Below are 48,914 nucleotides of genomic sequence, written 5' to 3'. Positions count from 1 at the left end.
GGCGTCCTACTTCTTACTACCTGGACGCCGAGAGCGATGTTATCCTCGCTGCCTAAAGTCGAGTAAGCAGAAATACCCTGTCCGAAAGAAAAATGCCGGCCAGCTTAACTGACCGGCATTAGCGACTGGCGCGGTTTTTTTAAAACGAAAACGTAGGTAATGTTTATACACCATCCGTCATAAAACGAATGGCGGCAGCAATTTCATCATCAGAACAAGTGGTACAGGTGCCTTTAGCTGGCATGTTACGAATGCCTTCAATAGAGTGCTTTAATAACACATCAAAACCTTGCTCTAAACGCGGCTTCCAATCAGCAGATTGATGTTTTGGTGCATCAAGTGCACCCGTGCCATGACAGGCAAAACAGGCAGATTGATAAACTTGCTCGCCACTGCGTGGACCTGTTGCCGCGGCAGCCGCAGCTGGGGTAGCACCAGCAACATAAACCTGACCTACTGGCGCAATGCGTTTTGCAATAGCGTCGGCATCAGAGGTTGCGCTCGCGTGGACGCCGATGGTAATCAGCAGCAAACTTACTGCAACTGTCAATTTATTCATAGTGTTGATCCCATACTGAAAGCCATAAGTAATTGCTGGCATTATAGCCTGCATCTAATCCGAAACGGAAGAGCTTAGGCAGATTGTTAGTGCAGCGCATTGCATTGCCATGTGTAAACTTTTAGCCGCGACACCGCCGCAAAGGCTTATGCTTATTGCTTTATGCCAAAAGGCGCAGCAAAACGGTTTTTTTAAAGCGAAATTTTTTAAAAAAGAGGCTAGGCAAACCCGGTTATTGTGATAGTCTGTTCGACCTGCTTGATGAGGATATTTGGCACCCAGGAAGAATTCGGGCCAGGCAGTAAAGCGTTTTCCACATTACGCAATGCAAAAAAATAAGAATAACGGCACTTTCAGTTTCCCCGTTTAGTTAAATAAAAACAAACACTTAAAACACTACCATTAACATTCTGCCTCAAGCAGGATGACATTTTCCTATGGGTTTTGCACAAAGTTATCCACAGCTTACTCTCTTTTTAACGCAGCAAAGTCAATCGGTTCAGCTGGTGGTAGGGGGATGGCTGTGGCATGCTATTACGCATCAGCTTTGCAGGAATTATTATCATGGTCTACATCCCCAAAAACCCGTTAATTTTGGTTGACGGATCCTCCTATTTATTTCGGGCTTATCATTCACCACCGCACTTAACCAATTCAAAAGGCGAAGCCACTGGCGCTATTTATGGTGTGGTGAACATGCTTAAAAGCTTGTTAAAACAATATCAGCCCAGCGAAATGGCCGTGGTGTTTGATGCGAAAGGCCCAACGTTTCGTAATGAAATGTATCAAGAGTACAAAGCACATCGCCCGCCGATGCCTGATGACCTACGCAGCCAAATTGCCCCGTTACATCTGATCATCGAAGCCATGGGTCTGCCTTTACTTTGTATTAGCGGCGTAGAAGCTGATGATGTTATCGGTACTATTGCCCGTCAAGCTAGCGCTGCGGGGCGTCATACGTTGATTTCAACCGGTGACAAAGATATGGCGCAGCTGGTAGACGAACATGTCACCTTAATTAACACGATGAACAATACGTTGCTCGACCCTATCTCGGTTAAAGAGAAATTTGGCGTCGGTCCGGAGTTGATTATCGATTATCTCGCGCTGATGGGCGACAAAGTTGATAACATTCCTGGTTTGCCTGGTGTCGGTGAAAAAACAGCCGCAGCCTTATTGCAAGGGCTGGGCTCAATTGAACACATTTATCAACAGCTTGATCAAGTTGCCACACTGACCTTTCGTGGTGCCAAAAATATGGCTGCTAAGTTGGCAGAACATAAAGCACAACTGGCGTTGTCTTACCAACTGGCCACGATTAAATGTGATGTCGAATTACCCTATCAACTCACCGATTTACAGATCCGTCCCACAGACAAGCAACAGCTAAGCGAGCTGTACCGACAATGCGAATTTAAACGCTGGTTAGCCGAGATCCTCAGTGACAGTGACACGAACACCTCGGGCACGTCGCAGCAACTCGAAAATGCCACTACTACTCACACAGCGACAGAACACACAGCCGATGAACCCGTCAGGCAAGTGATTGATCGCAGTCAGTATCAAACGGTGCTGACCGAACAACAATTTACTGCATTGCTTCAAGAAATAAACCAAGCAGAATTAACCGCTTTTGATACGGAAACCACCAGCTTAGATTATATGCAGGCGGAATTGGTTGGTTTATCTTTTGCCACGGCAGCAGGAAAAGCATGGTATCTGCCTTTAGCGCATGATTATTTAGGCGCGCCAGCGCAACTCGATCGCCAGTGGGTTTTAGCACAACTGCAGCCTTGGCTGGAAGATGACAACAAAGCCAAGGTTGGCCAAAACTTAAAATACGATCAAAGCGTGTTAGCGCGTTATCAATTAACCTTACGGGGTATCCGCTTTGATACCATGTTGGAATCTTATGTGCTTAACTCGGTAGCGGGCCGTCACGATATGGATTCGCTTGCGCTGAAGTATTTAGGTCATAACACTATTAGCTTTACTGATTTAGCCGGTAAAGGGGCTAAGCAGCTGACGTTTAATCAAATTGAACTTGCCCAAGCCGCAGAATATGCCGCTGAAGATGCCGATGTGACACTGCAACTGCATCAAACACTATGGCCACAATTGCAACAAAGTCGTGAGCTGGTCAAGGTGTTTACTGAGATCGAGCTGCCTTTAGTGAACATTTTGTCGACAATAGAGCGCCACGGCGTGCTGATTGATAGCAACTTGTTGGCCAAGCAAAGTGAACAGTTAACTGCCCGTATTAAAGAGCTAGAACACTTGGCTTACGATGCAGCAGGCAAAGAATTTAATCTGGCCTCGCCAAAACAACTGCAAGAGATCCTGTTCGAGCAGATGAAGTTACCGGTATTGAAAAAGACACCGAGTGGCACCCCGTCGACTGCCGAAGAAGTGCTCGCTGAGCTTGCTTTAGAATATGACTTTCCAAAACTGATCACTGAGCATCGTGGTTTAAGTAAGTTACGCTCTACTTATACCGATAAACTGCCGAAGATGGTGAATCCCGCTACGGGGCGCGTGCACACCTCCTATCATCAGGCGGTAGCCGCCACCGGTCGCTTGAGCTCTACAGAACCGAATTTACAAAATATTCCGATCCGTACCGAAGAAGGCCGACGCATCCGCCAAGCCTTTATTGCCCCTGCTGGTAAATGCATCCTGGCCATCGATTACTCGCAAATCGAATTACGGATTATGGCGCACCTATCGCAAGATAAGGCCTTATTGGATGCCTTTGCTAATGGTCTTGATGTGCATAAAGCCACCGCTGCTGAAGTGTTTGCCATTAGCTTAGATGAAGTGACTAGCGAGCAGCGCCGCCGCGCCAAGGCCGTGAACTTTGGGCTCATTTATGGCATGTCTGCTTTTGGTTTAGCCAAACAACTGGGTATTGCTCGCCATGAAGCACAGCATTATGTTGACCGCTATTTTGAGCGTTTCCCTGGTGTACTGGATTATATGGAGCGCACGCGAAAGCAAGCACATGATCAAGGCTATGTTGAAACATTGTTTGGTCGCCGCTTATATTTGCCTGACATTAATGCCCGCAATATGGGTAGGCAAAAGGGCGCCGAACGTGCGGCCATTAATGCCCCCATGCAAGGCACCGCAGCCGACATTATCAAATTAGCCATGATCAAGGTAGCGGCGTGGTTGGAACAACACGATAACAACGCTGTGCAAATGATTATGCAGGTGCACGATGAATTGGTGTTTGAAGTGGCAGAGCAAGAGGTTGAGCGCGTTGCTGCCGAGTTAAAAACCTTGCTAGCCAGTGCCGCATCATTAGATGTGCCCCTTTTAGCAGAAGCCGGTTATGGTAAAAACTGGGATGAAGCACATTAAATTTCGTTGTTAATAAAGGTAATTTAATTACATAAACCCGAAAGCAAGCGCTTACATTTATAGTTTTGTAGTTTAATTACAGTTTTTGCTTGCAATAGTGCAAAAATTAGCTAAAATTTGCGCTGTAGGGTACAGAGGTAAGATATTCTATCTTTCGCTTCAGTATGTTTTTACTATTGAAGATCAGAAAGTAGGCTTTATTAGCCGCCCCGCTGCTTGCAGCGGGGCGTTTTTTTTGCTGCAAAAGTCAGAATGATGATTACGAAAGGCTTATTCACTTGGCATGTAGCGGTAAGATAACGCGTATCTTTGCTATCAGGCGAGTCAGGCGTTAAAATTTTAGAGTAAATACTTCAAACTGCATCAGTTGGGTGTTATGATCAACACGTCTTAACAGTAAGACATCCTGTTGATTGAATTTATATAGCTTCTCCCCTGCTTGCTATAACCGACCCCCTTGGGTCGGTTTTTTTATGCCGCGTTATCGTCGTTAAACCACTGATCTAGCGTTTGTTCTAATTCGGGTAAACCAAACTTATTTAACGAGCTAAAAGCCTGTACCTTAACATCACCCATAAAGGCCATGGCCGCATCACGTACTTCCAGCACAATTTTATTCCGAGCACCAGGCCCCAGTTTATCGGCCTTAGTCAGTAAAATCAGCACCGGTAATTGGCTTTGCACCGCCCAATGAATGAGCTGCTGATCCAAATCTTTTAACGGATGACGAATATCCATTAATACCACTAAGCCTTTTAGACTTTGCCGTTTTTCTAAATACTCAGACAGTGACTTCTGCCATTTTTCTTTTACAGCTAAAGGCACTTTGGCAAAACCATAACCGGGTAAGTCGATTAATCTTTTATGCTCGGCCAACGTAAAGGTATTAATCAGCTGAGTACGACCTGGCGTTTTACTGGTTCTGGCCAAAGCATTTTGGCGTGTTAAAGTATTTAATGCGCTGGATTTACCGGCATTTGAACGTCCGGCAAAGGCAACTTCGATGCCGTTGTCTGCGGGTAATGCCTTAATATCCGGGGCGCTGGTAAGAAAACGTGTTTGTTGATAATTTAATTTAATAGACGACACAGCCTGCTCCGGCGGTTAATTTGTGGCTATTGTAGCGGATCAAGGGAGCAGTAAGAAGCATTTGCCGTGCTTTTGACCATAGTATGGGATTTTACTTTGGGCAGTTTCGTGTAAAATAGCTAAAAATTCACCTTAATGTTATTCATTGCTGCCAGCAAGCTGGCTTTTGAATGCGGACTGAGACGGATCAAACATGAAAAAAATCATACTTCCTCTGGCGCTGTTATTCGGTTTAGTCGGTACAGCTCATGCTTTTGACGGTGACGCCGAAGCAGGCAAAGCAAAATCTGCCACTTGTGCGGCTTGCCATGGTCCTGACGGTAACAGCGTTGTGACCATTTATCCTAAATTAGCAGGTCAACACGCTGAATATTTATATAAACAGTTAACCGATTATAAGTTAGGTATGACCACTGGCGGGAAAGAAGGTCGTGCTAATGCCATCATGTACGGAATGGTTGCTGCATTATCTGATCAAGATATGCAAGATTTAGCCGCTTACTTCTCTTCTCAGCGCATTACATCTGGCACCACCCCAGAAGAAGTGATCGAAGTAGGTCAAAAGCTGTATCGTGGCGGTGATGCCGATCGCGGTATTCCAGCTTGTATCGCCTGTCATGGTCCACGTGGCGCAGGTACTAGCTTAGCGGGTTTCCCAAGAATTGGCTTCCAGAACGCAGACTATGTTAAAGCCACTTTACAAGAATTTCGTGCTGGCACTCGTGCTAACGACATGAACGGCATGATGCGTGATGTGGCCAAAAAGCTGACTGACGATGATATTAAAATTCTGTCGCAATACTTAGGCGGCTTACACTAATACTTAGTAATTAGAAAAAACCGGCGAAAAAGCCGGTTTTTTTTATGCCGCTCTGTGAGAAATATCTTACAAAGCATGTAAGACATCATCTATAGTTGAATTTTAATTGAACTATTCCAACTTTCTACACTTAACTTAAACCACTGAAAAATAATACGATATAGACTAAAGTCTAATTTTTTTCAGGTTTTTTATACTCAAGCGCTTGTTATCTGATTAGATCGGAGTAAATTAACTCTATCGCCGTTAGCGGTAAAACAACAGGGAATTTAGGTTAAGGAAGCCGCATGCACATTATGTGCGCTGTGTTTAAAGATGCTCAGATGGTGTTACGCGTGAACCACGCGCAAGGAAGATTACGAAAGCATTAGGAAGATCATAAATAAGAAAACTTTTGCACGGACAGCAAACAATAATATAGGGATAATTTGCAACACGGTGTTGACTGCGCATCAGGATGAATTGCATCATTCCAAAGGTGTGTCCACCTCTAGGCACGAATAAACAGGGCGATAAGTTAATCTTATCGCCCTTTGTTTTGGATGTAATATGCAACAATCAATCTGCCCATTATGCGGCCATGCTGATACCCATCGCTATAACGCCCAACTGCACCCCCCATACTGGCAATGTCAGCGTTGCGCCTTGGTGTTTTTAGACCGGCAGCACCTACTCACTGCCGAACAAGAAAAACAACACTATTTGCTACACAACAATGATCTGAACGATGCGGGTTATCGGCTATTTCTGAATAAATTGGCCGCGCCCTTACTGCAAACCTTGGGCAATACCACGAAAAGTGGCTTAGACTTTGGATGCGGTCCCGGCCCGTTGCTAGCCAATATGTTACAGGAAGCCGGTCATCAGATGCAGGTTTGGGATCCCTTCTTTGCCAATGACCCCGCCCCGTTAGAGCAGCAATACGATTTTATCAGCTGCACCGAAGCGATTGAGCACTTTGTCGATCCGCTTAACGAGTGGCAATTATGGCTACAACTGTTAAAGCCGGCAGGGGTGCTCGCGATTATGACCAAATGTTATCCAACCGCAGAGGCGTTCAGCAATTGGTATTATCGACGAGATCCGACACATATTAGTTTCTTTAGTCAGGCCACATTTCGTTGGTTAGCAGCACAATATCAGCTTAAGGTGGCATTTCCAGCGAATGATGTGGTGATCTTCAGCAAAGCTGGGTAAAATGATCGGTCTTTTTACAGGTAGCAAAATACTATGACGCGTCAAAAAAAATCCCGCAATGCTGGCAACAATGGCCAACGCCATTTACCTGCCAGTGAGATCCGCAAAACCCGAGAAACCAAAGAAGAGACCAAGAAGAAAGGCTCTGGCCTGAAATCGGGTACTCGTAACAGCATGCAACAAAGTAAAGATGCACAAGCTGAAGCGAACAAAGCCAAAAAAGATCCGCGAATTGGTAGCAAAAAACCTATCGCGTTAATCGCTGAGCCTACTTTGGTTGAGCAGATGCCCAACGTGGTCAGTGCCATACCCAAAGCACAGTTAAAAGCGGTTAAAGCTGAAACACTGACACCAGAGCAAGAGTTGGCCAGTATCGAAGCCGATGAGCGCCTACAAGCCCTATTAGAGCGCGTTGAGCAAGACGAAGTATTAACCGGCAAAGATGCAAAATACTTTAATAGCAAAACGGCACGCTTAAGTGAGCTGTTACAGTTATTAGGCTTAGATGACGCCGATGACGAAGCAACGCGCAACGATAGCGCAGACGAAGAAGAAGATCCATTAGCGCGTTTTGAGCGTACCGACTGGCGTAAAACTTTGCTAGGCGATGAGGATTAAGCGTGACGTTATTATGGGCAAGTATGTTGGTGTTAGGTGTGGTCATTATTGCCGTACTGGCTTTTTATGCCGGTAAGTTATTGTGGCAGGTCAAGTTACAAACCCAGCGCCAACAACTCGAGCAACAGCAACTCGAGCAGAAGCAGCAAGAGAAAAAACGCTACCTGCATGAAAGTATCGTGTTGATTAGCCGAGCAATGCTGGAGCAACAATGCGAGTTTTCCGAGGGCGCATTACGCCTTTGGGTGCTACTCGATCATTGGCCCGAAGAAGATAAGCCGGATCCCGTTGTGCACTATCCGGCTTTGCATAAGATGTATTTGGTGGTTCGTGATATGCCGACACATCAAGCCCGAAAAGAGCAAGATAAAAAGCTTACGAAACAACAAGATAAAATTCGCCAACAAGCAGAAATCGACCTTAAAAGCGAGATTGAAGCTGACGTTAGCAAATTATTAGCAAGATTTCAGCAGGCCTAAGCCTGCTGCAATTTACTGATTACTGCTTATATACTTGCCCTGCTTTCATCACAAAACTGACGTTTTGCATCAGCTTGATATCCTGCAGCGGATCGCCTGCAACAGCAATGATATCGGCAATCTTACCAGCTTTAATCGAGCCAAGCTCTTGCTCAACGCCAAGTAATTTCGCGCCTTCAATCGTTGCACTATGAATCGCCGTTAACGCCGGCATACCGGCTTCGGTCATATAAACAAACTCTAGCCAATTATCGCCATGCGCGCCGACACCCGCATCAGTACCAAAAGCAATATTCACCCCAGCTTTATAGGCCCGAGCAAAAGTTTGCTGAATGAGTGGCCCGATGGTGGCGGCTTTAGGCCGAACAATTTCAGGGAAGAAACCGTCAATTTGCGCTTTATTTTGCACCCATTTACCGGCACTGATCGTCGGCACATAATAGGTACCGTGTTTTTTCATCAGGGCAATGGTGTCTTTATCCATGTAAGTACCATGCTCAATCGAATCCACCCCAGCAATAATCGCTCGCTCCATCCCTTCTTTACCATGAGCATGCACAGCGACTTTCATGCCGTAATCTTTCGCGGTTTGCACCACAGCAGCTAACTCTTCAACGGTAAATTGTGGATTCATACCACTTTTTGCGACACTTAATACCCCGCCGGTTGCGGTGATTTTAATCAGATCTGAGCCTTCTTTATAACGCTGACGAACCGCTTGCTGGGCTTGAACCGGGCCATTTAGCACCCCATCAGTAGGGCCTGGGTTGCCCAATAACGCATTGGCTAAACCGTTGGTAGGATCAGCGTGTCCACCGGTGGTGGCTAATGATTTACCTGCAGCAAAAATACGCGGCCCTTTAACGTAACCTTGAGCAATCGCTTTGCGCAGCGCGATACTCACCTGATGGCTATCGCCCAACTCACGTACTGTTGTAAACCCGGCCATTAAGGTTTTTTCAGCAAACGCCGCGCCGCGAAGGGCAAAATCGGCTTCATTTAAACGGCTCCAGTCACTGTACGAGGTCGCACTTAATTGCGTTGAAAAATGCGTATGCATATCCATCAAACCCGGCATAACCGTGTGATTGCGTAAATCCACCACAGTCGCCTCCGCACCAGGCTGTTGGTAACCGGCAACGATGGCGCTAATTTTATCGTCAACGACAATGATGGTTTGTGTTGTTAAAGGCTGTTTATCTTCAGCAGTAATCAATTTACCGGCGTGAATATAGGTTGTTGCAGCCTGTAAGGCCGATGGCATAGCACAAAGTGTCGCCAGTGCCAGTAGAGAGAGTCTTATCATGGTTATTATCCTCTTAACATTATTAGCTTGTTGCCCTGTCATTGAAACTATGGGCTGCTGGGCCAAACCAAGCAATGCGCTTGCGGTATCTAGCCAGAATATGCGATTAACCGCTCGACTCGTCGCTATTCGCCAGTTCAGCTAACACAAAATCAACACCGCCACTGTTAATCAGCCAACGGGTTTGCTTACCCTCAGTGACCATCTTGGCTTCTTGCAATAATTGATAATATAAGTTGCGATGTAATCTGGCGGATAACCCCCGCCACAACTGCAAGTAAGGTAATTGCTGCCCGGCATAATGTTGGATCTGTAAAGGATAAGCCGCACTGAGTGGCACAGCATCTTCAATGTTAGTGGTTAGCCATAACTCCGGGCCTGAGACAGCCTGTTGCCAATGACTTTGCGTTACTAAAAAAGGCACGTCGGCCACCTGGATGCGGACTTTTTCAGCCGGTGTTTGTAGAAAATAGTCGTTATCCTGCTTGAGTAAAACCGACGCGAATAAACGTACTAAGGCCGGTCTTTGAATAGGGCTATCTTGATATAACCACTGGCCATCGGCAGTAATTAACAACGGCAAATCACCACAAAAGGGGGGATCCCAGCTTTCAACTGGCGCTAAGTTAGGTTGGCTGAGTTGCTGTTGTAACTGAGATAAATCCATACCAAAAGGATCCATTGGCGTGCTAATTAAACTGCAGTATAGCTGGGCAACACTGAGAAAGTAAGGTAATGACAAAGGCAGGAAAAGAAGTGGGGTGACTGATGGGGCTCGAACCCACGACAACCGGAATCACAATCCGGGGCTCTACCAACTGAGCTACAATCACCGCCGAGGTGGCTATTTTAACCAAAAACCTCGCATGGCTCCAAGCTCTTTTTTGTAATTTGTCATCTAAGGGTATAAGGCTTTATGGTATGATCGTCAGCGTTTGCTGAGGTTTCCGGATTTACCGTCAGCAACACGCATAGTTTAGAAACCTCATCACACACCCTGCTAAAAAATTCAAAGGAGTGTTACATGGAACAAATCAACGAGTTATTCCAACAAAACCATGAGGTTTTACTCGGGTATTTATTACAGCTTGTCGCTGCTATCGTCATCTTTTATGTAGGCCGCATCATTGCTCGCGGTATCAAACGATTAATTGAAAAAGGCTTGTTATCACGCAGTATTGATAAGGCCGTTGTTTCTTTCTTAAGCAGCATTGTGTATGCCATTTTAATTATTGCCACAACCTTGATGGCACTGTCGCAAGTTGGCGTGCAAACGACTTCGTTTATCGCTATTTTAGGTGCTGCCGGTTTAGCGATTGGTTTAGCATTACAAGGCTCTCTGGCTAACTTTGCCTCTGGTGTGTTGATTATTCTTTTCCGCCCATTTAAATCAGGTGACTTTATTGATGCCGGTGGTATTTCCGGTACTGTAGATAAAATTGAAATCTTCCAAACCACCATGAAAACGCCCGATAACAAACGCGTTATCGTGCCCAATGCCAAAATCACCGGTAGCCATATCACTAACTTTTCTGCTGAGGCCACGCGCCGTGTCGACTTAGTGATCGGTATCAGCTATGACGCTGATTTATTAAAAGCGAAAAACCTACTGCAAGACATCATCAAAAATGATGAGCGAGTTTTGGCTGAGCCTGCGCCCAATATCCGTGTCTCTGAATTAGCCGACTCTTCAGTCAACATTATTGTGCGCCCTTGGGTGAATAGTGCTGATTACTGGGGAGTGTATTGGGATACGCTTGAAAAAGTAAAATTGACCTTTGATGAACACGGTATTGGTATTCCCTTCCCGCAAATGGACGTTCATCTTAAACAAGAAACAAAGGAGTAAGCATGAAATTATTCACTGTAGCCGCAACGTTAAGTGTCTTATTTGCGGGTGCCGCGCAAGCTCAAGCGCCAGAGAAAGAGCAAAAGATGTGGAAAACCTCAGCAGAGCTTGGCGCCATTACCACTACAGGTAATACAGCAGGTACGTCTATTACCGGTAAAATCGATGCCAGACAAGAGCTAGAAGAATGGAGCAATCAGTATATTTTCAGCGCTTTCTTTAAAGAAGATGAAAAAATCGATGCTGATGGTAACAGAGAGAAAGAGCGGTCAGCGCAGCGCTATCTGGTATCCGCGAAAGGGGCTTACAAAATCGGTGATGAACACGATAATTTGTTTGTGTTAGGTTCGTATACCGATGATAAATTTGGTGCTTACACTAAATACACCACCATCGCCGCCGGTTACGGTACCCGTCTAATGGATCTGGAAAACCAGACGCTGGATGTGGAAATCGGTCCGGGTTATTACAACGCCCGCCGCTCTACTGACGAAACAGAAAATGGCTTGCTGGCCCGTGGTGCTGCGGAATTTAAATGGACCATCAGTGAATCTGCCGCTTTCTCGCAAACACTCAGCGTCGAAATCAGTAACGATAATACGCGGACTATTGCCGAAACCGCACTCAGTGCCAGAGTGAATGGTGCTATGCAGATGAAAGCCGCCTTTTTGGTACAAAATGACTCTGATGTCACTGCCGATAAAAAGAGTACCGACACGCAAACCTCATTAACCTTGGTTTACGCGTTCTAAGTACACCTATTACACAGCGGCTTCGTGCCGCTGTGTGCTTTATTTACCTTAATTCGCAACAAAAAGCGTCTGTTTGCCTCTCTCCCCGTTTCGAATACCCGCAAGTTCAACTATGCTTAGTACTTTTCTTCGTCATAACACAGACGCTGTTTATCGCTGAAAATATGGAATTAACATGAATCCAACGGCATCCAAACTGAGCAAACTGCCTTACTACCCTATCTTGGGTGCCGCGATCTATCTGCTATTGGGCTTGCTTTGGATCGAGTTTAGCGATGTGTTTTTAGCGTCCATCGTTAGCGATCCGGTTTTACTCACCCGTTATCAAACCTATAAAGGGTTTGTCTATGTGCTGCTAACCGCCATCCTCGCCTGGGTCTTGTTAAAACAGCGGCTGCAGTTTGAAATGGCGCTGGTTGAATCACAACGCCTGAGTCATATGGCGTTTGACTATGCTGCAACCGGTATTGCCTATGTCGACGTCAATGGGCAATTCATTAAGGTCAATCAAGAGCTGTGTCGTATGCTGGAATACAGCGCTGACGAATTAAGAAGCATGACGTTTCAACACATCACGCACCCTGATGACTTATTACTTGACCAAGGTTTGCGAGAAAAGATTTTAGCCAATGACATCAAGCAATTTTCCATTGAAAAACGCTACATCACTAAAAATAACCACACTTTATGGGTACGTTTATCTGTCGCTTTATTACCGCCACAACAGCATCTATCGGCTTATTTTATCTCGGTCATGCAGGATATTTCTGCGATAAAACACGCACAACATCAACTGCAAGAAAGCGAACAACGCTTTCGCACCTTACTCGACAGCATGCCCAATATCTCGGTACAGGGATATGACGAACATGGCGTAACGCTTTACTGGAATAAAGGCAGCGAGTTAGTGTATGGCTATAGCAAGCAAGAAGCGCTTGGCCGTAACTTACTGGATTTAATTATTCCCCAGCCAATGCATAACGATGTAAAAGCCGCTATTCAAACAATGACACATTCTGGCCAACCATTACCGCCTGAAGAATTACAGTTACAACGCAAAGATGGCAGTCTGGTCAGCGTATACTCGTCACACGCGGTGATCTTCGACCCGGATAATAAACCGCGCATTTACTGCATTGATATCGATTTGACTGAACGCAAACAACAAGAAGCGCAATTAGCCTTTTTAGCAGAATACGATCCCCTTACGCACTTACCCAATCGCCAATTTTTTACGGGTCGTTTAGAACAAGCGATTAAGGTTGCCCGGCGCGAAAAGCTGCAATTAGCCGTATTGATAATCGACTTAGACAATTTTAAAACCATCAACGATTCGTATGGCCACAGTGTCGGCAATTTACTGTTAAAAAACGTCAGTGAAAAGCTTAAAATTTTCTGTCGAGACACCGATAGCTTGGCGCGTCTGGGGGGCGACGAGTTTGCGATTCTGATCGAGCACTTACCCCACACAGAAGATGCCGCACGCTTTGCTTTAGAACTGCTGCAAGCCTTACAACAACCGGCAACTTTAACTGAACGAATTGACGTGACTATTACCGCGTCTATTGGCATTAGTTTGTACCCTGAGCATCACAACAACGCTGAATCATTATTGCAAGGTGCTGACGCGGCACTGTACAAAGCCAAAGCGGAAGGTCGCAGCACATACAGCTTTTTCAGTAGCCAACTGACTTCGACAGCACGGCAACGCTTGCAGCTGGAAACTAAGTTGCGCCTGGCGATTAGTCAGCAACAATTACAATGTTACTTTCAGCCGCAAATAGCTATTCAAAGCGGTCAAATCATCGGCGCAGAATTACTGATCCGCTGGCAAGATGCCGAGCAAGGCTTTATTTCACCAGAGCTTTTTATTCCCGTGGCGGAAAACTGCGGGTTAATTCATATCATTGGCCATTTTGTGTTAGAGCAAGCCTGCCTCTTAGGCAAACAATGGTTAGAGGAAGGCTTACCTCAAGTGAGGTTAGCGGTGAATGTCTCGGCGCATCAATTTAGTAAAGGTGACTTCGAGCAACAAGTGATCTCCACCCTGCTCGCTACCGGCTTCCCCGCCCATTTACTTGAGTTAGAAGTCACAGAAACCGCGTTAATGCACAACAAAGATGCCGCTATTCGCACGATGCAACAATTACGTGCTGCCGGTATTCGCCTTGCCATTGACGACTTTGGCACAGGCTATTCGTCCTTAGCCTATTTACAACGCTTGCCGCTGGATATTCTTAAAGTCGATCGCAGCTTTATTGATAACATCACCGACAATGACGATGACCGACAAATCAGTAAAGCGATCATTGAGTTAGCGCATACGCTACATTTTGATGTATTGGCTGAAGGCGTTGAAACAGCCGAGCAGTTGGCCTTGCTAAAAGAGATGGCCTGTGATTACTATCAAGGTTATTATTTTAGTCAAGCCGTACCCGCTGAGCAATTTCGCCAGCTGCTACTGAATCAGTCGCCGCACGCTTAAACACATGCTAGCAACTCGGCGACACGTTTAACTTGCAAAGGACGCCTGGTTGAAAATCCTGCACACCTCCGATTGGCATTTAGGCCAAAACTTTTTTACTAAAACCCGTAAAGATGAGCATCACGCTTTTATTCAGTGGCTACTGGCCCTAATCAGTCGCGAACAGATTGACGCGGTGATTATCGCCGGTGATGTATTTGATACCGCCACTCCGGCCAGCTATGCGCGAGAACTTTACAACGAGTTTGTTGTACAACTGCAACAACGTCAATGTACGCTGGTGGTGTTAGGCGGGAATCATGACTCCGTTGCGGTACTTAATGAATCGCGACAATTACTCGCCTGTTTAAATACCTATGTGGTGGCCAGTACCGAATTGCCTGTTGAACAACAAGTGATTCTACTAAACGATAAACAAGGTCAACCGGGCGCTTTGCTGTGTGCGGTGCCGTTTATTCGAGCTAAAGATGTGCTGCAAAGCCAAGCCGGCGACACCGGCCAGCAAAAGCGCCAAGCACTAGCCAATGCCATTGCCGAGCATTACCAACACCTTTTTCAACTCGCCGAACAACAACGGCAAGAGCAGCAACTAGACATTCCCATTGTTGCCACGGGCCATTTAACGGCGCTTGGCGTCAGTAAAAGCGAGAGCGTACGCGAGATTTATATCGGCACCTTAGAGGGTTTTGCCGCAGAGGGTTTCCCACCGGCCGATTACATTGCGCTGGGGCATATTCATAGGCCACAGCGCGTGGCGAAAACCGAACATATTCGCTATAGCGGCTCGCCATTACCCTTGAGCTTTGACGAGCTGGGCACAACCAAACAAGTGGTGCTGGTGGAGTTTAACGGCCGCGAGCGCCAACACATTCGCTGTATTGATGTGCCGCTGTTTCAACCCATGCAGGTGATCAAGGGGGATCTTGACACTCTGGCCGTGCAAATGGCCGCCATTGCACAACAACAGCACAGTAAGCCCGTTTGGCTCTGTTTGGAAATTGCCACCCAAGATTATTTGTCTGATTTACAGCAGCGCGTACAACAACTGTGCGAAGGCTTGCCTGTCGAGGTATTGTTGGTACGCCGACAACGCGCTGCGCCTAGCCAAGCGTTAATACAGCAGCAAAAAGAAACCTTGGCCGAGCTGACACCTGAGCAAGTATTCGCTAAACGCTTAGCGATTGAATCTATTGAAGATACTGAGCGACAACAGCAACTGCAGCAACGCTTTTTAGCGGTATTGTCCGCCGTGCAGCAGGAGCAGAGCCGATGAAAATTCTGACTTTACGGCTGAAAAACCTCAACTCATTAAAAGGTGAATGGAAGCTCGATTTTACCCAATCGCCTTTTGCCGAAAATGGGCTATTTGCGATCACCGGGCCAACCGGCGCCGGAAAAACAACCTTATTAGATGCGATTTGTTTGGCCCTTTACCATCAAACACCCCGTTTAGGCCCGATTAGCCAAACTTCCAATGAAATTATGACGCGCGGCAGTGCCGAATCGATTGCTGAAGTGGAGTTTGAAGTAAAAGGCATTGCTTATCGCGCCTTTTGGAGTATGCGCCGCGCTCGTGGCCAAGCCGACGGCAATTTACAGCCTGCGGATGTTGAGCTAGCCGAGGTGCAAAGCGGCAAAGTGTTAGCCAATCAGGTGCGACCTAAAAACGAAGAAATTGAACGCATCACCGGTTTAGATTTTGCGCGTTTCACCAAATCCATGCTGTTATCACAAGGCGATTTTGCCGCTTTTCTGAATGCCAATGAAAGTGAGCGCGCCGAGTTGTTAGAAGAGCTTACCGGCACAGAAATCTACGGTTTAATCTCGAAGCGTGTGCATGAAGACTACACCCAAGCCAAACAAGATTTACGGGAATTACAGGCCAAATTAGCGGGATTTCAGCTGTTAAGCGCTGATGAGCTAACAGCCATTGAGCAAGAGCAGCAACAGGTCAGCACCCAACAAGCCCTACTGAGCGAGCAACTAAATGCTTGGCAGCAACATCAACAATGGTGGGAGCAGCAGCAGCAGGCGACACAGCAGCAGCAGCTCGAAGCCAACCGCGCCCAACAGGCGCAGCAAGCGCTGCACGATGCAGCAGCGGATCTGGCTAAGCTTAGTCAAAGTGAACCGGCTGAGCGCTTACGCACCCCTTTTAGCTTATTACAAAAAAGTCGTGATGATTTACAGGCATTAAGCAGTGAACTGGTTAAAACAGAGCAGCAGCAACAGCTTAACATCGCAGATTTAGCTCAGCAGCGCAGCCAGCTTGAACACGCCGAGCAGGCTTTAGAGCACACTAAACAGCAAAATCAGCAGCAAGAAACCTTGCTCAATGAGCAGGTAGTGCCGTTAGATCATCAAATCGACGGCCTAGCGCAACAACAAAGCGCCCAGCAACAGCGTTTAGATAGCCTGCAGCAAAAATTACAACAAGCGCAAGCGGATGACAGTCAGCTTCAGCAAAAGCTGCAACAGCTGCAACAACAACTCACCACTACCGCACGTTACCTGACAGAGCATCAGACCGATGCCGAGATCAATCGCTATCTCGGCAGTTGGCAACAGGCGCTTGGCCAGCTTGAAAAAAGCCAAGTGCAGCTGACTCAATTAGCCACTGAGCAGCAGCAAATCGAGCAAGAAAGCACGGCACTGCAAAGCAGCTTACAAGCACAACAACACACTTTGCAGCAACATGATAAGGCCCTACAAGCCCAGCAACAGCAGCACTTACAACGGCAAAACGAATGGCAACACCTGTTACAACAAGCTGATGAAGCCACCTTGCAGCAACAACTGCAACAGCTTACGTTGCGTTGGCCGCAGTTGCATCAAGCAGAAAATTGCCAGCAACAGTATTGGCAGGCCACTCAAGAGCAGCAGCAGTTACAAGCCACGCAGCAACAATTACACACTCGACAGCAGCAGCTGACTAGCGCGCGTGCCAAGCTCTTAGATGAATATCAACGACATAAAGTGCACGTCGACGATTTGCAGCAACTGATTAGTCAAGAAGAACAGTTAGCGTACTATCGCCAACAGCTTGTTGCCGGCGAAGCTTGCCCACTGTGCGGTGCCAGCGAACACCCTGCCGCGGCGATCCCATTAGATCTGCCCGATACGCAAGCGCGGTTGCAACAGGCGCAGCAACAAGCAGAGCACACTTTAGCGGCGGGCCAACAAAGCCGCGAAGCCTTAGATAAATGCACGGCAGAGCTGGCCGCGCAAGCGCCTCGCCTCAGTAAATTAGCCGAACTCATTAGCGCAGCGCAGCAGCAATGGCAGCAGCACTGTGTGGCACTGGACGTCACATTAGAAATAAACGATTCGCAAGCACTGCCTCAGTTAAGCCAAAGCTTACAGCAACAAATAGCGCGTACCAATGCGCAATTAACGGCTTTACGCCAGGCTGAAAAAGCGGTCACTCAGGCACAGCAAAGCCTGATCGAACAGCAGCAAGCGCAAGCCCAAAAAGCACACCAGCTCAATTTACTGCAACAACAACACCTTAATCTGCAACAGCGTCAAAGCCAATTAGCACAACAACAAACGGCGCAACAGCAAGACCAACAGCAGCAGCAACAGCAGCTACAAAGTCAGCTTAGCGCTCAAGGCTATCAGGGCACGCTGCAGCAGCTACCTGCTTGGTTAGAGCAAAAACAGCAAGATGCAAAGCGGTATCAACAGACACTACAACAACAGCAGCAAGGACAACAAGACTTAGCCAGCAGCACGGCGGCACAACAGGCTCTACAGCAACAAATCAGTACACTGAGCACTGAACTACAACAAACTGAACTCGTCGCCAAGCGCCAAACCACGCAGTTACAAGCACTAAAAGCGCAACGCCACAGCTTATTTGGCGAGCAAATCGTCAGCCAAGCACGGCACACGCTGCAGCAACAACTGCAGCAAGCTCAGCAGTTATGGCAACAACAGCAACAGCAATATCGCCAAGTGGAACAGCGCCATACTGAACTCAGCAGTGTGCTAAACAACTTACAGCAGCGCCAGCAACAGCTGCAACAACAGCTGAACGAACAAAGTACCGCTTGGCAAAATAGCCTGCAGCTTAGCCCTTTTGCTGATGAAGCCGCTTTTCTTGCCGCCTTATTACCCGAAGCAGAGCGCAGCCGCTTACAAAGTAAAAAGCAGCAACTTGAAGAAACGTGGCAAAGCGCTAATACCTTATTGCAAAAAGCTAACGAGCAATTACAAGCACTGCTCGAACATGAGCAAGCCTCGGCGTGGCAAAAGGTCAGCGCGACCGAGGTGGCTGCAACGCGACAACAACTTAGCCAACAGCAAAGCGAACTGTTGTCGCGATCAGGCCAGCTAAAAGAGCAGTTGAATCAGCAGCAACAATTACGAGAACGGCAGCAAAGTTTATTAGTTGACATTAACACGCAGCAACAACGCTATGATGAAATCACCCAGCTGCATACGCTGATTGGTTCTGCCAGTGGTGATAAATTCCGCCGTTTTGCACAAGGCCTGACGCTGGATAATCTGGTGTATTTGGCGAATAATCAGCTGCGACAACTGCATGGTCGTTATTTACTGAAACGAAAAGAACAAGCCGGCTTGTCGTTAACCGTGCAAGATACCTGGCAAGGCGATAGCGAACGCGATACGAAAACGCTGTCGGGCGGTGAAAGCTTTTTAGTCAGCCTAGCGTTGGCTTTAGCGCTGTCGGATCTGGTCAGCCATAAAACCAGCATCGACTCGTTATTTTTAGACGAAGGCTTTGGTACCTTAGATGCACAAACGCTGGATATCGCCTTAGATGCGCTGGATAACCTCAATGCTACCGGTAAAATGATTGGCGTGATAAGCCATATAGAAGCGATGAAAGAGCGTATTCCAACCCAACTGCGGGTGAAGAAAAACACCGGCTTTGGTTTTAGCCAATTGGACGAGTGCTATCGAGTAACAAACTAACACCCGTTATGTCATGGCCGCGCCGTATGCTAAAGCGCGGCCTGGTGCTGTTGTCGTTTTAACGTTGAAACTTGCTAAGTTATTTCAGCGACACCTCTGCAGATGGCGTAGCGCTTTCAGCACGCGGTGCACGGCGAAACTTACTTAACAACAAATACACCGCTGGGGTGGTGTACAAGGTCAATAATTGACTGACTAATAAGCCGCCCACGATGGTGATACCCAATGGCTGCCGCAACTCAGACCCCTCACCTACCCCTAATAATAACGGCACCGCGCCTAATAAAGCGGCGAAATTGGTCATTAAGATTGGCCGTAACCGCTGCTGCGCCGCTAACGCAATCGCCTCGATCGGTGCCAAACCTTGATTGCGCTCGGCGGCCAATGCAAAGTCGACCAGCAAAATGGCGTTTTTCATCACAATACCGATCAGCAAAAACAGCCCTAACAGGGCAATTAAACTAAAATCGCTATTAGTTAAATACAACGCTAGCAGGGCACCTAAGCCAGCACAAGGCAAGGTAGACAAAATCGTGATCGGTTGTAGCAAACTCTCATACAGAATGCCTAACAACAGATACACCGCCACAACCACCGCAATCACCAACCAGGTTTGATCGCTACTTTTAAAAATAGCATTGCGTTGGTTTTCACCACTGACCACCACGATAGCCCCGGGCAACATCACTTCTGCCATAGCTTGCTCAATCGCTATAGAAGCTTGCTCCATAGTGGTGCCTTCTTCTAGACCATAACCAATATTTACCGAGGCGAATTGTCCTTCATGCTGCACCCGGTCATTCACTAAACCATACTGATAGCTGGCGATAGCCGCTAAAGGTACACGGCGACCATCGTTGGTAATTACCTGTAACTGCTGCAACACTTCGGGCTGAGCGGTATAACCGGGTAACAGCTCCATCACGATGCGGTACTGGTTTTGCTGATCATACAAGGTCGCAACTTGTCGTTGCGAAAAGGAGTTATTCAGCACCGTGGCCACCGTGCGCATATCCACGCCGAGCCGCTGCGCCGCTTCGCGATCAATGGTTAACTCAATTTGTTGTGCATCTTCACCGCCGGGGGTATCAACATCAACTAACCCAGGGACTTCTTGCAGTTTTTCGCCGACAACCTTGCCCCATTTTCGCAGCAAATCTAAATCATCTGATAACAACTGCACTTCATAGTCACTGCGACTAAAGGGTGAGGATAAACGAATATCTTGATCGACATTCATAAACAGAATGCCGCCAGGCACTTTTGGCGCATTGGCTCGAAGCCGATCCACCACAGCGCGAGCCGACACTTGGCGCTCTGCAAGCGGCTTTAACCGCACGCGCATTTGCGAATTACTAACACCGCGATCCCCCCCGGCCGAACCGATTAAGTCGGCCACGGCAGGATCTTGCAAGACATACTGGCGAAAGGCTTCGATTTTTGGCTGCATCATTTGATACGACGCGCCATCATCGCCGCGAACAAACCCATTCAACTGGCCAGTATCTTGCTCTGGTAATAAACCCGATGGCACCTTGTCATATAACCAAGCGCTGGCGGCAAATAACAACACTAATAACAGCAATAACCAGCGATAATGCCGTAAGCAAACATCAATACTGTGCCGATATCCTTGCTGCAAACGCCAAAAGAAACCTGATGTGGCCTGTTGCTTAGTGGGTTTACGCAACAATAATGCTGACATACTGGGCGTTAAGGTCAGCGAAATAAGCAATGAAATCACCATCGCCGCCACTAACGTAATAGAGAACTCACGGAATAACCGCTCAACTAAGCCCCCCATAAACAAAATAGACAGAAAAATCACAATCAGTGCCAAATTCATCGCTAACAAGGTAAAGCCCACTTCAGCTACGCCTTGCCTTGCGGCTTGTAACGGCGCTAAACCGCGTTCAAGATGGCGACGAATATTCTCGACGACCACAATGGCATCATCGACCACTAAACCGGCAGCGACGATCAGCGCCATCACCGATAAGTTATTCAATGAAAACCCAAACAAATACATCGCGGTAAAAGCGCCAATTAATGACACCGGGATCGCCACACTGGGGATTAACGCGCTGCGAAAATTGCCTAAAAAAGCCCAAACAACCAACACCACTAAAATGACAGCGAGTGTTAAACTCCATTGCGCTTCGGCAAGCGTGGCACGGATCACCGGGCTGCGATCCATCACCACCGCTAAATCGGCACCGGCTGGCGTTAAGGCTTGCAGTAAAGGCAGTTCGTTGTAAATAGCATCAACGGTTTCGACTATATTGGCACCGTTGCGCCGACTGACCATTAAAATCACCGCATCTTTATCGTTATGAAAGCCCGAACTGTAGCGGTTTTCCGTCGAGTCACTAACAATAGCTACGTCAGATAAACGGATCGGCGCGCCATCGGTATATTTAACAATTAAATCTTGATAATCCGCCGCACGGCGCAAGGTTTCACTGGTGGCCAATTGCCAGCGATGGCTATCTGTTTCTAATACGCCTAAGGGTACTGAGGCATTAACCGTATTAATGGCGCTGCGCACTTCATCTAACGCCACCCCATAATGCGCCAGCATACCGGGGTTCAGTTGCACCCGCACCGCCGGTAGCGACGAGCCCGTGACCTCGACTTCACCCACCCCAGTAATTTGCGCCAACTTTTGCGCCAACACCGTTGAAGCATTGTCATACAGCGTGCTGCCCGCCAAATGACGAGAGCTCAAAGCTAACGCCATAATCGGCGCTTGCGATGGGTTAAACTTGCGATAAACCGGATTGCCAGGCATCCCGGCGGGTAACTGGCCACGCGAGGCGTTAATGGCCGCCTGTACTTCACGAGCCGCGGCATCCACATTACGATCTAACTCAAATTCTAAACGAATTTGCGTAGCGCCCTGACTACTTGACGAACTAATGCGGCGAATACCTGAAATGCTGCCTAATGCGCGCTCTAACGGCGTCGCAACCGTAGCCGCCATGCTGTCGGGGCTGGCACCAGGTAAGTTGGCCGTGACCACGATCATCGGAAAGTCGATAGCCGGTAGCGGAGACACTGGCAACAAACGCCAGCTCAACAAGCCCATTAACAAGATCGCCGTCGCGATTAAAGCACTGGCCACCGGCCGCTGAATAAAAGGCTGCGCCAGATTCATAGCGGTGCCACCTCAGCGCTTGGTTTAATTTGGCGTTGACCAAACATACGGTCAAACCATAAATACACTACCGGCGTGGTAAAGAGGGTTAATACCTGACTAACCAATAACCCCCCCACCATCACTAAACCTAAAGGCTGGCGCAGCTCTGCGCCTGAACCACTGGCAAGCATCAGCGGGATGGCGCCAAACAAAGCTGCCAAGGTGGTCATTAAGATCGGCCTAAAACGCAGTAAAGCAGCCTGATAAATGGCTTCGGCTGGGGTCATGCCGCGATTACGCTGCGCGTCTAACGCAAAATCGACCATCATAATGCCGTTCTTTTTCACCAAGCCTATCAACAACACGATACCGATAACGGCAATCAAATCGAGCGGCTGCCCTGTTAACAGTAACGCCAATAAGGCGCCCACGGTGGCAGAAGGTAAGGTTGATAAGATGGTCACGGGATGGATTAAGCTTTCATACAAGATCCCCAGCACGATATACATGGTAATAATGGCGGCAAGAATTAACCACAGGGTGTTATCCAAAGAAGAACGGAAGGCCTCTGCTGCACCTTGGAAACTCAGCTCAACTTCAGCGGGCAGTTGCAGTTGTTGCTGCACTTGCTCGATCGCGGCTACCGCCTGCCCGAGTGAATACCCTTGGGCTAAGTTAAAGGATAAGGTCACGGCCGGGAACTGCCCTTGCTGGTTAATCAGCAAACGGGTAGGTCGCTGACTCACCTTCGCCACTGCCGCTAGGGGTACTGAGTCACCTCGGCTATTGGTTAAATACAATTTATCGAGCGCGTCCACCCCTTGCACCTGTGCAGGGTCAACTTCTAACACCACCCGATATTGATTACTTTGCGTAAACAAGGTGGCGATTTGCCGCTGACTGTAAGCACTTTGCAACACTGAGCTAATTTGTGACACCGTTAACCCCAATTGCGCAGCGGCATTGCGGTCAATATCAATATAGGCTTGTAAGCCTTGCTGCTGCAGATCGTGCGCCACCTCAGAGAGCTCAGGTTGTTGCTGTAAAGCCTCAACCAGCTCGGGAAGCCACTGGCTAAGAGTCTCGTAATCAGGTGTACTGAGCGTAAACTGATATTGCGTGCGGCTAACCCGATCTTCAATACTCAGTTCCTGCACCGGCTGAAACCAGCCTTTAATCCCGGGTACATCTAACACTTGCTGCTCCAGCTCACGGATAATTTCCACGGCAGATTGCGAGCGCTCATTATGCGACGTTAAATTCAGCAAAATACGGCCACTATTAATACTGCTATTACTACCATCGACACCAATAAACGACGATAAGCTGGCGACATCTGGGTGTTGCAGCATATTTTCGGCTAAAGCTTGCTGGCGCAGTGCCATCGCTTGAAAGGAAATATCCTGTGGCGCTTCGGTGATCACCTGAATGACACCGCTATCTTGCACCGGGAAGAACCCTTTGGGCACCGCCATATACAAGCCCACGGTTAACGCCACGGTGGCGGCTAAACTTGCCAGCGCCAGCCGTTGATGGCGCAACACCCATTGCAAACCCCGACCATAACGCTGGATCACCCGCTGCATTAAATCATTCGGGTTATCATGCGCTGGCATTTTGGTTAGCAAACGCGCACAGAGCATCGGCGTTAAAGTAAGCGACACCACTAGCGAAATCATAATGGCAACCGCTAAGGTCACGGCAAATTCAAAGAATAAGCGCCCCACTACATCGGCCATAAACAATAAAGGGATCAGCACCGCTATCAGAGAGAAGGTCAATGAAATCAGGGTAAAACCAATTTCTTTCGCGCCTTTTAGAGCCGCTTCCAGCGGCGAAGCGCCTTCTTCACGGTGGCGCGCAATATTCTCCAGCATCACGATGGCATCATCGACCACAAAGCCGGTGGCAATGGTCAGCGCCATTAACGTCAGGTTGTTCACTGAAAAATCTAACCACAACATCACCGCGAAAGTACCAATTAACGACAGCGGCACAGCTAAGCTAGGAATGATGGTTGCCGGTATGGTGCGCAGAAACACAAAGGTCACTAAAATCACCAAAAACACGGCAAAAACCAGTTCTTTTTGCACATCGCGTACCGACGCCCGAATACTTTGCGTTCGATCGGTTAACACCATCACATCAACTGCGGCAGGTAAGGTCGCGGTTAATTGCGGCAATAGCTGTCGCACACGATCGGCAACTTCAATGACGTTGGCACCCGGTTGACGCTGAATATTCAGTAACACCGCCGGTTGCTCATTGGCCCATGCGGCTAAAAAGCGATCTTCAGCGCCTTGCTCAATACTGGCTACATCACGCAAACGCACCGGCGAATTATCGCGCCAGGCAATGATCAGATTCTCGTATTCAGCCGTGTCTTTAATTTGATCATTCGCATCTAATAAGGTTGAGCGAAACGGGCCGTCAAAGCTGCCTTTTGGTTGATTGGTATTGGCAGCAGCAATGGCTTGGCGCAAATTTTCTAGGCTCAAGTTCATATTGGCTAATGCCGCCGGATTGGCTTTAACCCGGATGGCAGGGCGCTGTCCGCCGGCGAGGCTAACCATACCGACCCCCGGTAATTGCGCTAACTTTTGTGCCATACGCGTATCAACTAAATCATAAACTTGCGGTAAACGTAAGGTTGCCGAGGTAATGGCTAAGGTTAAGATCGGTGCATCAGCTGGATTCACTTTGCGGTAAATCGGCGGTGTCGGCATATCCGATGGCAATAACGAGGAAGCAGTATTAATCGCCGCCTGTACTTCTTGCTCGGCAACGCCCATATCCACCACTAAAGCAAACTGCAGGGTAATCACCGACGCGCCAGCCGAGCTGCTAGACGACATTTGTTTTAAACCAGGAATTTGCCCCAAGCGCCGCTCAAGCGGCGCGGTAATGGTCCGCGTCATAATGTCTGGGCTAGCGCCCGGGTTAAAACTAAATACTTGGATGATCGGATAATCAACCTGAGGCAATGCCGCTACCGGCAGCTGCCGCCAACTGAGCACGCCAGCAATTAAAATTGCTAACATTAACAGCGAGGTAGCAACCGGTCTAAGAATAAACGGGCTGGAAAGGTTCATTATTGCGCCCTCTGCGGACGTCTTCTTGGTTGCTCAGTTACGGGTTTTGCTTCTTTAACCGAGCCATCATTTTCTATCACTTCAACCGCACGACCTGGCCGTAAACGATCCAAGCCTTCCAGCACCACCGGCGTACCCGGCTGTAAACCTGCGGTGATCGCCACTTTGCCATTATCGACAGCCCCGAGGGTAACTTGACGAATTTGTGCGCGATTTTGTTCAATGGTGTAAATATAGGTTCCGGCCGAGCCGTATTGCACCGCATCTTGCGGAATAGTGATAGCCCCTTGTTGCACCGAAACATTTAAACGCACATTAACAAACTGATTTGGAAACAGCTCCTCTTGTTCATTTTTAAACTCGGCTTTTAAGCGTAGCGTGCCCGTTGTCGCATCAATTTGGTTATCTAAAGTGGTTAACACGCCTTGACTGAGCAGCTGCTGCTCTGCGCGATCCCAAGCTTCTACGGTTAACACCTGCCCACTGCGAAAGGCATTACGGACTTGTTGCAGCTGGCTTTCAGGAATGGCGAATACCACCGTAATTGGCGAGCTTTGGGTAATGGTAACCAGCCCTTCGGCACTATTCGCTTGCACCAGGTTACCGACATCAACCCGGCGTAAGCCTAAACGCCCGGTAATGGGAGCATGAATTTTGGTATAGGATAACTGTAACTTCGCCGCATCTAACTGCGCTTGAATACTCTTGCGGCTGCCTTCTAACTGCGCGACCAATGCCTGTTGCGTATTATATTGCTGCGCAGAAATAGAGCTTTGTTCGCGTAATTTGCTATACAGCTCTAAATCCATCTTCGCATTTTTTAATTGCGCGGTGTTTTGCTCTAACTGCCCTTGAGCTTGGGCAAATTGAATTTGATAATCGGCCGTATCAATTTCCGCTAATAGCTGACCCGCGGTCACTTTATCGCCTTCATTAAAATGCAGTTGAGTTAATGGCCCACTTACGCGGCTTTGAACAATAACCGTATTGAGCGGCGTCACCGTACCAATGGCTTTTACTTGCACACGTAAGTCAGCCAGCGCAGCTTCAACAACGCGCACCGGCACTGGCATTGCCCAAGGGCTAGTGGGTCGTTGCCCGGCCTCTGCAGCCGGCGCCTCTGCAGTTTTTGGCCAAAACCAATAAGCGCTTGCTGCTGCCACCAACACCGAGGCAACGATTAACATTGTTTTTTTCTGCCAAGCCATTTTGTATTTCCTTCACCCTGGATCTTAAATTGCTGACACTATAATGTGCCGACCGCCCGCACTCAACGCGACAACCGTCAAGATTTGGTAAAGACGCGCCTGCATTCGCCCAACTGCATTTTTCTGACGGCAGATAGCAGTAAATGCCCTCACACACCGCAGCGCACACCCCCATAAAACCGCTACAACAAGCTAACGTTCGTAAAAAAACAGTTTGGGCTAAACCTTGAAAGTCAGGCTTGCCGTACCTAACTCCTAAACCACTGCTGCTTATACATAGAAATAGGAATTATGATCATGTCCAACACGCTTGAATTACTTAACTGGCGATATGCCACCAAAAAAATGCGACCCGATGCGATAGTGCCCGCTGAAAAGCTCGATATTATTCTGGAGTCAATTCGTTTATCCGCCAGCTCAAGTGGCCTGCAGCCCTATCAGGTATTAGTGGTAACGGATGACGCCTTAAAGGCACAAATTCGTAAAGTGGCGTGGGATCAGTCACAAGTTACTGATTGCTCGCATTTATTAGTGTTTGCCACTTGGGATAACTACACCCCTGAGCGCATTAATATGATGTTTGATCTGGTTAACGAGCAACGCGGCTTTAAAAACGAAGGTTGGGAAGCCTATCGGCAAAAACTCTTGGCTTATTATCCACAACGTCCGGCCGAGCAAAACTTTGAGCATGCCGCACGTCAAGCTTACATTGGTTTAGGCTCCGCCCTGATCGCGGCAGCGGAACAAGAGGTGGATTCTACGCCAATGGAAGGTTTCGAACCTGAGCACGTTGATCGCATTCTGGGATTAGCTGAACTGGGTTTAAAATCGGTGATATTACTGCCATTAGGCTACCGTGAAGCCGGTGCTGACTGGTTAGTCGACTTGAAAAAAGTACGCCGCGACAGTGCTGATTTCCTGATTAATCGCTAAATAGCCGCCGCTTCCACATCGTGGCAGCGGTGTTTTACCTCCCCCGCTGCCTTTACTTCAGCCTTGCTGATGCGCCATTAACCTTATTGTGTTTTTTTCAAACAAATCTTTCGCTGAAATAATTATTTAGTGTTATGTTAATTAGCATGTGAATGAACTGCAATTAAGGGCTAGATGCCAACAATCGCTTATGGATAAAGCAGCACAGATACTTCTATTCCAGCATCACAACTTCACATCGCATACTGTGCGGTATGGGCTTTTATTACCCAGGGTGCAGCCATGCGGGTAAGTCAATTCTCGGTTCGCATTATCGGCATTACCCTGTTGGCGGTATTTTTAACCGCCGTCTCTGTGAACACCCTGAGTTTAAACGAACATCGCAATTTATATGTGCAAAAATCGATGCAAAACCTCGATGCACTGTCCGAAAACTTATCAGAGTCACTCTTACCATTTTTAGTGAGCGAAGATGATATTCCTAATATCGCCACCACCTTATTACAGCTGGATCGGCATGATTCCACGGTATTCGCGCGAGTCTTTGATAAAAATGACCAGCAAGTGTTTTTCTATGTGAACCCCGCCAAGCAAACCGAATGGTCGGACACGACCTTACAAGACGCACAATTTAATACAGGCTTTGGTACCGAACTGGTAAATAAACTGCTGGTATCCAACAAAATGATTGGCGATGAAAGCTACGCAGTGGGCCGCTTGCTGATTGTGCAAGATCCGGAGTCATCGTTAAAGCAATCGGCAAATACCTACCTAAAAAAAGTCATTCCATTATTAGTTTTTATCGCTTCGCTCGTAGGCTTTTTAGCTTTTTCGATGCAAAAACGTGTGTTGCAAAAACTGAATTTAGTGACCTCATTTGTCCGGAAAATCAAACATTCAGGCAATAAACTGGAACGTTTAACCATTGAAAATAAAGACGAGATTGGCTTATTAGCCGAGCAAATTAATGAATACCTAGATACGATAAAAAATTATGAATTTAAAATTCAAAAACAATTAAATGATTTAGAAGAAAACAAACAAAACTTAGAAAAAATAGCCAATTACGATTCATTAACAGGCTTACCGAATCGACAGATGCTGCATGCCATACTGCGTTCTGCACTGGCACGGGAACAGCGCCGCAACGCCGATCTGGCTATTTTGTATTTTGACTTAGATAATTTTAAACATGTCAACGACACCCTGGGCCATGATGTGGGGGATCAGTTGCTATTTCAGGTAGGAGAGCGCGTATCGCACCTGATCCGCGAAGGCGATATGCTGGCTCGTTTAGGCGGTGACGAGTTTATCGTGCTGCTGATTAACAACGAACAAGATTATTATCCCCCCAGTGAAGTGGCCATGATCACGGCACAACGTATTGCGGATAACCTGAAGAAAATTTTTTATATCAGTAAATGGGAAGTGAGCACCGCCGCGAGCATTGGTATTGCTTATGCTAAGCAAGCGAATTTTGATACCGAATTACTGTTACGCAATGCCGACATCGCGATGTACCAAGCCAAACTGCAACGCACAGGGGGTTTTGCCTTATTTGAAAATGCCATGCACACTAGGGTTCAACGGCGACATGAGATCGCTAGTAGCATTTTACGAGCCATTCAAACCAAAGAATTGTACTTAGCCTATCAACCTAAACTAAACCAACAGGCTGAGATCACCGGCTTTGAAGCGTTACTACGCTGGGAACATCCCACACTGGGGGCGTTATCGCCAGTCGAGTTTATTGAAATTGCAGAAAAAACCGGAAAAATCACCGCGCTGACCAGCTTTGTGTTGGATAACGTTATTTCTGATCTGTTCATATTAAAAGCCCATTTTCATAGCCAAGTTTCTGTCGCGGTGAACCTGTCGGCCATGGATCTTAAAAGTGACACCTTTAAACAGCAAACGTTAGCTTTATTAGTCAGGCATGCGAATCATGCCCCTAACTTAGAATTTGAAATTACCGAATCGGCTTACTTAGACAATTTTGACGCCGTGAACGAGTTCGTGATTAATTTGCACCTCGCGGGCTGCAAAGTGTCGCTAGATGATTTTGGTACGGGTTATTCGTCTCTGAGTTATCTAACAAAACTGGATATTGACCTACTAAAAATAGACCGATCTTTTATTCATAATATGGAAAATGGCAAGGCCGATAAGAATATTGTCGAAACCATTATTAGTTTAGCGAACAACTTAACGATGTCGGTTTGCGCAGAAGGCGTTGAACAGCTCGCTCAGTTTGATTACCTCAAGAAAATTGGCTGTGATTATTTTCAAGGGTACTACTTTTGCCGGCCTGTACCCCTTAAAACCTTACTAGAAACATACCCCAAAACCGGCACGTCGTAACATCCCCACCGTTAATGGCGAGCACTGACGAGGGGGTTCACTTTCAGTAAAAATGTCAGCGGTTATTTTTCAAAGTCGATTTTCAGCAGGACGACTAAACCGTCTGGCAATTGGCTATTATCATCAACTACCAGATAACCAATCGCATTACTATTGTTCAGCAGATAATCGGTTAAGGCTTTTGTGTTCTCAACCTCCAGCGGCGGCCGGCTTCGGCCCGTAAAGCGCATTTGTGACCAATAAGATTGCAAGCGTGATTCGGTGAGTCCCATCACTAAGGCGTTAAAGATGGTGCGTGAAAACTCACCTTTTACTAAATTAACTGGCTGCAAAGGTGTGCGCCCTTGCTCACCTTGTAAGTAAATTTGTTTAACAACCTCTTTGCTGATCTCGACTTGCTGCGTATTAGCTGAAATCAGCCACAGTTCATCAGCATCTGCGTTGCCTCCCAGCAGCAGCAAAGACAAACTCAGGGTGAGGACGAGCCTTAAAGCAGCCGTCATTAGAAAACCCACTCAACAGAGGTGAGTAGCAGCACCGCACTGCCTTTTGTCACGAGTGGCGAATCAAATTGAAAATCATTACCTCTAATTTTTTTGACTTCTACCTTAAACGCGACATTATTATTGGAATCAAAACGGGCGCCGATTGAGAGAGACCGATTGTTAATCGCAAAACTATCAATCAAGGCATCGACACCGATAGACAGTTCATCTAGCTGTGGATTAACCCCCTTAGGTACGGTATTGATAATGCTGTATTCTTCTGACGTTCGCTCAGCAAAGCTCAGATAAACACTAACAGGGTCAAAGACATAACCCGCAATTAAATAATAAGAAAGGTAATCGGCAATAGTATTGGTGCTTTGAGCTATATAGGTAATTTCGCTGCGAGCAAAAACGTTAAGATCGTCATAACTTAAACCTAGCTGATAATATTCTCCCGTACCATCACTCATAAACTGGTTAGCGAGAGTATTAAAGCCGACCGCCGTTAAAATGTTGCGTACATCATTCAAGCGTGGCACATCATAACTAAACTCACCTTTGTGATAAGAGGCCGACAAACGATATTTGTCATAGGATAATTTGGCAATCACACCATAAATCTGACTTAAATCAATATCTACCTGATTGCCTCGAACCGAAGCGGTGTCATTCATCGAGCCATAATAGGTTTCTACATCTAAGGCGACACGCTCAAAGGCAGGGGTAAAACGAATTGAGGCACCACGATATTTCTTAAATAAAAATTCAGGGTAGGCTTCTATGGGCAATTGCACCCAATGATAGGCATAGCCAACATCTTGCACATCACTGTACGAAAAAAAGGGCGTATTTAGCTGACCGAACTTCACTTGCCAATGGTCATTTAAACGGTAATTTAAATAGAGCCACTCAATGTCTGAATCACGCTGATCAGAGGCGGTTAATACGGCTTGGCCCACTAAAGATAGCTTTGAATCAAACTGCCACTCTCCTTGCAAGCCAAGTAAGCTATTCGGCTTTAACGACAATTCATCGTCATACCCACCGTAAATCATGCCATCTTCAGCCAAATAACCCGCGACAACCCGACCAAAACCCGACCATTCAAAACCTGACTCTTGCGCTTGCGCCAAACTAGGGCAGAGCAAGAGAGCGGCGATCAGCAAAGACTTTGTATAGTGACTGAACATATTTTATCCATAAAATTGAACTTTTCTAACTTTCCTCGGAAGTGCCAACACTGTCAAGCCTAAAGTCTTGCCACACTATAATAAAAACGATAATTAGGTTTTAAATCAAAAAAGTCTCACTATTGTTATTAACCAGCACTCATGGTTTATTTAACCTTAATAGTTGTTTGATAAAAAGCCACCATAAAATACCAAAACGTAGCTTTTCAAACTGGCGCAAGCTATCTTTAAACCTCTTGCCTTTTTAGTAAGCTACATTGATGTAACTGACGGTGATTTATCTTGAAGAAAAAAAAGGGAGCTCTCTTTGTTACCCAAATTTAGCGAATCGCTGTTAAATAAATGGTCTTTACTGGTCTTAATGTGTGGTTTGACGCTGAGTGTTATCTTTAGCTACCAAGTACAACATGCCAACGAAATACGCACGCAAGCCGCCGTAAAATCCTCATTACAACAAAAAGCAACAGCCATATTAACGCGTATTCAGCTCTATCAATATGGGTTGCGCAGTGCACGAGGAGCGCTATTAACTGCTGGAGAACACGAAATAAGCCGTGACGCCTTTTATCGTTACAGCCAAACCCGTGATATTGATAATGAGTTTCCGGGTGCTCGTGGTTTTGGTTTTATTCGCAGAGTACCGCGCCAACAAGAAGCCGCCTTTTTAGCGGCAGCCCAAGCGGATGGTTGGCCTAGTTTTAGCATTAGAGAACTCAGTCCTCACCTAGGTGAGCGTTATGTTATCCAATATATTGAACCGGTAGAGCGAAATCTCGCGGCTATCGGCTTAGACATCGCCTCAGAACATAATCGCTATCAGGCGGCGTTGTCTTCCATGCAAAGCGGGGAAGTGCGCTTAACTGGGCCCATCACCTTAGTACAAGCAACCGGTCAACCCCTACAATCCTTTTTAATTATGATGCCGATTTACCGTAGTACGGTTACGCCAACAACGGTAGCCGAGCGCGAACAAGACGCTTTTGGTTGGAGCTATGCACCGCTGTTGATGTCAGAAGTGTTGGCTGATAAGAAGATGGATAATCAAAAAACCATCTTACATTTAACCGATATCACGGATCCTGCTAAGCCCGAATTATTTTTTAATAACACCTTAAATAGCAGTAGCGGCCTTTACCACAGTACTGAAACACACCAAATTTATGGGCGCACCTGGCAGTTTGATTACTCAGTCACGCCACACTTTATTGCAGAACTGCGGCTGCCCTCACCTTTACAACTCGGCATTATTGGCTCAATGCTGTCCTTTTTGTTGGCCTTACTCACGGGGTTAATTAATATCAATTTAAGCCATAAGCGTTTGTTGCAAGCCGAACAAGCTAAACTCGCAGCCATTGTACACAGCTCAGCAGATGGCATTATTGGTCATACTATTGACGGCAATGTAACAAGCTGGAACCAAGGCGCAGCAGCTATTTTTGGCTTTAAAGCGCATGAAGCTATAGGCAAGGCGCTAAGCAAACTGATTGTCAGACCAGCGGATATCGCCGCCGACTTGGCTTTTTTTAAACGCGCCGCGCAGGGCGAATACATTCCTAATGTTGAGGTTGTACGTCAACATAAAAATGGCGAGTCTATCGATGTCTCCATTACCTTTTCACCCGTTCGTTCGCCAGAGGGTCGCGTGATTGGCGTGTCTAAGGTCGTGCGCGACATTTCGAAACAAAAAGCCGCCGAAGCGAAGATCCAACAACTTAACGCAAATTTAGAAACACAGGTTGAGCAGCGGACCGCGGATCTGGCCAAAATTAATTTACTCTTTAAAAATGTGCTGTCAGCCGCCTCTGAATTTGCCATTATTGCTACCGATACCTCGGGAGAAATTCAATTATTCAACCACGGCGCGGAGCGCTTATTAGGGTATCAAGCGTCTGAAGTGATCGGCCAAACCACACCTTTACTGTTTCATGATCAAACCGAAATTGCCTCACACGCTGCCCTACTGTCTAAAACCCACAATACCCACATTAGTGGCTTTCAAACGTTAATTTACACCTCTAATCTTACGGGTGTAGATAAAGGCGAATGGCATTATATTCGTAAGGATGGCCAACGCTTTCCGATCACCATGGTTGTTACCACCATGCGTAACGAGCAAGCACAAGTTGTCGGCTATCTCTGCATTTCAACGGATATTACGCAACAAAAACAACAACAAGCCGCTTTGCTATCTACTCAAAAGCAATTATTGTCGAAAACGGAACAACTGACGCTGGCCTATGAAGTTGCCAAACTCGGCATTTGGGAGTGGTCTATCAGTGATGATGTGCTGCAATGGAATGACAAGATGTATCAACTATATGAGCAACCCATCACTTTACGCGAACAAGGCTTAGAGTATGGGCATTGGGAGTCTCGGGTGCATCCAGAAGATCGCGCTTTCACTCTCTCCAAACTGCACGATGCAGTTGCCGGTAATGGTGAATACAACCTGACCTTTCGACTCATTTTACCCAGTGGCAAAACACGCTACATTCAAGCAGGCGCCTATGTGCAGCGCGATGAAAAAGGGCAGGCCATTAGAGTCATTGGCGTAAACAGTGATATCACTGCTACGCATGAGTTAGAACAATACTTACGAGAGTCTAAAACCGCTGCAGAAGATGCCAATGCAGCCAAATCATTATTTTTAGCCAATATGAGCCATGAAATTCGTACCCCGATGAACGCCATATTGGGCATGCTGCAACTGATGAAAACCACCGAGCTTTCCATGCAGCAAGATGACTATACCAATAAAGCGCAGATTGCTGCCGAGTCTCTACTGCATTTAATCAATGACATCCTCGATTACTCAAAAATTGAAGCGGGTAAATTAGAATTAGAACAGCATCCTTTTAATCTGGATGAATTGATGCGCGAGTTAGCCGTGGTTCTGGCGCACAATCTGGCGAGCAAAGCGGTAGAGCTGCTATTTGATATCGATGCCGACTTACCCCCATGCTTGATTGGCGACAAACTTCGCTTGCAACAAATCCTGATTAACCTGGCGAGTAATGCCATTAAATTTACCAACCAAGGTGAAGTTATCGTTCGGCTGCAACAAGTTGCTGCCCAAGCGGGAACCTGCCGGATCCGCTTTAGTGTGATTGACACGGGTATCGGCATAAGTCCGGATCAGCAACAGCGCATCTTTGATGGTTTTACTCAGGCTGAAGCGTCTACCACACGTCAATATGGTGGTAGTGGCTTGGGCTTAGTGATCAGTAAAAACATGGTGCAGATGATGGGCGGTGAATTACAGCTAAAAAGCGCTTTGGGCCAAGGTAGCCGCTTCTGGTTTGAGATTGACTTACCGCTAGATACCGACAGTGCCTTAGCTGAAACAACCATGCTTGGCAAAGATACCAACATTTTAATTATTGATGACAACCCTTCAGCTCTAACGCTCTTAAGCCAGGCGGTCAGTCAGCATGGTGCCAAGGTGCTGACCGCGGCATCGTTAACAGCCGCAAAGGCTGAGCTGACACGCTGCTATGCTCAGCAGCAAAGCATACAGGCGCTACTGCTGGATTACCCTCTACCCGACTTAAGCGAACTCAGCGCATTAAAACAACTAAACACATCATCTGACCATGCCTTACCGCCGATTATTATGCTAGTAACGGCAAAGGGCCGTGAAGCCCTTAGCACCCTGCCGCAAGGTCGGCAGATACCCTACGCCGCCATGCTGACGAAACCCGTTACCCCCATGCAATTAGTTGAACTGATCGCGAGCGTGCTTGCTGGTAAACAACCCGCGCTGAACGCTCGAGTGAAGCCATTAAAACGCGCAAAGCAGCTTAAAGGGCTGCGGCTCTTGCTGGTCGAAGATAATGAAATTAACCAGCTGGTGGCCAAAGAATTACTGCAAAACGAAGGCGCCATGGTGGATATTGCAACAGGTGGGCTAGCTGGCATAAATGCCGTGCTACAAAACAGCACACCAGAACAAGGTTATGATGCGGTCTTAATGGATGTGCAAATGCCTAACGTAGATGGTCTTGAAGCCACTCGTCGCATTCGCGCCGACGGCCGTTTTTCTGATTTACCTATAATCGCGATGACCGCCAATGTGTATGCCGCTGATCAAGCCGCTTGCTTGCAAGCCGGTATGAATGCGCACCTGACCAAGCCCTTTGATATTGATGCCGTCATTAACACACTACTTCAGTATACGGGCCGAAGCCCAGTAGCGGCAGACAGCAACAACCTAAATAAACGGCCAGTTAACCGCCGCAAACGTATCGTGATGGAAAACGCCATAAGCAGCACGGAGGCCGATCTGCCAAGCCAGCCTCGCATCATAAAAACGCGTGCCAACTTGCTACAACGTTTTGCCGATAATGAACAGTTTTTTCAGCGAGTCTTACAGAGCTTCGAATCAAACCTAGCACAGCAATTAATCGACTTGCAGCGGGTCATTACACAGCAAGACTGGGCGCAGATGCTAGCCATTGTGCATACACTAAAAGGCACTTCTGGTACTGTGGGGTTAACCGATCTGCACCAGCTGCTTTGTCAGCTGGAACACAACCTAAAGCAGGCCAACGTGCATGCCGAAGACATTGCAACCTTTACTATGCTCACTGGCGAACTTGAGCAGCAAATCCGGACTGCCGCGGCTAACGAGTTAAGTATTATTCATCAGCTATTAGCCGAATAAGATAGTCTTTGCGCATCAAAAGCGTCTAATAACAAACTTTGCTGTGGATGCATCAATTCACGATGGGTGGTGATAAAGTAAAAGTTCTCATACACCTCTGGCAGCATCAGGTATTTCTCTAAACTGCCATTGTGTAATTCATCTTTTACTACCACCTCGGGGATCACCGACAAGGCCCCACTATCGCGTGTTAACAGCCGCAGCATCGCCATATCATCAGCCTCTGCTACGACATCGGGTTGCAACTGGTATTGTGCGGCCAATGCGTCAAAGGCGGTGCGGATGGGGCTATGCACTGGTGGTAACACCCAGCGCTGTTGTTGATAGGCCGCCAAGTTTTCGGGTAAGGCTTTACCCGGCGGGCCAATCACTGCCACCGGTTGTCGTGCCAACAAACGACATTGCCACATTTGGTTATCGGTTCCTAGCACGGCAATATTGCTTAATACCAGGTCTAATTGATGTGCGGCCAGTGCATTCAGTAAGGCCGTTTGATTCATCGAAAACAAGCTGTAGCGCACATTAGAAGACAACAGCAAGGGCGCGATAAAGCTTTCAATAAAGTTTCGCGACATCGTGGCTAAAGTGCCAATGCGCAGAGGGTTATGTTGCGGCTGCATACCCTTCAGCAGCAATTGCTCCAACTCCTCGCCACGGCTAAAAATATCTTCGGCATATTTTAAGGTTTGATAGCCGCTGTCGGTTAACACTAAGCGCCGCCCCTGCCGCGAGAACAGTTGCACCTGCATGCTTTGTTCAAATTGCTTGATTTGTGCCGACAAGGCCGACTGTGAAATATGCAAGCGCTGCGCGGTTTCGGTCAAGTTACCACCACGGGCTACCTGCCAAAAATAATAGAGATGATGGTAATTCAGTCGGCTCATAGTTCTTTTTTAGTGAACGATTTCTAATTTAATATGTATTTTACTTATATTAGTGTATTTCGCAAAATAGCACCACGTTTAATCAGCCTAGGTGTGGCATGCAAACATTACTCCATTTAACCTCTTTAAAGCTGGTACTGCTCTCACTGGTTATCTTACTGGGTGTCGTCATTTGGCGTTACAGCGCCACCGCCTTATATGGTGAAGCTGAAAAAGCACGTTTTATGCGCGCGCTCACCGCAACCCTATCCGCCGTTGTGGTTACGCTACTGAGTAATCATCTGGTGCTATTCTGGCTCGGTTGGGTCGCCATCAGTTTAAGCGTGCAACAATTACTGCTGTTTTATCCCGAGCGGCCACGAGCACAACTGGCTGCGCATAAAAAAGCCCTTAGCGCACGCTTGGGTGAGTTGCTGTTAGCTCTCGCCATGCTGTTGCTGTATTTAGAATTTGATACCGCTAGCATCAACGAACTGCTCCTGCAGCTCAGTCAAACGACTGCAGCCTCAGCCATGCTGCACTGTGCCGCACTCTTGCTGGTAGGCGTGGCCTTACTAAAGTGCGCACAACTGCCGTTACACGGCTGGCTGATCCAAGTGGTAGAAGCACCGACGCCAGTGTCCGCGCTACTGCATGCCGGTATCATTAATCTTGGCGGTATCTTGCTGTTATTGTTTGCACCATTACTCAGCCTGAGCCCACTCGCCAAGGCAGTATTACTGTTCGCCGCGCTGTTCAGTACCTTTTTAGCCGCGCTGATAATGTCCACCCGCGTCAGCATCAAGGTACGTTTAGCGTGGTCAACCGTGGCGCAAATGGGTTTAATGCTGGTGGAGATCGCACTGGGTTTATATACCCTAGCGCTACTGCATCTGCTGGCACATTCCTGCTACAAAGCCTATGCCTTTTTACACAGTGGCAATGCTGTGAATCACTACCTTGCCGCGCAATTGGCCGATCAGATAGAGCCCAGTGCTAAACACTGGTTTGCCGCCATAATACTGGCAGCCTTGCTCACCGGGCTAACCCATTTCATTGTGCCACTCGCCAGCTTAGCCAGTAGCGTGCTGTTAATCCTAGCCATTACCGTGTTGTTGCTGCCCTCGCTTAGCCGTGCCGATAGCCATCGCCTACAACGTTGCTTGTTAGCCAGCAGCTATGCCCTAGGTTTACTGACACTGTATCTGCTAGGTAAAACCTGGCTCTCTGCAGTCATGCCGACACCGCAAGGGAGCACATTTTTCGCTGATGTGCTAAGCAGCTTGGTATTTATCATCTTGTTTGGGGTGGCCGTTCTATTGCGTTATCACGCCAGTCAACCGGCGCTAAATCAGCTGTTTATTTGGCTGAATGCCGGTGGTTATTTGGATGAATGGGCAACTCGGTTAACCCTTAAAATTTGGCCTTACAAAGCAGCAACGCCACAATCGAAAACCGCCTTATCGCAACTAAAGGAGCCATTATGAGCGCGCTGCAGATCAACGTGGATATCACACTGCAACAGACTGAAGGTTTACTGGCGGCTGCCGCCCGTCAGATTGCGCCACAGTGGCCATTAGATCAAATGATCGCGGTTAATCCTTGGTGGCCGAAACGCGCCACGGCCTTTACTGCCGTCTGTGCCGAACAACAGCTATTGGCGGGCACATCATGCCTGATGCCGGCTGATTGGTATCTGGCACAGTGGCAACAGCAGATTATGCCGAACCATTTACAACAGGCATTGTTAGAAGCAGGCTTATCACTAAGCCATGAACAAGCGCTTGCTGGCCTGGCGCAGCCCACTGAATTAAGCCAGTGGCAAAGCTTGCCCACACTGTTAGCGGCCCAAAACAAAGCCACCTCAAGCTTGCCTTGGCCGCAATTAATTCAACAACAGTTAAGTCAATTTCTGGCACTCTATTACCAATATCCCGAGCGCTTTAATGCCGATGCCAGCAGCCCTGATCATGCCTATCACAGTTGGCTTAGTGTGGTGCGCCAAGACAAAGGCTTGCAGGTGCTTACCGGGCAAGATTTAACGGCTTTATTTGTGGCCTTGCCGGATTCACCCAAAGCATTATTGCAGCAATTAAGCCCCTGGTTTGCAACGTGGCTACCGACTGCACAAGCTCAACAAGCCTATTTCGAAAATTTATTACAAAGCCTGTCTGGCTGGGCCGGCTGGCAAGCTTGGCTCGATTGGCAACAAGCTTTGCAAGGCCAGCAAGGCCAACATGCTGTTTGCCAACTGCTTTATATGTTATTGGGGTGGGATTGGGTGTTGTGGCAACACAGCAAACAGCATAATCCGCAGCATCAGTCGCTGCTGCAGGCACTGCAGCAACAAGCGCAACACTATGCCAAAACGTTAGCACAGACCGAACGCCTATTGCATCTTCGCCAAGTATGGCAACGCGCACTGGAGCTGAGTGTGCAACAACCTCTGCTGCGCCAACTGCAACAGCAACAGCAACAGCAACAACAGCAAACCGTGACAACTGCGCCAGCACGGCCCTTGCTGCAAGCGGCTTTTTGTATCGATGTAAGGTCTGAGCCGATGCGCCGCGCGCTGGAGCAACAACATAAGCAAATCCAAACTCTCGGTTTTGCTGGCTTTTTCGGCCTACCTATCGCTTTTAAAGCCACAGACAGTGCCCTTAGTCGGCCACAATTACCGGGGTTATTAGCACCCGCTTTACAGGTCACACAAATTCGTGCCAACACACCTACCCTATCACGCCAACCTGACTTGGGCTGGAAACAAAGCTTTGATCTCGCCTCCTCAAGCTTAGGTATGGTAGAAGCGGCTGGCGCGACTAAGCTACTGAGTTTAATCAAACGGGCATTTCTGCGCACCGCAGCACCGCATGCTATTAATAAACATCTTACCGACAGCCAGTGGCAATTAAGTCAGGCCGACCAACCACTGAACATCAGCGAGCAAGCACAATTAGCCGCGGCCATTTTAACCGCCATGGGCTTACAGCATAATCTGGCGCCCACAGTATTGCTGTTTGGACATGGCAGCGACAGTTGCAATAACCCACATGCTGCTGCCTTAGATTGCGGCGCCTGTGGCGGCCAAACCGGTGAAGTCAACGTCAAAGTGTTAGCGCAAATGCTGAACGATGCGGAAGTACGTACCGCTTTAGCGTCTGAGCAGAATATTGACATCCCTGCTGACACCCAATTTTATGCCGCGATGCACCACACTACCTCAGACGAGCTGGAAGTATACCGCGCGCCTGAGCAAGCACATTGGCTGCCATGGCTAGCCAAGGCAACTCAGCAAGCCCGGCAACAGCGCGCGCCGCAATTTGGCTTGAAAGGTCAAAGCGATCAGGCGCTAGCGCGCTTTTTCAAACTGCGCACCCGTGACTGGGCACAAGTTCGCCCTGAATGGGGCTTAGCCAATAATGCCGCTTTTATTGTGGCACCACGCAGCCTCACCAAAAACCTCGATTTACAAGGTCGCTGCTTTTTGCATGATTACGATGCGGCACAGGACAGCAATTTTAGTTTATTGCATAGCATTATGACGGCACCGATGGTGGTGACTAACTGGATTAACTTACAATATTACGCTTCGGTGGTCGCCCCGGAAAAATACGGCAGCGGTAACAAGTTATTGCATAATGTTGTGGCAGGCCATGTCGGTGTTTTTGAAGGTAATGGCGGTGACTTACGCACTGGCTTAGCCTGGCAATCAGTGCATGATGGTAAAAAATTGATGCACCAACCGGTACGCTTAAGTGTGGTGATCGCTGCGCCAAAAGACGCCATCGCCAATATTATCCAGAGCGCTCCCGATGTGGCAGCCTTGGTCAATCAGCAATGGTTGTGGCTTTATCAACTGGACAAAGACGGCAGCGTGCACCAGTGGCAGCAGCAAGGCTGGCAAGAGACCCCACTATGAGTGAAACCGTTGCCATAGCCACACTGCATGGTAAAGGGGCAATTATTCGCCCCATACTGGCCGAACTGGGCTGGCAGGTGCAAGAGCTAAACAGTTTTGATACAGATAGCTTAGGCACCTTTGCCAACGAGCGGGCACGCTTTATGTCACCGGTTGAATGCACCCTACGCAAAGCCGCTATTGCTGCCGATCTCAGTGGTTGCGCTATCGGTCTTGGCAGCGAAGGCAGTTTTTCCGCTGGCCCCTTTGGCCTAGGTACCTTTAACCAAGAACTGATTAGCGCGGTAAACATTGAGGCAGGCTGGATTGTTACCGGGCGATTTTACGGCCCAAGTGCCGTGCAGCAGTGGACAATATCGGATCACACCGCACTACAACAGGCGCTAAAACAGCTGCCTGCCGATCAACGTTTGTTGATCCAACAACAGCAACAGATCAGTAAAGGCTTAACATTGGCAGAAGCAGAACAACAAGCCAGACTGCTGTTAGCCAACGGCGCGCTACAACTTAGTTATGATTTGCGTGCGCATTGTTGCCCAGAGCGCCAGCAACATATTGCCCATGCAGCCCGCGACTTGCTGCAGCGCTTAAAGCAACATTGCCCTGAGTGTGCCACCCCAGGTTTTTGGCCAGATCACGCCTTACCGGGTTTGCCATGCGAAGACTGTGGTGCCCCTAGCAGCGTAACGCGGCTGCGGCGAGCCAGCTGCCAACGCTGTCAGCATACCGAAAGCTACCCGGTCGCAAAATCGTTTGCTGCCGCTCAATATTGTCAGATATGTAACCCATGAACACACTACGATTAAACGCCCAACAAGGCCAAGATATTGTCACCGCTGCTGATTTACTACAACAAGGTAAGTTAGTGGCCGTGCCAACAGAAACCGTCTATGGTTTAGCCGCCGATGCCAGTAACCCCAGCGCGGTAAGTGGCATTTTTACTGCCAAGGGCCGCCCAGCCAATCACCCGTTAATTGTGCATCTGCATGCGATAACTGCGATGACAAACTGGGCGAAGGATATTCCAGCCGCCGCCTGGCAGCTGGCTGAGGCCTTTTGGCCAGGGCCGTTAACCTTGTTATTGCCCAAAGCCGATCACGTTAGCCCAGTGATCACCGGTGGCCTAAATAGTATTGGCCTGCGTATGCCGGCACATCCTGCCTTGTTACAGGTATTGCAACTAAACCAACTGGCCGTTGCAGCGCCTTCGGCTAACCGTTATAAAAAACTCAGCCCGACCAGTGCCGAGCAAGTACTTGCCGGTTTACATGGCCGTATTGATGCGGTATTGGATGGCGGTGAATGTGAGCATGGTGTGGAGTCAACCATTGTCGATTTAACCGGCGAGCACATCCGCATTGTGCGCGCTGGTCCCATCACTGCCTCGCAACTGCAAGCTGTACTTAAAACAACTGTACTGCAACCACAGCAACATCAGGCGCAAGTGCCCGGCAATGTTGATGCGCATTATCAACCGAATACGCCGCTGCGCTGCCTAGATATCGCAAAACTGCATGCGTTGTTGTTAGAACAACCAAGCAATATTGCGGTGCTGCATCTCAATGCTTTACCGACAGCGCAAGAAGGGATTATCTGCAAACAGATGCCAACCGACGCTGCCGGCTACGCCAGCCAGCTCTATCGCCAGTTATACCAAGCCGATAAGCTAGGCGTAACCGCGATCTGGTGTGAACTGCCGCCGCAAGGCGAAGCCTGGCTCGCCGTGCATGATCGCTTACGCCGGGCGCAGTTTATTGAGCGCTCATAGCGTCAACACCCTACTGACCTAAACAAAAACCCCGCAACAGCGGGGTTTTATTTAAAGCATTGATTAAATGTAATTTATTGGCAATACATTACACAATTATATCTTTAGTACAGTCTAGAACGGAATATCGTCATCAAAGTCGATTGGCGGTTCCATTGGTGCGGCCTGCTGATTGGGTCTGGGTGCTTGATAATTACCACCGCCCTGCTGAGGAGCTTGTGCAGGTTTTTGATAACCGCCACCGCCTTGCGCTGGTTGCTGATAGTTACTGCCACCTTGCTGTGGCGCTTGTTGGTAATTATTATTACCGCCACCTTGTTGACCACGAGGCTGGTAACCGCCTTGCTGACCGCCACCCATACCGCCACCTTGTTGCTGACCTTCACCACGGCCATCCAACATTTGCAGCTCGTTTGCCACGATCTCCGTAGTGTAACGCTCTACGCCGTCTTTGTCGGTCCATTTACGGGTTTTAAGCTTACCCTCAATGTACACTTTTGAGCCTTTACGCAGATATTCACCGGCAATTTCAGCTAAACGCTGATAAATCACGATACGGTGCCATTCGGTTTGTTCTTTGCGCTCATTGGTCGCTTTGTCGGTCCAGCTTTCTGACGTTGCGATAGTCATATTCGCAACAGCACCGCCTTGCGGCATGTAACGCACTTCAGGATCAGCACCTAAGTTACCGATTAAAATGACTTTATTAATTCCACGCGCCATGCGTATCTCTCCTGCAAAAATGTTACTGGTTGCCTGTGGCAACCAAAGACTGAGCTTGCGCTAAATCGAACTGCTGCGAGCTAACTTTCAGATAGCAACGTTGATCTGCTAACAATATCGTGACCTCTTGAACTCCCACCAACGCGGCCAGCTTGCTGGCCAACTGATTGGCTTGCTGCTCAGTCGTTACCGAAACCGGTAACGATAAGCGCTGAGAACGCGCAGGCACCTGCATGGTGCTGGCAATTGCCAGCCATACTAAACCAATCAAGGCTAAACCTGCAAACACTGCACTAAAACCAAATTGCTGTGCCAAGGTGCCGCCTAATAAGCCACCGAAAAAGGCACCCAAAAATTGACTACTGGAATAAATGCCCATGGCGCTACCGCGTTGTCCTGCTGGCGCAACGCGAGAAACCATGGCGGGCAAACTGGCTTCTAAATAGTTAAAACCAATAAAGAAGACCAACAATGCCAAAACAAAACCCCAGAGGGTAGCCGCTTGCCAGCTAATTAACATTGCTATAACCAATAATAGAACATTAATTAAAAAATAGCGTTTTTCTTGCTGCCGACGCATCGCAATAATCATCATCGGCACCATAAACACAAACGATAACAACAGCACCGGTAAATAGACCTGCCAATGCTGCTCTGCCGCTAACTGCTGCTTAAGTAATAACGGCGGCAAAGCGACAAACATAGCGGTTAACATCAGGTGCAATAGCATTACACCAACATCTAAACGCAACAACTGACCATGCGCCAACATACTGGCTAAGCTTTGTGGTAACGCTATGGTTTCAGCACCAGCCGAACGGCTCACACTGTGTGGTACTAAAAAAGCCACAATCAGCATCGCCGCACACGCTAACACGGCGGTAAACCAAAATACGCCGCTAAGCCCTGCCCAACGCGCCAAAATTGGCCCCAGCACCATCGCCAGCGCAAAGGATAAACCAATACTGCCACCAATAATCGCCATGACTTTAGGGCGCTGTTCTTCTCGGGTTAAATCCGCGGCTAACGCCAACACGGCACCCGCAATAGCACCGGCGCCTTGCAGTACACGCCCAAGTGTTACCATATACACTGACTCAGCCATCGCGGCGACTACCGAGCCAAGCACAAATAATGACAGCCCCAACAACATCACTTTATGCCGGCCAATTCTATCCGATAACCAACCAAAAGGAATTTGTAAAATCGCCTGCGTGAGACCATAAGCGCCAATCGCTAAACCAATCCACAAGGGTGAAAAGCCAACCAGCTCTTGACCATACAGGGCGAATACCGGTAATAGCATAAAGAGCCCGAGCATGCGGGTAGAAAAAACTAAAGCCAGTGCGATGGCCGCGCGTTTTTCAAGAGAATTTAGTTGATGCATTCTGCCAGAGCGTTGCTAGATATTAGATTTCACGAAGGCCGCAGTTTAGCATAAAAAAGCTGAGCGGGCGTTATAACTAACGACCGGTTGTCTTAACCAAGCGTTGTTACCCTGCATCAACTTAACTGGCCATATCACGCGCCACACGGCATGCCAGTAAGCCAACTGAAAAATCACAGTTTACAGATAAATTTTGGCGTTTTAAGCCAAACCCCACTTTAATACGTAAGTAAGCGCTTTATGGGTGTTTTACCTTGCTAAAATAGCTTGAGCAGGGGCAATTCTAGCTCGATACTGGCTATTAACCCTGCCATTAGTGTATATTTGTACAGCAAACAGCACGCCAACCACCACTGGAAGCCTGAATGGACAAAATTGATATCCGGGGTGCCCGCACCCACAACTTAAAAAACATTTCGCTGCAAATTCCCCGAGATAAACTAGTGGTGATTACCGGCCTATCAGGTTCGGGCAAGTCGTCACTGGCATTTGATACCTTGTATGCAGAAGGCCAGCGCCGCTATGTTGAGTCGCTGTCGGCCTATGCCCGGCAATTTTTAAGCTTGATGGAAAAGCCCGATGTCGATCATATCGAAGGCTTATCGCCGGCTATTTCGATAGAGCAAAAATCGACCTCGCATAACCCGCGTTCTACCGTGGGCACCATTACCGAAATTTACGATTACCTGCGCTTACTGTTTGCCCGTGTCGGCGAGCCGCGTTGCCCCGAGCATGATTTACCGCTGGCCGCGCAAACCATCAGTGAAATGGTGGATAAAGTGGCTGAGTTTCCTGAAGGCACTAAGTTAATGGTTTTGGCGCCGGTGGTACAAGAGCGCAAAGGCGAACATGTCAAAACCTTGGAAGGCTTAGCCGCCCAAGGCTATATTCGCGCCCGTATTGATGGCGAAATCTGTGACTTATCGGATCCTCCAAAACTCGATTTACAGAAAAAGCACACCATTGAAGTGGTGATCGACCGCATTAAAGTACGTGACGACATTAAAGTGCGTTTAGCCGAATCCTTTGAAACTGCCTTGCAGTTATCCGGTGGCGTGGCCAAAGTGGCGATGATGGACGATAGCACTGCACCTGAGTTAGTATTTTCGGCCAACTACGCTTGCCCTACTTGTGGCTATTCGATGGCCGAGCTAGAGCCGCGCTTATTCTCGTTTAACAACCCGGCTGGGGCTTGCCCAAGCTGCGATGGCTTAGGCGTAAAACAGTTTTTCGATCCGAAAAAAGTCATCGTCAGTGACGAGCTAAGCCTCGCAGGCGGGGCCATTCGCGGTTGGGATAAACGTAACTTCTATTATTTCCAAATGCTCAAAGCCCTAGCCGATCATTATGGTTTTCAGCTCGATGTGCCCTTCAGTACCCTGAGTAAAAAGCATCAAGAAGCCATTTTGCAAGGCAGCGGCGCGACCATTGTTGACTTTAAATACCTGAATGATCGCGGTGATATTGTGCAGCGCAGTCATCCGTTTGAAGGCATTTTGCCGAATATGGAACGGCGTTACCGCGAAACTGAGTCTAATTCAGTTCGCGAAGAACTGAGTAAATACCTCGCCACCCAACCTTGCCCGAGTTGCCACGGCACCCGCTTACGCACCGAAGCGCGGCATGTGTTTATTGGCCAAACCAATTTACCGCAAGTGGTGGAGCTGTCGATTGGTGATTGCTTAAGCTTTTTCCAACAGCTGAGCTTGCTGGGGCAAAAAGCCAAAATCGCTGAAAAAGTGTTAAAAGAAATTCAAGACCGCTTAAGCTTTTTGGTCAACGTCGGCTTAAATTACCTTAATTTGTCACGCAGTGCCGAAACCCTCTCGGGCGGTGAAGCACAGCGTATTCGCTTGGCCAGCCAAATTGGTGCGGGTTTAGTGGGGGTGATGTATGTGTTAGATGAGCCGTCGATTGGTTTGCATCAACGAGATAACGATCGCTTATTAGGTACGCTGACCCATCTGCGCGATTTAGGCAATACGGTAATTGTGGTCGAACACGATGAAGATGCCGTGCGCATGGCCGACCATATTATTGATATTGGCCCGGGCGCAGGCGTGCATGGCGGTTACATCGTGGCGCAAGGTAGCTTGGAGCAAGTAATGGCCGAGCCGGAGTCTCTCACTGGGCAATATATGGCTGGCACGCGCAAAATTGCCGTACCAGAGAAGCGCACAGCATTAACCGATAAATGGTTAGAAGTGACCGGCGCTAGCGGCAATAACCTGAAAAACGTTGATTTAGCAATCCCCTTTGGTGTGATGACCTGCATTACCGGCGTATCGGGTTCAGGTAAGTCTACCCTGATTAACGACACGCTGTTTCGCGTTGCCCATCGTGTGCTGAATAAAGGCGAAGGCGCCGATCCGGCACCGCACAAAGACATTAAAGGCTTAGATCACTTTGATAAAGTGATCGATATCGATCAAAGCCCGATTGGTCGCACCCCGCGCTCGAATGCCGCCACTTATACCGGTATTTTTACGGCGGTACGTGAGTTATTCGCCGGCACCCAAGAAGCCCGCTCACGCGGTTATCAGGTGGGGCGTTTTAGTTTTAACGTTAAGGGCGGCCGCTGTGAAGCCTGCCAAGGCGATGGCTTAATAAAAGTGGAAATGCACTTTTTACCTGACGTGTACGTGCCGTGCGATGTGTGTAAAAGCAAACGCTATAACCGCGAAACGCTAGAGATTAAATACAAAGGCAAGAACATTCACGAAGTATTGGATATGACGGTCGAAGACGCCCTGGCGTTTTTTGAAGCAATACCGGCAGTAAACCGTAAACTGCAAACCCTGAAAGATGTAGGGCTTACTTACATTAAACTCGGCCAATCTGCGACCACCTTATCGGGCGGTGAAGCACAGCGGGTAAAACTGGCACGCGAACTGAGCAAACGTGACACTGGCAAAACCCTGTATATTTTGGATGAACCGACTACCGGCTTACATTTTTATGATATTCAGCAACTGCTAAACGTATTGCATCGCCTGCGCGATCACGGCAATACCATAGTGGTGATTGAACACAACTTAGATGTGATTAAAACCGCCGACTGGATTGTCGATCTCGGCCCAGAGGGCGGTAACGGCGGCGGCGAAATCTTAGTCGCCGGCACACCCGAGCAAGTCGCTGCTTGCGAAAAATCTTACACTGGCCAATATTTAAAGCCGTTGTTGAACAAGTAATAATAAGGCGCTGGCTTATTACAGCCAGCGCCTTACTTGCGTAAGATAAGCCTGATAGTCAGCGCCAAACTTCTGCTGTAAATGGCGCTCTTCCGGCATTATTTGAAACCGGTTCATATACAGCACAAACACTGGCAGTAACAGCAACGCCAACGCGCTTTGTAAATAACAGCCCCATGCCATTAGCAGCAGTAAAAACCCCAGATACATAGGGTTACGGCTATAACGATAGATACCCCGAATGACCAAACTAGAGCTTTGCTGCGGTACGCGCGGATCTACCGTAGTGTTTGCCCGTCGAAATGCCAGTACGCCAGCCAGCGCTACCGCCATACCGACAATCGCGAGAATGCCGGCTAAAAAAAACCGCCAACTCAGCGCCAACGCCACAGACGGTAAATACTGTGTTAGCAGCCACATAGCTAAAGCAAATAACACTACCAACAGCAGCGGCGGGATTTTAAGTTCGAGTGTCTGCAAAGAATCATCCTTTTTAAGCTAACGACAGCAAGTGCTGTTGAACGACTTGCG

32 protein-coding genes and 1 tRNA gene (1 of these 33 cut by a window edge) are annotated in these 48,914 nt (G+C 48.0%); 18 read left to right on the top strand and 15 right to left on the bottom strand.

The genetic code is table 11. The features are described from left to right. Positions 1-163: 163 nt before the first annotated feature. Positions 164-559, bottom strand: coding sequence for a c-type cytochrome (locus tag LMJ53_RS11825; RefSeq protein WP_229586258.1), 396 nt, complete (start codon positions 557-559; stop codon positions 164-166). Positions 560-1,123: 564 nt separating this feature from the next. On the opposite strand from LMJ53_RS11825, the gene polA reads away from it, so the two are divergent. Beyond that, positions 1,124-3,922 carry a DNA polymerase I gene (gene polA, locus LMJ53_RS11820; protein ID WP_229586256.1) on the top strand — a complete coding sequence of 933 codons (2,799 nt, stop codon included), beginning with the start codon at positions 1,124-1,126 and terminating at the stop codon, positions 3,920-3,922. Positions 3,923-4,393: 471 nt separating this feature from the next. Here the strand turns inward: polA and yihA are convergent, their stop codons facing one another. After that, entirely contained in the window at positions 4,394-5,011 is a 618-nt protein-coding gene (gene yihA, locus LMJ53_RS11815; protein WP_420778857.1) for a ribosome biogenesis GTP-binding protein YihA/YsxC, read from the bottom strand. A gap of 193 nt (positions 5,012-5,204) precedes the next feature. Here yihA and LMJ53_RS11810 point away from each other — a divergent pair, with 193 nt between their 5' ends. The 4 genes from LMJ53_RS11810 to LMJ53_RS11795 all read left to right on the top strand — a co-directional run bounded on the left by LMJ53_RS11810 (position 5,205) and on the right by LMJ53_RS11795 (position 8,125). Further along, positions 5,205-5,831 carry a c-type cytochrome gene (locus LMJ53_RS11810; RefSeq protein WP_229586254.1) on the top strand — a complete coding sequence of 209 codons (627 nt, stop codon included), beginning with the start codon at positions 5,205-5,207 and terminating at the stop codon, positions 5,829-5,831. A gap of 549 nt (positions 5,832-6,380) precedes the next feature. Next, positions 6,381-7,028 (top strand): class I SAM-dependent methyltransferase, encoded by a 648-nt coding sequence (locus LMJ53_RS11805; RefSeq protein WP_229586252.1) that lies wholly within the window; start codon positions 6,381-6,383, stop codon positions 7,026-7,028. A 33-nt stretch (positions 7,029-7,061) separates the two neighbouring features. Beyond that, positions 7,062-7,646, top strand: coding sequence for a Der GTPase-activating protein YihI (yihI, locus tag LMJ53_RS11800; protein WP_229586251.1), 585 nt, complete (start codon positions 7,062-7,064; stop codon positions 7,644-7,646). Between the two features lie 2 nt (positions 7,647-7,648). Next, complete coding sequence (locus tag LMJ53_RS11795; RefSeq protein ID WP_229586250.1) at positions 7,649-8,125, top strand: DUF2489 domain-containing protein; 477 nt, start codon at positions 7,649-7,651, stop codon at positions 8,123-8,125. 19 nt (positions 8,126-8,144) lie between these two features. Here LMJ53_RS11795 and LMJ53_RS11790 read toward each other — a convergent pair whose 3' ends face one another. From LMJ53_RS11790 to LMJ53_RS11780, 3 genes are all read right to left on the bottom strand, one after another. Then, positions 8,145-9,431: a metal-dependent hydrolase family protein gene (locus tag LMJ53_RS11790; RefSeq protein WP_229586249.1), complete on the bottom strand. Its 1,287-nt coding sequence runs from the start codon at positions 9,429-9,431 to the stop codon at positions 8,145-8,147. A gap of 106 nt (positions 9,432-9,537) precedes the next feature. Continuing rightward, positions 9,538-10,098 carry a DUF1285 domain-containing protein gene (locus tag LMJ53_RS11785; protein WP_229586248.1) on the bottom strand — a complete coding sequence of 187 codons (561 nt, stop codon included), beginning with the start codon at positions 10,096-10,098 and terminating at the stop codon, positions 9,538-9,540. A 90-nt stretch (positions 10,099-10,188) separates the two neighbouring features. Continuing rightward, positions 10,189-10,264, bottom strand: a tRNA-His gene (locus LMJ53_RS11780). A gap of 191 nt (positions 10,265-10,455) precedes the next feature. Between LMJ53_RS11780 and LMJ53_RS11775 the strand changes: the two genes are divergently transcribed. The 5 genes from LMJ53_RS11775 (at position 10,456) to LMJ53_RS11755 (ending at position 19,458) form a co-directional block, all read left to right on the top strand. Then, positions 10,456-11,280: a mechanosensitive ion channel domain-containing protein gene (locus LMJ53_RS11775; protein WP_229586247.1), complete on the top strand. Its 825-nt coding sequence runs from the start codon at positions 10,456-10,458 to the stop codon at positions 11,278-11,280. 2 nt (positions 11,281-11,282) lie between these two features. Next, on the top strand, positions 11,283-12,032 hold the full coding sequence (locus LMJ53_RS11770; RefSeq protein ID WP_229586246.1) for a DUF481 domain-containing protein: 750 nt from the start codon (positions 11,283-11,285) through the stop codon (positions 12,030-12,032). A 175-nt stretch (positions 12,033-12,207) separates the two neighbouring features. Next, complete coding sequence (locus LMJ53_RS11765) at positions 12,208-14,517, top strand: bifunctional diguanylate cyclase/phosphodiesterase (RefSeq protein WP_229586245.1); 2,310 nt, start codon at positions 12,208-12,210, stop codon at positions 14,515-14,517. A gap of 49 nt (positions 14,518-14,566) precedes the next feature. Beyond that, the gene (sbcD, locus tag LMJ53_RS11760; RefSeq protein WP_229586244.1) at positions 14,567-15,790 is read left to right on the top strand and encodes an exonuclease subunit SbcD; all 1,224 of its coding nucleotides are present in this window, start codon (positions 14,567-14,569) and stop codon (positions 15,788-15,790) included. After that, positions 15,787-19,458 carry an SbcC/MukB-like Walker B domain-containing protein gene (locus LMJ53_RS11755; RefSeq protein WP_229586243.1) on the top strand — a complete coding sequence of 1,224 codons (3,672 nt, stop codon included), beginning with the start codon at positions 15,787-15,789 and terminating at the stop codon, positions 19,456-19,458. The genes sbcD and LMJ53_RS11755 overlap by 4 nt, the downstream gene beginning before the upstream one ends. 79 nt (positions 19,459-19,537) lie before the next feature. On the opposite strand, the gene LMJ53_RS11750 is transcribed toward LMJ53_RS11755, so the two are convergent. The 3 genes from LMJ53_RS11750 to LMJ53_RS11740 are packed head-to-tail and all read right to left on the bottom strand — an operon-like array spanning position 19,538 to position 26,897. Further along, positions 19,538-22,615 carry an efflux RND transporter permease subunit gene (locus tag LMJ53_RS11750; protein ID WP_229586242.1) on the bottom strand — a complete coding sequence of 1,026 codons (3,078 nt, stop codon included), beginning with the start codon at positions 22,613-22,615 and terminating at the stop codon, positions 19,538-19,540. Next, positions 22,612-25,689, bottom strand: a complete 3,078-nt coding sequence (locus LMJ53_RS11745; protein ID WP_229586241.1) for a multidrug efflux RND transporter permease subunit — start codon at positions 25,687-25,689, stop codon at positions 22,612-22,614. The genes LMJ53_RS11750 and LMJ53_RS11745 overlap by 4 nt, the downstream gene beginning before the upstream one ends. Further along, positions 25,689-26,897 (bottom strand): efflux RND transporter periplasmic adaptor subunit, encoded by a 1,209-nt coding sequence (locus LMJ53_RS11740; protein WP_229586240.1) that lies wholly within the window; start codon positions 26,895-26,897, stop codon positions 25,689-25,691. Before LMJ53_RS11740 ends, LMJ53_RS11745 begins: the two co-directional genes overlap by 1 nt. 297 nt (positions 26,898-27,194) lie before the next feature. On the opposite strand from LMJ53_RS11740, the gene LMJ53_RS11735 reads away from it, so the two are divergent. Both LMJ53_RS11735 and LMJ53_RS11730 read left to right on the top strand, forming a co-directional pair. Beyond that, a complete protein-coding gene (locus LMJ53_RS11735) occupies positions 27,195-27,830 on the top strand; it encodes an NAD(P)H-dependent oxidoreductase (protein WP_229586238.1) in 636 nt (211 codons plus the stop codon). A 282-nt stretch (positions 27,831-28,112) separates the two neighbouring features. Continuing rightward, complete coding sequence (locus tag LMJ53_RS11730; RefSeq protein ID WP_229586236.1) at positions 28,113-30,191, top strand: EAL domain-containing protein; 2,079 nt, start codon at positions 28,113-28,115, stop codon at positions 30,189-30,191. A gap of 62 nt (positions 30,192-30,253) precedes the next feature. On the opposite strand, the gene LMJ53_RS11725 is transcribed toward LMJ53_RS11730, so the two are convergent. Together LMJ53_RS11725 and LMJ53_RS11720 are read right to left on the bottom strand one after the other, a co-directional pair. Further along, positions 30,254-30,694 (bottom strand): hypothetical protein, encoded by a 441-nt coding sequence (locus tag LMJ53_RS11725; RefSeq protein WP_229586234.1) that lies wholly within the window; start codon positions 30,692-30,694, stop codon positions 30,254-30,256. After that, a complete protein-coding gene (locus LMJ53_RS11720) occupies positions 30,694-31,869 on the bottom strand; it encodes a porin (RefSeq protein ID WP_229586232.1) in 1,176 nt (391 codons plus the stop codon). Before LMJ53_RS11720 ends, LMJ53_RS11725 begins: the two co-directional genes overlap by 1 nt. 307 nt (positions 31,870-32,176) lie before the next feature. Here LMJ53_RS11720 and LMJ53_RS11715 point away from each other — a divergent pair, with 307 nt between their 5' ends. Continuing rightward, entirely contained in the window at positions 32,177-36,532 is a 4,356-nt protein-coding gene (locus LMJ53_RS11715; RefSeq protein WP_229586230.1) for a PAS domain-containing hybrid sensor histidine kinase/response regulator, read from the top strand. Here the strand turns inward: LMJ53_RS11715 and LMJ53_RS11710 are convergent. Continuing rightward, positions 36,514-37,416, bottom strand: coding sequence for a LysR family transcriptional regulator (locus LMJ53_RS11710; protein WP_229586228.1), 903 nt, complete (start codon positions 37,414-37,416; stop codon positions 36,514-36,516). The genes LMJ53_RS11715 and LMJ53_RS11710 overlap by 19 nt on opposite strands. A 56-nt stretch (positions 37,417-37,472) precedes the next feature. Here LMJ53_RS11710 and LMJ53_RS11705 point away from each other — a divergent pair, with 56 nt between their 5' ends. The 4 genes from LMJ53_RS11705 to LMJ53_RS11690 are packed head-to-tail and all read left to right on the top strand — an operon-like array spanning position 37,473 to position 43,082. Further along, a complete protein-coding gene (locus LMJ53_RS11705) occupies positions 37,473-38,882 on the top strand; it encodes an NADH-quinone oxidoreductase subunit L (RefSeq protein WP_324295607.1) in 1,410 nt (469 codons plus the stop codon). Next, a complete protein-coding gene (locus LMJ53_RS11700; RefSeq protein WP_229586224.1) occupies positions 38,879-41,314 on the top strand; it encodes a DUF2309 domain-containing protein in 2,436 nt (811 codons plus the stop codon). Before LMJ53_RS11705 ends, LMJ53_RS11700 begins: the two co-directional genes overlap by 4 nt. After that, positions 41,311-42,105 carry a DUF6671 family protein gene (locus LMJ53_RS11695; RefSeq protein ID WP_229586223.1) on the top strand — a complete coding sequence of 265 codons (795 nt, stop codon included), beginning with the start codon at positions 41,311-41,313 and terminating at the stop codon, positions 42,103-42,105. Before LMJ53_RS11700 ends, LMJ53_RS11695 begins: the two co-directional genes overlap by 4 nt. After that, positions 42,102-43,082: an L-threonylcarbamoyladenylate synthase gene (locus tag LMJ53_RS11690; RefSeq protein WP_229586222.1), complete on the top strand. Its 981-nt coding sequence runs from the start codon at positions 42,102-42,104 to the stop codon at positions 43,080-43,082. Before LMJ53_RS11695 ends, LMJ53_RS11690 begins: the two co-directional genes overlap by 4 nt. 114 nt (positions 43,083-43,196) lie before the next feature. Here the strand turns inward: LMJ53_RS11690 and ssb are convergent, their stop codons facing one another. Together ssb and LMJ53_RS11680 are read right to left on the bottom strand one after the other, a co-directional pair. Then, positions 43,197-43,805, bottom strand: coding sequence for a single-stranded DNA-binding protein (gene ssb, locus LMJ53_RS11685; protein ID WP_229586221.1), 609 nt, complete (start codon positions 43,803-43,805; stop codon positions 43,197-43,199). A 22-nt stretch (positions 43,806-43,827) separates the two neighbouring features. Then, on the bottom strand, positions 43,828-45,192 hold the full coding sequence (locus tag LMJ53_RS11680) for an MFS transporter (protein WP_229586219.1): 1,365 nt from the start codon (positions 45,190-45,192) through the stop codon (positions 43,828-43,830). A gap of 365 nt (positions 45,193-45,557) precedes the next feature. Between LMJ53_RS11680 and uvrA the strand changes: the two genes are divergently transcribed. Continuing rightward, positions 45,558-48,383 carry an excinuclease ABC subunit UvrA gene (uvrA, locus tag LMJ53_RS11675; RefSeq protein WP_229586218.1) on the top strand — a complete coding sequence of 942 codons (2,826 nt, stop codon included), beginning with the start codon at positions 45,558-45,560 and terminating at the stop codon, positions 48,381-48,383. Positions 48,384-48,401: 18 nt separating this feature from the next. On the opposite strand, the gene LMJ53_RS11670 is transcribed toward uvrA, so the two are convergent. Continuing rightward, a complete protein-coding gene (locus LMJ53_RS11670) occupies positions 48,402-48,863 on the bottom strand; it encodes a methyltransferase family protein (RefSeq protein WP_229586217.1) in 462 nt (153 codons plus the stop codon). Positions 48,864-48,876: 13 nt separating this feature from the next. Beyond that, a protein-coding gene (locus LMJ53_RS11665) for an ATP-binding protein (protein ID WP_229586216.1) crosses the window boundary here: on the bottom strand, positions 48,877-48,914 show its 3' portion. 1,291 nt of this gene lie beyond the right edge of the window; the window shows 38 of its 1,329 coding nt (coding positions 1,292-1,329); its start codon lies off the right edge, out of view — the gene reads right to left on this strand; its stop codon occupies positions 48,877-48,879.

Source organism: Rheinheimera sp. UJ51 (assembly GCF_020819615.1).
Taxonomy (GTDB): domain Bacteria; phylum Pseudomonadota; class Gammaproteobacteria; order Enterobacterales; family Alteromonadaceae; genus Alishewanella; species Alishewanella maricola.
The sequence above is the reverse complement of the archived record's forward strand: the minus strand, read 5'-3'. Positions and strand labels throughout refer to the sequence as shown.

What these genes read in the sequence shown, in the direction of transcription:
- LMJ53_RS11735 (WP_229586238.1), top strand. Translation starts at nt 27,195, where the DNA reads ATGTCCAACACGCTTGAATTACTTAACTGGCGATATGCCACCAAAAAA.
- LMJ53_RS11745 (WP_229586241.1), bottom strand. Translation starts at nt 25,689, where the DNA reads ATGAACCTTTCCAGCCCGTTTATTCTTAGACCGGTTGCTACCTCGCTG.
- LMJ53_RS11765 (WP_229586245.1), top strand. Translation starts at nt 12,208, where the DNA reads ATGAATCCAACGGCATCCAAACTGAGCAAACTGCCTTACTACCCTATC.
- LMJ53_RS11755 (WP_229586243.1), top strand. Translation starts at nt 15,787, where the DNA reads ATGAAAATTCTGACTTTACGGCTGAAAAACCTCAACTCATTAAAAGGT.
- LMJ53_RS11790 (WP_229586249.1), bottom strand. Translation starts at nt 9,431, where the DNA reads ATGATAAGACTCTCTCTACTGGCACTGGCGACACTTTGTGCTATGCCA.
- LMJ53_RS11810 (WP_229586254.1), top strand. Translation starts at nt 5,205, where the DNA reads ATGAAAAAAATCATACTTCCTCTGGCGCTGTTATTCGGTTTAGTCGGT.
- LMJ53_RS11700 (WP_229586224.1), top strand. Translation starts at nt 38,879, where the DNA reads ATGAGCGCGCTGCAGATCAACGTGGATATCACACTGCAACAGACTGAA.
- LMJ53_RS11825 (WP_229586258.1), bottom strand. Translation starts at nt 559, where the DNA reads ATGAATAAATTGACAGTTGCAGTAAGTTTGCTGCTGATTACCATCGGC.
- polA (WP_229586256.1), top strand. Translation starts at nt 1,124, where the DNA reads ATGGTCTACATCCCCAAAAACCCGTTAATTTTGGTTGACGGATCCTCC.
- LMJ53_RS11805 (WP_229586252.1), top strand. Translation starts at nt 6,381, where the DNA reads ATGCAACAATCAATCTGCCCATTATGCGGCCATGCTGATACCCATCGC.
- LMJ53_RS11770 (WP_229586246.1), top strand. Translation starts at nt 11,283, where the DNA reads ATGAAATTATTCACTGTAGCCGCAACGTTAAGTGTCTTATTTGCGGGT.
- LMJ53_RS11730 (WP_229586236.1), top strand. Translation starts at nt 28,113, where the DNA reads ATGCGGGTAAGTCAATTCTCGGTTCGCATTATCGGCATTACCCTGTTG.
- LMJ53_RS11785 (WP_229586248.1), bottom strand. Translation starts at nt 10,098, where the DNA reads ATGGATTTATCTCAGTTACAACAGCAACTCAGCCAACCTAACTTAGCG.
- LMJ53_RS11680 (WP_229586219.1), bottom strand. Translation starts at nt 45,192, where the DNA reads ATGCATCAACTAAATTCTCTTGAAAAACGCGCGGCCATCGCACTGGCT.
- LMJ53_RS11750 (WP_229586242.1), bottom strand. Translation starts at nt 22,615, where the DNA reads ATGAATCTGGCGCAGCCTTTTATTCAGCGGCCGGTGGCCAGTGCTTTA.
- LMJ53_RS11690 (WP_229586222.1), top strand. Translation starts at nt 42,102, where the DNA reads ATGAACACACTACGATTAAACGCCCAACAAGGCCAAGATATTGTCACC.
- LMJ53_RS11720 (WP_229586232.1), bottom strand. Translation starts at nt 31,869, where the DNA reads ATGTTCAGTCACTATACAAAGTCTTTGCTGATCGCCGCTCTCTTGCTC.
- LMJ53_RS11695 (WP_229586223.1), top strand. Translation starts at nt 41,311, where the DNA reads ATGAGTGAAACCGTTGCCATAGCCACACTGCATGGTAAAGGGGCAATT.
- LMJ53_RS11710 (WP_229586228.1), bottom strand. Translation starts at nt 37,416, where the DNA reads ATGAGCCGACTGAATTACCATCATCTCTATTATTTTTGGCAGGTAGCC.
- uvrA (WP_229586218.1), top strand. Translation starts at nt 45,558, where the DNA reads ATGGACAAAATTGATATCCGGGGTGCCCGCACCCACAACTTAAAAAAC.
- LMJ53_RS11725 (WP_229586234.1), bottom strand. Translation starts at nt 30,694, where the DNA reads ATGACGGCTGCTTTAAGGCTCGTCCTCACCCTGAGTTTGTCTTTGCTG.
- LMJ53_RS11775 (WP_229586247.1), top strand. Translation starts at nt 10,456, where the DNA reads ATGGAACAAATCAACGAGTTATTCCAACAAAACCATGAGGTTTTACTC.
- LMJ53_RS11740 (WP_229586240.1), bottom strand. Translation starts at nt 26,897, where the DNA reads ATGGCTTGGCAGAAAAAAACAATGTTAATCGTTGCCTCGGTGTTGGTG.
- ssb (WP_229586221.1), bottom strand. Translation starts at nt 43,805, where the DNA reads ATGGCGCGTGGAATTAATAAAGTCATTTTAATCGGTAACTTAGGTGCT.
- yihI (WP_229586251.1), top strand. Translation starts at nt 7,062, where the DNA reads ATGACGCGTCAAAAAAAATCCCGCAATGCTGGCAACAATGGCCAACGC.